Genomic DNA, 40599 nt, shown 5'->3' with positions numbered 1-40599 from the left:
CCTTTCGCACAGTGCCAGATCAGTCGAGCATGGCTCGACTCTACAGAACGCTTCCCCATCGAGGCATTGCCATGGAATTCAGGGTATTACCCGCCGGCGCACCGGGACGGCAGCAGTTGGCCCGGTGGTACCACGCCGAATGGGGCCGCGACGCCGGCCTGTCGCTGGAACAGGAACTGCAGCGGCTGAACACACCTCAGGACGCCGAGGGTTTCCCGCACCTGATCGCCGCCTTCGATGGCGGCCAGGTGGTCGGTGCCGTGCAGCTCAAGCGCCGGGAAATGCAGGCCTTCCCGCAGTACGAGCATTGGCTGGGCAGCGTGTTCGTGGCCGATAGTCATCGCGGGCGTGGGCTGGCTGGCGCGCTGGTCGAACAGGCCGCGGCGCAGGCGGTGCGGATGGGCGTTTCCGAACTGTACCTGCAGACCGAATCGTTGGATGGCGGCCTGTACGCGCGGCTGGGCTGGAAGCCGCTGCAGGAAGCCGACAACCGCAGCTATCGCGTGCTGGTGATGGTGCGTTCGCTGTAGGAGAAGTGCCCTGGTGCTTCGTCCAGGCGGTGAGCTGGATGTGCCGGTTGAATGAGCTTGGGAGCTCCGGCTCACTGCTGTCGGAAAAGGGGCGACCTCAGGGCTTGGAGACTTCGGACATCGCATGCTCAATCGGCAGCCAGGTTGCCCGCGACGAGGACAGCGTTGTGTCGTACATCGTCACGCTCGATGTATCGCAGGAGGTCCTGTGCGAGAACGCGTTTGCTGATTGTTGCCAAACGCTCATTGTCCGCATCCGATTTTGCCGATGAGCTGGCTGAGAGCAACAGCATGTTAACGATGTGGGATGAGATTCTGGACTGCAGTTCAGCCTGGGATCTTGCTTCACCATCCTCGTCGAAAAGCATGTGGATGGACATCGCAAGATCATCGCTGTACTGCTGCTTCAGACTGGGTAGTCCATGGGTGATGTGAAAGGCTCCCAGAAGCGAGAACGCAATGGCGACCAGGGAATGCGATCCCAACTGCAACCATATCTTCATGACGGAACTCCTAGCGGGGACGGACCCATTCGCAGCGGTCCAGCTTTCCGTTTATCGATCCGCATCGGTAATAGCCGCCACTAAAGTTGTAGCGGATCTCACGTGGCCAATCCCCCTTGTCGATATCAATATCAATCTGTCCCCCATTCCTGATGGTGTCTGATTCAGGCAATGCCTGGCCAAAAACATCCCTGGCGGTGTCTTTGATCAGTCGAGCCGCCCCTCTTGCCATTGGATTGATCTGCCAGCAAGCGGTGTCGCCGTTGTCCATCAGCAGGCAGCCGCCAACGCCTCTCCCGAAGAAGTACTCGAGCGACCGGAAGAGTGAGCCAATGAGGTTTCCATTGATCTGCCCGTGTTGCCAGGCTGGATTGTTTGCGGTGTGCGCGATTCGGATAGCATCGTCCACTGCGGGGATGAACTGGTTTGCGACATGCAGGCTTGAGAAGTAGCCGCTGTCGTTTACGGGTTTTATGAACACCCATTCTTTCGACATGCGGACGATCGCTTCAAGCTGAAGTCGTTCGCCGTCTGCCAGGCCCTGTGAACTGCTATCGAAGTCACCTTGCCCATACCGGGTCAACACCGGTTGGCTCGGTAGGCGCCAGCTTGGAACGTTGATGTCGGCAGCGACTCCCAGATCGCCCTGGGAAGGGGCCTGGTGGAGGCGTCTGGGAACCTCGCCAGGAGGAATGTAGTTGACGGTGACGTAAAGCGCTTGGGCGGTGTTGGGGTTGACCACGAGGTAGGCCTCCCAGCCACGACGGAACCCATGAGCCATCTCGCCAGCGGATTCGTATTGCCAGGATTGAGTGCAGTTGCCACAGGTGACTACCTGGACCGCGTGTGCCTCGAACGGGGAAAGCACGGAGCCTGCGAGAATCAAGGTGGCTGCAGAGATCATTTTCACAAAGTGGCTCCTTGGACGAGTGGGTGTACCTGCGGGTACACCTTCCTGATCCACGGTGTTCCCACGCATTCACCTTGCGCTTCGTGGCGACTGCCGCGTATCGGTATCCGCCGTGCGGTTCGTCAGAGATCCGAGGATCTTGATGTCAGGCATCCAATCTGACCCCTGCTGCACCCAATGTCAGTCAGCGTTATTCTGGAAGCGGACTTCATCTTCTGATGGCTGATAACGTGACCATGGCTGTACCCCGCCATTCCCGCTCCGCCCTGATCTTCCTGATCGCGGCGATCGTTGCCGCGTTGGTCTCCATGCCCCTGCTGCGCGCCCTGGGCATGGTGCTGTGGCCGGTGTTCGTCATTGCCTGGCTGATCAATCTGGGCGCGGCCTGGCATCTGGCCCAGTGGGCGCGCCAGCAGGGCCGTTCGGCGTGGGCATTCGGGTTGCCGGCGGCGCTCGGCACCGTCGCCTCGATCGTGGTCTATGTGCTGCTGGCGTTGCTGGGGCCGAAAGCCCCGGTGCACTGAATCTTCGCGGCTGTCGTGGACAATGTGCCGAGCATGGCTCGGCACTACAGTAAGGCCGAGCCAAGCCCGCAGGTGTTGCGTGGAGCGCCGGCGGACAGGCCGGCGCCCCGTTGCCTCACATCGTCACCTTGCGCCGGTTGTCATCGCTCACCCGGTCGATCAGCTTGTTGTAGGGATCGAAGCCTGCTTCATCCGGCTTTTCATCCACCGTCACCGTGATCTTCGGCTCGGCACTGGTGATGTGGTGGCGCTGCAGATACAGCACCTTCTGGTCGCGTTCCTTGCCGGAGGGCCCGTTGGCGAACACGCCGATCTCGACCCAGTCATCCATCGTGCCGTCGCTCTCCTTGCCCTTGCCATCGGCGTACTGCTTGGCGGCGTGCAGGTCCAGGGTCACCTCGTAGCGGCCGTCATCACGCTTGCGGGCGCTGGCGGCCATCACCCGGTTGTCGTAGAAGCTGATCTTCTCGAACAGGTCGGTGACCAGCTGCTGGCGGTCGGCCGGGGTTTCGGCCCGGATGTAGTCCAGCAGTTCGCGTGAGGTGGTGTACGGCGGTTGCTGATAGCCCTTGTCCTGCAGGAAGTGCTTCAACGCACGGTTCAGCGCCTGCTCGCCGATTTCCTCGCGCAGGCGGTAGAACACCAGCGAACCCTTCTGGTAGTGGATGTACTGCTGGTTTTCCACGCGCTCCAGCGGCTGCTCTTCGATGGCTTCGCCGCCGCGCCCGGAAAGGTAGCCGTCCAGCTCGCGCTTGAGGAACTGGCGCATGTGCTGGCGGCCGTACTCCTGCTCCATCACCATCAGCGCAGAGTACTGCGACAACGATTCGGAGAGCACCGTCGCGCCCTGCACGTTGGCACCGATCACCTGGTGCGCCCACCACTGGTGCGCGATCTCGTGCGCGGTCACGTAGAACACGTAGTCCACCTTGTCCGGATCGCGCAGGTCGGCGATGAAGCCGATGGCCTCGGAGTAGGGGATGGTGTTGGCGAACGACTGCGCGAAACGCGCATAGCCCGGGAACTCGATGATGCGTACCTGGCGGTGCTGGTAGGGCGTGAAGTTCGCTTCGTAGTAGGCCAGCGACTTCTGCACCGCTTCGATCATCCGGTCCACGTTGTAGCCGTGCGCCGGGTCGAAGTAGACCTCGATCGGGATGTCCTTGTACTTCGCCTTGCGCACCTCCCAGCGTGCCGACAGATAGGCGTAGAAGTTCAGCATCGGCCGATCCATGGCGTAGCTGAAGCAGCGGCGGCCATTCACCGTGGTCTCCTTCTGCAGGTAGCCCGGGGCCAGCGCCACCTGGTCCGGCGCGGTGCAGACCGTGGTGCGGAAATCGAGCCAGTCGGCGTCGTTGGAAATGTAGGTGTTGGCGCGCGCGGCTTCGTCTTCCAGCTTGGGCATGCGCCGCGGCTCACCCAGGCCGCGCTTGCGCCGCTCGTTGCGGTCGCTGATCTCGGCGCCTTCGTTGTAGCCGAACGACGGCAGTACGCGGCTGTTGAAGAACGTGCCGTTGTCGACGATGTTGCTCGGCGCCTGGCCGGCGGTGATGCCGTTGGGTTTCTGCACCACCCGGAAGTGGACGTTGCGGCTTTCACCCGGTTGCAGTGGCGCGGCCAGGCGGTAGATGCGGTAGCCGAGATCGGCGTCATGCATCGACAAGGTCTGCCCACCCAGGTCAGCCGCGACCAGCTGCTTGTCGTCGCCCATCGAGACATGCACGTCCTGGATCGGTACGGCATGCGTGTTGCGCACCGTCCAGTTCGCATCGATCACCATCGACTGCGATTCGGGGAACAGGTCCACGCGGTTGTCCACCGCCACGATGCGAGGCTGCGGCAAAGTGCGGTACTTCGACAGCTCGCGCTCGTAGCGGGCCTGCAGATCCAGCTGCTGGTCGGGCGAGATGAACTCGTTGCGGATGTTGGTGCTCCAGTAGAGCCAGCCGCCCACGCCGATGAAGGCCAAGGCCGCTACTCCAGCGAAGACGCCGGTCGGACCGCGCAGGCGGCGGCCGGCCAGGGCCAGTCGCTGGCGCAGCCCTTGGCTGACGCCACGCACCCAGAATGCCGATGCCAGGCACATCAACGTCAGCAGGAACAGGGCCCAGTAGCCCTGGAACGCCAGCTGCCCGGTCAGGAAGTGGCCGTAGCCGTTCATGTCCGAATAGGGCGCGTTGGGCCAGCTGCCGAAGTTGTACAGGTTCTGCGTGTAGTCGAGCAGGCCGAGCACACCCTGGCCGATCATCACCACGATCAGCAGTGCGTAGCCGACGAACTTGTTGTTGGTGAGCACCTGCAGCACCAGCGCCAGGCCGCCCATCAGGATGTAGACCACCGAATCCAGCGCCAGGCTGCGCAGGTACAGCAGCGGCTCAAGATGCGTGTAGCCCTTGGCCAGCTGCACGCCCATCGCCGCCAGCGCGCCGGCGGCCTGGAAGCAGACGATCACCGCCAGCAGTGCAGTGAACTTGGCCAGCAGCGGCACCCAGTTCGGCACCGGCATGGCATCGGTCACTTCATTGATGCGCGCGCTGCGTTCCTTCCAGACCAGCTCACCGGCGAAGAACAGCACGATGATCACCAGCAGCCAGCTGAAGGCGCCCTGCAAGCCCATGATCATCTGCGAGGTGACCGGCCAGATCGAGGTGCCGTACAGGGTCTGCCGGAACAGCGCGCTGGGCAGGAAGTTGGCCAGGCCCAGCACCAGCAGCACGATGAACGGCACGCTGCGCAGGACACCACGTGTATCGAAGCGGACCTGGCGCAGGAACTGCTGCCACGCCGTGGTGGTAGTGAACGCCGGTACCACGCGCGGCAGCGTTGCGCGGGTGGGGCGGACGGCGCCGGCATCGGCAACCGGTTGCGCCTGCCTGCGGCCCCAGCGCCGACGGCCACTGCCGCTGCGTTCGGTGCGGAACAGCGCGAAGGTGGCGGTGAACAGCGCGGCAGCCACGCCCAACCACAGGGCGCGATTGGCCAGCAGGTAACCGGCCAGCTCGGGAATCCCGTTGTTGCGTTCGGTGGTGGACCAGTAGCGGATCGTGCGGCCCAGTGCGCGCATGCCCAGCGGTTCGCTCAGCACCGCGATCCACGTGTTGTCGATGTCGCGCAGCAGGGCCGCGCTGGCGCCGTACAAGACCAGGTAGGCCACCAGGCCGATGTAGACCCACAGGATCGAGCGCGTCAGCGCCGCCAGCAGCGACAGCAGCGCGGTGGTGAACAGCAGGTTCGGAATGACGATGACCGCGAACGTCCACGCATAGCCCTGCCAGCTAATCGGGCCCATGCGCTCGGGATCGACCCACGGCATGAACGGCGCCAGCCACAGGCCGAACGCGATCAGGACGTAGACCAGCAGCCCGGCCGCCAAGGCGGCAGCGATGCGTCCGGCCAGGTAATCGCGGCGTTTCACCGGACTGGCGAAGATCAGTTCGGCGGTGCCGAGTTCGAAGTCACGCAACAGGGCGTTGCTGACGAACAGGGCGGTGACCAGCATTCCGAGCAGGGTGAAGATGCCCAGCATCTGCGCGATCACGGTGGGCGCGTTGCTGTGCACGTTGCCAGTGCCGCCACCGATCTGCACGGCGTCGCTGGAGGCGGCGGCGAAGGCGAGCAGGGCGAACAGCCCGGCCAGCAGCCACAGCAGCGGGGAACGCAGCTGCTCGCGCAGCTCGAAGCGGAAGAAGTTGAGGATCATGGCGTGCTCCGCTCAGGCTGCCGCGCGGGCACGGGCCTGCAGGCGCAGGCGCTGGAAGTACACGTCCTCGAGGTCGGGAGCTACGGCCGCAAAGCCGTCGCCGGGGTCGTTGGCGCTGTGCACGTGGATCACCGGGCGGCCACCGACCAGGCGGGTCGACAGCACCACGTAGCGCGCTTCGTGGTCGGCCAGTTCAGACGGATCGACCTGCTTGCGCCAGACCTGGTGCTGCAGGGCGTCGATGGCTTCGGCAGGACGGCCGGTCAGCAGCACCTGGCCCTTGTTCATGATCGCCATCGTCGGGCACAGATCGGTCACGTCCTCGACGATGTGGGTGGACAGGATCACCGCCACGTTCTCGCCGATGGCCGCCAGCAGATTGAGGAAGCGGTTGCGCTCTTCCGGGTCGAGGCCGGCGGTGGGTTCATCGACGATCACCAGCCGCGGGTCTCCCAGCAGCGCCTGGGCAATACCGAAGCGCTGGCGCATGCCGCCGGAGTAGGTGCCCAGCTTGCGTTTGCGGGCGTCCCACAGGTTCACCTGCTGCAGCAGCCCATCGACCACCTCGCGGCGCTGCGCGCGCTGGGTCAGGCCCTTGAGCACCGCGAAATGTTCCAGCAGGTCCAGCGCGCTGACTTTCGGGTACACGCCGAAATCCTGCGGCAGGTAGCCCAGCCGGCGGCGCACCGCGTCCTTGTCGCGCAGTACGTCGATCGGCGCCTCGCCTGGAATGGTGAGCGTCGCCGTGCCGCTGTCGGCCTCCTGCAGGGTGGACAGCGTACGCATCAGCGACGACTTGCCGGCGCCGTTGGGGCCGAGCAGGCCGAACATGCCGCGCGGGATGTCCAGGTTGACGTTGTTGAGGGCATGCACGCCGTTGGCGTACGTCTTGGACAGCGAATCGATCTTCAGCATGCGACGTACACCTTTCCATGGACGATGTCTGCGCGTTATCCGCGCATCAGCCTCCGTGCGCATCCGCCGTTGGTCATGGGGGGAGAATTCCGCCGTCGCACGTTGGGCCGGGGCGGGAGGCCTGGCGGCGCTTACCGGCGCAGCGACGATTCCCGCACCACCAGCTTCACCGGGATGCTCTGGCTCTCCACCGGCTGGCGACCGATCAGTGCCAGCAGGCGCTCCACCAGCAGCTGGCCGGCCTGCTTGGTGTCCTGCTGCACGGTGGTCAGCGCCGGGGATACCGAGGCCGCCAGCGGGATGTCGTCGAAGCCGGTCACCGCCACGTCCTGTGGCACCCGCAGGCCGGTCTCGCGCAGCGCGCGCATCGCGCCGATGGCGATCAGGTCGCTGGCGGCACAGATCGCATCGATCGGCTCACCGCGTGCCAGCAGCGCCTGGCAGGCTTCCTGGCCGGAAGCCTCGGTGGTGATCGCATCGTGCTGCAGCGCCGGTTCGGCGACCAGGCCGTGGTCCTGCAGGGCCGCGACATGGCCGCGGTAGCGCTCCTGGAATTCGGGGTAATGGCTGGAGGCATGGCCGAGGAAGGCGATGCGGCGGCAGCCCTGCTGCAGGAGGTGGGTGGTGATGTCATGCCCGCCCTGGAAGTTGTCGCTGCCGATCGATACACCGGGTTGGCCGGGCAGGGCGGCGCCCCAGCGTACGAAGTGCGTGCCCTGTTCGACCAGCCGCTGCAGGCGGTCGCGCGATTGGTGGTAGTCGCCGTAGCCGAGCAGGATGATGCCGTCGGCCTTGTTGCTGTCCTCGTAATCGGCCTGCCAGTCGGTGGACAGCTGCTGGAACGAGACCAGCAGGTCCTGCCCATGCAGGGCGCAGGCACGGGTGATCGAGCCCAGCATCGAGTGGAAGAACGGGTTGATCAGCGAGTCGTCGTTGGTCGGGTCCTCGAAGAACAGCAGGGCCAGCGTGCCGGCGTTGCGCAGGCGCAGGCTGGAGGCGTTCTTGTCGACCTTGTAGTTCAGTTCGCGGGCGATGCGCAGGATGCGCTCGCGGGTCTCGGCATTGACCATCGGGCTGCCTCGCAGGGCCCGCGACACGGTCGGCTGGGAGACCCCGGCCAGGTGGGCGATGTCCAGGGAGGTGGCTTTGCCTTTGATCGTCATGGGAACGGATAGGGAACGTGCAGCGATCATGATGCCATGAGGCTGGCCCTCTGCTTGCAGGTGCGCTCCTGTCTGGATGAACGGAGTTGATGTTAAAAAATGTGATCAATTTGTCACTTTGACCTGATTTGCACAAAAGCGCATTCAGCGGATGGACAGCTGCCATGGGATGGCCCTAGAGTCCGCGCACCAGGGGACAACAAGGCAGTTGACGTGGGCAGTAACGGATCAGGGATCGATCTGCAGGAGTCACTGTGCGTGGACGATGGAGGCGCGCTGGCGTGCTTCGTCGCCCTGTTGGGGTTTCTGGATCGGCCTGCCGACCCCGACCAGCTCCGGCACCAGCTGGGCCACCCCGAAGGCCGTATCGATACACAGGATCTGTTGCGCCTGGCCAAGCGGATGGACGTCAAAGCACGCGTGGTACAGGCGCGGGTAACCGCGCTGCGCGACCATCCGCTGCCCGCCATCGCCTGCCTGGCCGACGGGCGCTATACGCTCGTGCTCAAGGCTGACGCCGAGAACGTGTTGTGCTTCGACGCGGCGGCCGACGGACGCCCGGTCACGCTGTCCCTTGGCGAGTTCTCGCAGGAGTTCGATGGCCGCCTGTTGCTGATGACCACGCGTGAAAGCGTGGCCGGCGCCGTGAGGCGCTTCGATGTCGGTTGGTTCATTCCTGCCCTGGTGAAGTATCGCCGCCTGCTGCGTGACGTGTTGGTAGCCTCGTTCTTCCTGCAGTTGATGGCACTGATCACGCCGCTGTTCTTCCAGGTGGTGATCGACAAGGTACTGGTGCACAAAGGCATCACCACGCTGGAAGTGCTTGCCCTCGGCCTGCTGGTGGTTTCGGTGTTCGAAGTGCTGATGGGCGGACTGCGCACCTACCTGTTCTCGCACACCACCAGCCGCGTTGATGCCGAGCTGGGATCGAAGCTGTTCTCGCACCTCACGCATCTGCCACTGGCCTATTTCCAGGCGCGCCGGGTGGGCGATTCGGTGGCGCGCGTGCGCGAACTGGAAACCATCCGCGAGTTCCTCACCTCCTCGGCGCAGACGGTCGTGCTGGACCTGTTCTTCGCCATCGTGTTCCTGGCCGTGATGTGGCTGTACAGCCCTGCATTGCTGCTGATCGTACTGATCACGCTGCCGCTGTACGCGGTGGTGGTCATGGTGGTCGGGCCGATGCTGCGGCGCCGCCTGGATGAAAAGTTCGTGCGCGGTGCCGAAAACCAGTCGTTCCTGGTCGAAGCAGTGACCGGTGTGGAGACCATCAAGGCGCTGGCGGTCGAGCCGCAGGCGCAGAACCGCTGGGACAAGCAGCTGGCGGGTTACATCCAGGCCAGCTTCCGCGCCAGCATGCTGGCCAACTGGGGCTCGCAGGCGGTGCAGCTGATCCACAAGCTGGCCACCGTGGCACTCCTGTTCTTCGGCGCGCGGCTGGTGATTGACGGCAAGCTGACCGTGGGCGAACTGGTGGCGTTCAACATGCTTGCCGGGCAGGTTGCCGGGCCGGTGCTGCGCCTGGCGCAGTTGGCGCAGGACTTCCAGCAGGCGCGCATTGCCGTGGAGCGGCTGGGCGACATCCTCAACTCCCCTACCGAACCGGCCAGCTCACCCTCGCGTGCCAGCCTGCCGGCAGTGGATGGCCGCATCGCGCTGGAGCACGTGTCGTTCCGCTATCGGCCTGAGGGGCAGGAAGTGTTGTCGTCGGTCAGTCTGGAGATTGCTCCGGGTGAGATCCTCGGCGTGGTCGGGCCCTCGGGATCCGGCAAGTCGACCCTGACCAAGCTGATCCAGCGCCTGCACACCCCGGAGCGCGGCCGTGTGCTGGTGGATGGTGTCGATCTGTCCATGGTGGATCCGGCGTGGCTGCGGCGACAGGTGGGTGTGGTGTTGCAGGAAAACCTGCTGTTCAACCGCAGTGTGCGCGAGAACATCGCCATGGCCGACCCGGCGATGCCGATGAGCCGGGTGGTGGAAGTGGCCAAGCTGGCTGGCGCGCACGATTTCATCCTGGAGCTGCCCGAGGCCTACGACACGCGCATCGACGAGCGCGGGGGCAATCTCTCCGGCGGCCAACGGCAGCGCCTGGCGATCGCGCGTGCATTGGCGATCGATCCGAAGATCCTTATCTTCGATGAGGCGACTTCGGCGCTGGATGCGGAGAGCGAAGAGGTCATCCAGGACAACCTCAAGCGGATGTCCGCCGGCCGCACCGTGATCATCATCGCGCATCGTCTGTCGGCGGTACGCCAGGCCAACCGCATCGTGACCCTCGAACGTGGCCGCATCACCGAGACCGGCACGCACGAGGATCTGCTCCGCGCGGGAGGCCGTTACTCACTGCTCTACACCAAACAGATGGGCCTGCCCGCCGTGGCGGCCCCGCTGAACTGACCACTGCGGGCCCAGCCAAGGACAGCACGCATGTTGAAGGGACTGAGGCATCACCTGGGCATCCTGCGCGAGAGCCTGCGCGCAGAGCGTGCGCAGCCGGATCAACGGGATTCGGCCGCGCCGGACTTCCTGCCGGCGGCGCTGGAAATTCTGGAAAAGCCCCCGAACCCTATCGGCCGCACCGTTCTCTGGTTGCTGATCGCCTTCCTGGCCATCGCATTGGTCTGGTCGTGCCTTGGCCGCCTGGACATGGTTGCCGTGGCCGAAGGCAAGGTCATTCCGCGCGGCAACGTGAAGGTGATCCAGGCGGCGGATCAGGGCGTGGTCCGTGCGATCCATGTGGTCGAAGGGCAGTCGGTGAAGGCTGGCACGCCGCTGCTCGAACTGGATCCGACGGTCAGCCATGCCGAGGTCGAGCAGGCGCGCCAGGCGTTGCTGACCGCGCAGATCGATGTGGCACGGGCGCAGGCCGTGGTTGACCACGTTGCCGGCCGGGCCGGTCGGTTCATCGCACCGGAGGGAGCATCTGACAGCATCGTTGCCATCCAGCAGGCACTGGTGGCCGCCAAACAGCGCGAGTTCGATTCCACCGTGGGCGGCTTGCAGCAGGAGCGCAGCCAGCGCGATGGCGAGCACGGCATGATCCTGGCCGAGATCGCCAAGCTGGAAGAGCAGCTGCCGCTGGCTACAGACCAGCTGAACAAGCTGGAGGAGCTGAGCCGCGACAACTATGTGCCGCGACTGCAGGTGGCCGAAGTGAAGGAGCGTGTTGTCGGCATGCGCCAGGACCTGGCGATCCGACGCGAAGAGCAGCGCAAAGCGACCGCAGCGCAACTGGCGGCCAGCCAGCAGATGAGCAAGAGCCGCAGCGAGTTCGCACGTGAAGCACTGGACGCCCTGACCGAGGCCGAAGCGGCGCGCGCGCTGCGTGGCGAAGAATTGAAGAAGGCCCATGACAAGGCCGGGCACATGGTACTGCGCGCGCCGGTGACCGGCGTGGTGCAGCAGCTGCAGGTGCACACCATCGGCGGCGTGGTGAAGCCGGCAGATCCGCTGATGGTGCTGGTGCCGCACGACGGCGAACTGGTGGTCGATGCGATGCTGCCCAATCGTGATGCCGGCTTCGTCCGCGACGGCCAGTCGGTGGAGGTGAAGTTGGAGGCCTACCCGTTCACCCGCTACGGCGTGGTCGACGGAATCGTGGAGACCGTGGGCCATGATGCGGTGCAGACCGAGAAGGAAGGGCTACGCTACCCGGCGCGCGTGCGCCTGCTGAAGCCCTGGATCGAAGTGGATGGCCGGCGCCGCGCGCTGGCGCCAGGCTTGGCTGCCACGGCGGAGATCAAGACCGGTGATCGCCGCATCATTGAATACCTGCTGTCACCGCTGTCGCGGCGTGTTCAGGAGGCGGGGAGGGAGCGATGAAAAGCGGAGTTCGAGCCTCAAACGGCAACCCTGTACCTATGCGGGCTCTTGGTCTGATTCTCGCGCTGGTACTCCTCCCTTGGCATCTACAGGCACGAGATCACGCCTCCTTGAGGTCGGTGGACCTGCAGGAACGCCTGGTTGGACTGCTGGCCCGACAGGGCGGGGACCACTGGAAGGGCATCCCGCCGAGCACTCTGGAACAGGCGATGCGGGTCAGTTGGCGGCGTGGAGCAGGTTTGCCTTCTTCCGGCAGAGGGGAGGGGGTCACGGTCGAAGGCTGGTCTTTCTGGATGCACACCGAGTTTCGCAACGGTGGCTATCAAACGCGCCTCGACACCTACGTTGCCACGCCAGGGAGCACCTGCACCTTCAATGCCGATCAGTTTGCCCGGAGGCTCAAGGCCATCGGGATGGAGGGTGGGCCAGTCAGATCAACGCTGCTTCCCGAGACCTGGTACCTCGGTGCCAGAAACGTGGAGGTTGCGGTCAGGACATACACAAGCACTACCAATGGTCAGCGCCATCAGTGCGTTGAAACGATCAGCATCGGTCCCCGGGAGTTCTGAACATGCCATCGATCAACAACGAGCTTGAAGCCGTTCTGCAGAGCCTCCGTCAGAAGGGAGGGCAGTTCTCCAAGGCCGAGCAGACCATTAGGCGGACAATCGAGAGTTCACCCGAACTCATGATTCGCTTGAACGTATCCGCCAAGAATGGAACGCTGAAGGGAATCGAACTGCTTCCCTCCGGTGCGACAGAGGGAGGGCACTACAGCGCCGGGTCCGGAGTCATCCGTATAAGTCGCGATCGGTTCGTTGCTGGAGGTGAAGCTGCGTTGGACGCGCTGGCATTCGTGCTCGGCCATGAAACCGCGCATAGCATCTATCAAGTCGAGAACGCCAAAGCGCTCGAAACTTTCCGCCAGCAGGTATACGCACTCTCGGTCGTGAAGGGTGTCAGAGACTACACGCCCATCCTGGCTGCCTACCTCAAGGCTACTCGCGAAAACGAAGCGGTTGCGATGATCGGCGGATGGAACGCAGTCTGGGGACGAGCCGTACTCAATTCCAGCAATGGCATTGACCAGCAGTCGTTCTTGGCCAGGATGTATCAGGCGATGCCACCGGGATGCGTCATCAAGGAGCCCAATGGTAGTTACAAGCTCGCACAGGGCATCACCATGCGCGGCAACTACTCCATTGAGTCCAGCAGGAATTCGCCGAACATCGAGGGATTCGGAATCTGCTACTACGACGGTACCGGTGCGGGGCTCGGCCAATCCGGGGGGCTCGATTACCGGAACTACTACTTGGGTCCCCAATTGGAGTACATCATCGAAGCCGAGCTGCAGATGCAGCGGCTGATGCCGGCGGGAAACCAGCCTGGCGACGTTCGGATTGATCTTGAGGCGATAGGTGGCAACGAGGCGGTCCTTGAAGCAGACGGCCTGTACTTCAGCGGAAGAGATAGCCAGTTCATATTCTCTGATGGCCGGGGGCCATTGCGGGTCTTCAATAGAAAGGGTGATGCTTCGCAGAAGCCGCGAAGCCCTTCACAGATACAGCTCCCCGTTGACAGTGAAACCTTGCAACGAATCACCATGTCTGGGGGTTTGGGCGGGGCCATTGGCGGGGCAATAGCCTCTGCGCTGAAGATCAACGATCCACTGTGGAAGGTACTCGCTTCAGCCACGTTGAAGACGGTAGGCAAAAATCTGGGCGAGATTGCAGCCGCCGGTGGAACGAAGGTCGTGACCCGGGCGGGCGTCTTGGATCTGCTCTCTGATGTTCCGGACGAATTTCGAGTAAGCCTTCAGGGCGCCGCTGCTGGCACGGTTTCTGCCTATTTGACGGCTGAGCTGATCAGCTCGCTTGGCATCAAGGGCACGCTGGGAGAGGTCGGACAGAGCGTTGCCGCAAGCTCACTCAGCCAGATCATTGAGAATGCGATCAAGATTGCTGATGGCGCCACGATCGGCATCACAGATGGCTTGTCAAAGGGGCAGGTCTTTACCGCGATCGGTGGGTACATCGGCGCGCGCCTGGGCGCCAGCCTCGTCCAGTTCGAAACAGTGGGTGGACAGTTGGGCGCTCAGATCGGCTCTGCTGTGGGCGCCTATGTTGGTGCCACGATGGCACAGACGTGGAGTGCCTTGCTGCAGGCCGTTGGCACGACCTATGCCGGACCCATCGGCGCGGCTATTGGCGCGTTGGTTGGGTACATATTCGGAGGATTGATCGGAAGTTTGTTCTCCAGTGGGAAGCCGCGCTCTTGGGCATCTGTCACCTGGGACGAGGCGAACTCGACCTTCACCGTTTCTGGCGTTCGTGCCCGCTCGGGCGGCGTGAGTATCGGAGCGACGCTACTGGCCAATCAGGTCGCTGGCACAATGAATGCGGTACTGGAGGTGTCGGGGAGCCGGGTGGCAACGGGTGCGACGGTGGATGGCGGTACCTATGGAACGTACGGCAAGAAGTATCGCTATTGGTCGGAGCCTTCATTCACCACCTCCAAGGCCGAGGATGTAATTTCCTACGGTACGGTGCGGGCGTTGTCCAATCTACTCGATCGGATGATTGGTGGAGACATCTACATCAAGCGTGCCATCGGAAAGAATCTTGTCAGCCTAGATGCGCCGACAGGTTTCAGTGCGACCAATCTGTTTGGCGACATAGCCGTTGCTTCCGACTACGCTCGATATGTTGCGTCTCCATGGGAAATCAATACTCTGATTGCGGGAGCGCCTGAGAGTGGGTTCGCCGCACAGTGGGCCATTACGCTCGTCCGTGTCGAAGAGCTCGGACTCAACCGCCGTGCAGCGTCTGATTGGACGGGGGGATTTGCTGCATGGCTTGATCAACTGGCAGACGGCGCTGTAGACGGTGTCGGTCTGGTCGCCTCCAACATGACGTTGGCGCTCGATCCTGATGGAGGACGAAAGCGTACCTTGGTCAGCTGGACCGGAGACGAAGTTCACTCGTTGGGCGACACCATCGTCACCGCAGATAAAGACAGGATCCTCGGCGGAACCGGCAGCGACAGCATCATCGTCAATGGTGCATTGCTGTCCAGCACCACCGGCCTGCTGGTCAACGGCAACGCACCTTCGGCCACGCATCGCATCGAAATCGCGGCTGTCATCGATGCCGGTGCAGGTGACGATCTGGTCCGGGGTGGAGACCTCGGCAACGATCTGCTCGGCGGCAGCGGCAACGATACCCTGGTGGGCGGCCTGCTCGATGACTGGCTGTTTGGCGGGGACGGCAATGACGTGCTGTTCGCCGGCAATATCACCAATGTGAACTTCGCCATCGGTGATGCCAGCGCACAGGCGCTGGCGATCGCTGCGCGTGGTGGCAACGGCAACTACCTCGACGGCGGTGCCGGCGATGATCGCCTGTATGGCAGCACCGGTTCGGACTGGCTGGAAGGTGGCGCTGGCAACGACCTGCTGGTGGGTGGCGAAGGGGGGGACATCATCGCCGGTGGCGCTGGCGATGATCGGGGTGCCAATGTCGAAGCACGCCTGTTCGGTGGGGGCGGCGCGGACCAGTACCTGTTCCGGCTCGGTGACGGCCGCGACGTGATCTACGACGAAGAGGGCGCAGGCGCCATCCGTGGCAGCGGCGACAGCTTGAATGATCGCCTCGCCAAGATCGCCAATGGACAGCTGGCGCGCAACTGGGCCGGTGGCGGCGAGTACGAGGTCAACGGTTCGGTGAAGGGCGGTGAGGACGCGATCGTGTTCGGCACCGGCCTGTCGCTGCAGAACATCCAGATGCGCCGCTCCTCGGCCAGCGGTGCCGGCAACGACCTGATCATCGCCCTGGTCAGCTATGACGCCGCCGGCAACGCGACCCTCACCGGCGATGAGCTGACCATCAAGGACTGGTTCGAATCCTCGCATCGCGTGGAGTGGCTGCGGTTTGCCGATGGCGAGGACATCCGCATCGGCGACATGACCTCGTACATCATCGGCACCGGTGGCTCGGATGTGATCCTGGGCACCTACGGTGCGGACTTCCTCTATGGCGGCGCCGGCAATGACGAGATCCGGGGCCTGGCCGGCAATGACTTCGGCAATGGTGGCTCGGGCGACGATTTCGTTGCTGGCGATGGCGACCAGGACTGGGTGATGGGCGGCTCCGGCAACGACCAGGTGCTGGGCGGCGCGGGCAATGACACGGTGTTTGGCGATGATGGCAATGATCGTGTGTATGGCGGTACGGGTTCGGACCTGGTGGTCGGCGGCCGTGGCAACGACGAAGTGGTGGGCGGTGAAGGCGATGACGTCTTCCGCTACCAGCGCGGCGATGGCGACGACATCGTCATGGACGACTATGTCGACAACTGGGATCTGGTCTGGGAAAGGGGCGCCTATGTCAACGGCTATGTGCGCAATGCCGATGGCACTGTCAGCAAGGATGGCGTGGTCTACTTCGATGGCTCCACCTGGATCAGCCACAACGACTGGAATGATGAGGCGCAGGTGCTGCGCCGGCACAAGGGCGCGCTCAATGGCCTGATTGCGCGCAACGCGGGTGTTGATTCGCTGGAGTTTGGCGTTGGCATCGACATCCAGGATGTGATGTTGCAGCGCGATGGCAATGACCTGCGCCTGGTGATCGGCCGCGATGGTGAGAAGGAGCGCCTCTCGGCGTCCAGTGACCGCATCACGATCAAGGACTGGTACGCGCTGGGTGGATCGATCGAGAACATGGTGTTTGCCGCGACCGGCCGCCATGCGCTCACCGACATGACCCTGCTGGGGGGCGGCGATGGCAATGACACCATTGCCGGTACGGCCGGCAAGGACTGGTTGACCGGCAACGGTGGCGATGACGTCATCGACGGCGGCGCGGGCAATGACCTGCTGATGGGCAACGAAGGCGACGATACGCTGCGTGGCGGTGCGGGTGACGACATCCTGTACGGCGGCCAGGGCGATGATCTGCTGCACGGCGGTGCCGGCGCGGACACCCTGTTCGGCGGCGGTGGCGTGGACATCGCCTCTTACGCGGGAAGTGCGGCGGTGCGCGTTTACCTGGAAGGCACGTTCGCCAATACCGGCGACGCCAAGGGAGATGTCTACAGCAGCATCGAGGGTATTGAAGGCAGTGCCGGTGCCGATCGCCTCGGCGGCAGCATCGGCGCGGACGTGCTGCGCGGTGGTGGCGGCGCGGATGCGCTGTACGGCGGTGAGGGCGACGATGCCTATGAGTACAACGTCGGCGACGGTAGTGATGTCATCTATGAAGGCGCCTTCTATCTGGATGAGGTGATGTCCAGCTCAGGGACGTTTGGATCAGCCTACACGGCGTCCTGGGAGTATCTGGGCCTTGGCGAGACAACGGCGGGCAACAAGCATCAGTATCGGTTGACGGTCAAGGAGATCGCATCCGGCACCGTTGTCTACCAGAGCGTGGACAAGGTGGACTTCCTGTTTGACGCCCCAGTGGCGAACGCGCCAGCCTCCACCACGTGGCCATCGGCGCAGGGGCAGTTCCGTTCGTCGACCTGGCGAAACGGGCCAAATGGGCAACAGATCGTGCGCGAAGTGTTCCAGGCCACCGACGGGGGCCAGGATACGCTGGTACTGGGAGCAGGGCTCAGCCTCTCCAATCTTCGGTTGGCGCTGAGCGGGACGACGCTCCAGGTGGATGTCTTCGCCGCACAGAACGGTACGATCAAGCTCGCCAATCATACGAATGCCCAGCGTCGCGTCGAGTTCATGCAGTTGAAGGACGGACTGGTGCTGGATCTGCGCCAGTTCCGCCAGCTTTCCCAAGGCGGTAGCGCGAGTGACGATGTATTGTTCGGGTCCGATGGCGCGGACACGCTTACGGGTCTTGCAGGTCACGACGTGCTGGCGGGTGGAGATGGCAATGACACGCTGCGGGGCGGCGACGGCGACGACACGCTGGAGGGCGGCGCCGGTGCCGACATCCTCGACGGCGGCAGCGATCGCATCAGCCTCGGCCAGGCCGCGGTGGCGGGTGAAGCCTATGGCGATACCGTCCGATACGTGACCTCCACTGCGTCGCTGGTGCTGGACCTGGCTGCGGGTACTCTGTCGGGCGGGCACGCCGATGGCGATACCCTGGTTGCAGTCAACGGCGTCAGCACGCTGGAGAACGTAGTTGGCAGCGACGGCTTCGCCGATACGATCAGTGGTGATTCACGCGCGAATCGCTTGATCGGGCTGGGTGGCAACGACTGGCTGGATGGGCGGGGGGGCGACGACGTGCTCATCGGTGGTGATGGCAATGACACCCTGATGGGCGGCGACGGCAACGACGCGTTGTCCGGTGATGCCGGCGATGACCGGCTTGAAGGTGGCGGGGGCAACGATGTGCTGGCCGGCGGCGCCGGTGCCGACGAGCTTTACGGCGGGCTGGGCGACGACCAGATCAGCGGCGATGTGGGCAACGACAAGGCTTGGGGCGGCGAAGGCAATGACACCCTGGGGGGCCAGGACGGAGACGATCAGCTCTATGGCGAGGCCGGCAACGATACCCTGGTGGGCGGCGCAGGCGACGACCTGCTGGATGGCGGCACCGGCAACGACACCCTGGCCGGTGAGGCCGGCAACGACCTGCTGCGGGGCGGGGATGGCAATGACACCTACCTGTTCGATCGGGAGGGTGGCAACGACCGCATCGAAGACGCACTGGGCGTCAATCGCATCGTGCTGCAGAACGTGGCCAACCACGAGGTCTGGCTGCAGAAGGTGGGCAACGATCTGCTGGTCAGCGTGATTGGAGGCAGCACTCGGATCACCATCGCGGGCTACTACACCGGCGCCAGCCGGATCACCGAGATCGCGACCGGTGCAGGCTCGCTGTTCCTCGCCCACGCCGAGCCGCTGCTTGCGGCAATGGCGGCAGAGTCGGCGTCCGTGCCGGCTGGGATGTCCTCCAGCTTGCAGGGCATGCTCGGCAGCTACTGGCAGAACTCGAGCAAGCCGGCACCGCTGGTCGAAACGCAGTACCTGGCCACCGACGAGGACGTGCCGCTCAGTGGCAGCGTCAATGCCGTCGACCATGACGGGAACATCACCGGGTACACGGTGATCACCGCCCCCGGCATGGGGACCGTCACGCTTAATGCGGCCACCGGCGCCTGGGTCTACACGCCGGCGGCGGACCGCCACGGCAATGACCATTTCGTGGTCCGGGTCACCGATGCCGACGGCAATACGGCCGACCAGATCGTCGATCTGGAGGTGCGCTCGGTCAACGACGCGCCCAGCGACATCCTCGCACCCGGTCCGCTGGCCGTGGACGAGAACGCCGCCAACAACCTGTCGCTGGGCCGCTTCGGCCATGTCGATCGCGACGGCGCGGAAGATACGGCCAGCTTCACCCTGATCAATGATGGCGGCGGCCGCTTCAAGCTCACCGCCGATGGCACGCTCAGCGTTCGTGATGGCACCAAGCTGGACTATGAGACCGCCACCGCGCACACCATCCGGGTGCGCGTGACCGACGGCGCCGGCGCGTGGTTCGAGAAGGACTTCAAGATCGACGTCCGCAACGTCAACGAGGCGCCGTTCACGCCGACGCGGCCACCGAACACTGCGGCCGTACTGGCCGGCGAGAAGACCGGGGCCGGTACGGTGGTGGGCACCTTCGTGATCGGGGACCCCGACAAGACCACGCCGACCCTGCAGCTGGTGACCAACCCGGGTGGCCTGCTGGAAGTGGTGGGCAACCAGGTGCGTGTGCGTGCGGGCGTTGCGATCGACTTCGAGACGCTGGCCGCCGCGCAGGGCGCGACCCTGGTCGATCTGGATGGCGATGGCATCAAGGAGGTGCTGCTGACCGCCAGCGTGAGGGCGTACGACGGCAGCCTGGCATCGGCCTCGACGCTCAGCTTCACCTATGCCATTGAAGATGAGAACGAAGCGCCGACGGCGGTGGTGTTCGCGGCCACCACCACCAGCTTCAGCGAAACCGATCGCGTTCCCACCGGAACCGCGCTGCCGGCGATCCTGCTCGGCACGCTGTCGGCCACCGATCCAGACACCACCGCCGGCAGTGATTTCGCCACGATGGTGTTCAGCGTGTCCGACAGCCGCTTCGAGATCATCAACGGCAACCAGCTGCGCCTTAAGGCCGGTGCGATCGTTGACTATGAAGCGGGAGGCAACGTCACCGTGACGGTCACCGCGACCGATCGCGGCGGCGCCGGATTGAGCGTCAGCAAGCAGTTGGTCTTCACCGTGGTCAACCGGGATGACTACCTGTACGGCACTGCCGCTGGCGAAACGCTGGTCGGCCAGGCCAACCGGGACGTGATCCAGGGGCTCGGCGGCAACGACATCATCAACGGCGGCGGTGGCAACGACGACCTGTACGGCGGCGATGGCGATGACAATCTGCGCGGTGAGGCTGGCGACGACAAACTGTGGGGCGAGCTGGGTCGCGACACGCTGTACGGTGGCGCAGGCGTCGACGAACTGCGTGGTGGTGATGGCGATGACAACCTGTATGGCGAAGACGGTGATGACCGCCTGTACGGCGACGCCGGCAATGACATCCTCGATGGCGGTGCCGGCAATGACCTGCTGGAAGGGGGCATCGGAAATGACACGCTGCGCGGCGGCGTCGGCAACGACATCCTGCGCGGTGGCGATGGCGACGATATCCTCGATGGCGGCGTCGGTGCCGACACCCTGTCCGGAGGCGCCGGTGTCGATACGCTGACCTACGCCTCGGCGACTGCGGGCATCGTGCTGAACCTGGCTACCGGAACACATGGCGGGGCGGCTGCCGGCGATGTGCTGGAAGATGCGTTCGAGCGCGTGATCGGCAGTGGGTTCGACGACGTCATCACTGGTGGCGCTGGGGATGATTACATCGAGGGTGGCGCGGGCAACGACAAGCTCTACGGCGGCGCTGGCAATGACACGCTGTATGGCGGTGATGGTGACGACCTGCTCGATGCGCAGGCAGGCAATGACACCCTGTATGGCGGCGCCGGTAACGACATCCTGATTGGTGGCGATGATAGCGACGTCTACTTGATCGACCGCAACTCCGGTGCCGACGAAATCCGCAACTACGACTCCAGTGGCGACGATATCGACGTCATCGGCTATCGCGACATCAGTCGCAATGATCTGTGGTTCAGTCGAACCGGCGACGATCTGGTGATCTCGGTGATTGGTACCAGTGTGGTGACCACGATCAAGGGCTGGTACACCACCACCAACGCCAATGATCGCGCCAACTACAAGATCGATTTCTTCCTGGCCGGCGAGCACGCCAGCAGCACGATCAATGCAGAGGCACTGGTCGCGTTGATGGCCGGCCGCACCAAGCCCGCCACGGTCGCGGCCTATCAGGCATTGCATGCCGACGGCACGTTCGAGAACCAGTGGCGGCACTACTGGGATGGCAACGGCCTGCCGTCGATCAGCATCGTGCCGGATCAGTCGATCAACGAGGATGGCCAGGTCGCCCTGCAGTTCACCGTCGGTGATGACCTGACCCCGGCGTCCGGGGTCACCGTACGTGCCGTGGCGGTGGATGCCACTGACCTTACGACGGTGGTGGCCTGGATGAATACTCCGACCATCACTGCGGGGGGCAACGGCGAGCGCACGGTGACGCTGGTGCCCAAGAGCAACGCCAGCGGACGCGTTGCGATCAAGCTGATCGCAACCGATGCCGGTGGGCTGGTGACCGAGCGCGTGTTCTTCATGAATGTGGCGCCGGTAGTGGACGCGCCGGTGATTACCCGTGCCGTGCAGGTCGGCAAGACACTTGATAGTGGCACGCTGACGCTGGATGTGCAGGCGGCGCTGTCCGATGCCGATGGTTCGGAGACCCTGGAGATCCGCATCTCGAACCTGCCGACCGGGCTGACCCTGAACAAGGGCACGAACCTGGGCAACGGCGTGTGGTCGCTGACGCCGGCGCAGCTGGCCGGTCTAGCGCTGGTCGGTCCGGCCACGTGGTCGGCCGACCTGACCGGCACTGCGGCGCTGACGGTGACTGCCATCGCCAAGGAGACCGCGACGGGCAAGACCAGCAGCAAGACGCAGACGCTGTCGGTCACCATCAATGCGCGTCCGACCGACATCACTGTCGACCGCGCGTTGAGTACGGTCGAGTCAACCGCGGATGCACCGGTGGCCAATGGCACGGTGCTCGGCAATTTCGCCCGCGTCGATGCGGACAACGATGGCTTCACCTTCAGCCTGACCAACAACGCGGGCGGCCGCTTTGCGATTTCCGCAGCCGGTGTGCTGACCGTGGCCAATGCCAGCCTGCTCGACTACGAGGCCAACACCTCGCACCAGATCGTGGTGCGGGTGACCGACTCGGGCGGGTTGACCCGCGACAAGACCTTCACCGTCGCGGTGACCAACGTCGATGAAGCCCCGGCAACACCGACCGTCTCCAGCCAGCCGGTGGCAATCGCTGCGGAGAACGCGGCCTTGGGCGGCGTGGTGATCGCCAGCCTTTCCTCCAGCGGAGGCAATGGCAGCTACAGCTATGTGCTGGAAGGGGACTCTCGCGGCTGGTTTACCCTGGTCGGCAACCAGCTGAAGTTCCGCGATGGCCTGGTGCTGGATTTCGAGGCGCTGAAAGCCGCAGGCCTGACCCTGAGTGATGCCGATGGTGATGGCCGCCAGGAGGTGGTGTACTCGGTATCGGTGAAGGCCGTGTCGGGTGGGCTGACCTCGGCGGGGGCGCGCACCATCACCGTGCGCCTGGAAGACGTCAACGACGCGCCGCATGGCATCACCGTCGATCGCACGCTGAGCATCGCGGAGAATACCGCCAACGGTTCCGAGGTCGGCAAGTTCAGCGGCCAGGACCAGGACGTTACCGACGGCCTGACCTTCACACTGGTGAACAATGCGGGAGGACGCTTTGCCATCACCGCTGCCGGGGTGTTGAGCGTGGCCAATGGCGGGCTGCTGGACTACGAGGCCGCCACCTCGCATTCGATCACGGTGCGGGTCACCGACACTCATGGTGCCAGTCGCGATCAGGTGTTCCAGGTCGGCGTGTCCAACGTCAACGAAGCACCGCGCACGCCTGACGTCGTCCAGCATGTGGCGCTCACCTCGGAGAATACCGGCGTGGCCGGGCAGGTGGTGGCTACGTTGTCCTCATCTGATCCGGATGGCACCGCGCCCTCTTATCAGATCATCAACGATCCCTTCGCCTGGTTCGTCATTTCCGGAAACCAGCTCAAGTACAACGTCAGCAGTTTCGATTTCGAAGCGGTTGCACCGTACCTGCAGCTGATCGACGGCGACGGCGACGGCCAGCTGGAGGCTTACTACAACGTCACGGTCCGTGCCACGGATGGTGCGCTGGTGTCGGGCAATCGCGAGATCACGGTGCGCATCGAAGACGTCAACGAGGCACCGACGACCTGGGGCCAGAGTCTGACGCTGGCCGAATCGGCGCCGGGCGCGGGCCAGACCGTGTTCCAGTTCACCAACTGGTCCGACCCCGACAGCCAGTGGTACAACCGCGACCACCGGTTTGCCATCACAGGTGGTGCCAGCAACCTGTTCGGCATCAACGCCACCACGGGTCAGATCGCGCTGCACGGGCAGCTGGACTATGAAACCGCGCAGAGCCACCAGATACAGGTGACGGTCACCGATCGTGGTGGCTTGTCCAGCAGCACCTGGGTGACGATCAATGTGCAGAACGTCAATGAGCGGCCGACGGTCGTCCAGACGCTGGATAGCAACTACGTGTACGTGCTCTGGGGAAGTGACCAGGAGGACATCTTCAGCCGTCTGGTGATCACCAGTGCGGTGGAGCTGGTGAGTACTACCGGCCAGTACTGGGACACCTACACCAACGAGACATCGTTCTTTGACTATGGGACCACGTCGAGGGCCATTTCCGGTGATGGCTTCCTGAACGGCTATTACTACAACGGCACGCTTGCCACGCGGATCGTGAATCGTGGAAACCGGCGCCAGGTGAATGACGGAAACTGGGGCGATCCGCGCGGAAGCGGCGCGGGCTACTACCAGGAGACCTACTACGACACCTACTATGAAATCGTCATCCAGAGCGTGGACAGCGCTGGTCTCTGGAGTGATCCGCTGAAGTTTGTCGTCAACGAGTTCGGTGCACGCCTCGGTCCGGTCGTGCTTGATCTGGATGGCGACGGCGTGGAGACCGTGGGTTGGGCACAGAGCGCCACGCGGTTCGACATGGACGGTGATGGCGTGCGTGACTTGACCGGTTGGGTCGGCCCGCATGACGGCCTGCTGGTGCTCGACCGCAACCGCAACGGCACGATCGATTCCGGCGCCGAAATCTCGTTCACGATGGATCTGGAGGGGGCCCATTCCGACCTTGAAGGCCTGGCTGCCTATGACAGCAATGGTGATCGGCGTCTGGATGCCAATGACGCCCGCTTCGGAGAGTTCCAGGTCTGGCGTGACGCCAACCGCGATGGCATCAGCCAGGCGGGTGAACTGTTGACGTTGCAACAGGCGGGTGTGGCGTCGATCAACCTGGATGCGCGGCGCACCGGGCAGATGCCCGGTACATCGCCGGACAACACCACCTACGCCAACGGTCAGTACACCCGTACCGATGGCACCCAGGCGGCCTTGTCGGACATGTTCTTCGCATTTGGTGAGCGTGAAGAGGATGCTGACGGTGACGGCCTGAACCTGAATGCTGGCGCCGGCAAGGGCGGACGCGACCTGGGCAGCGGTGATGCCGCCTCCGGCCGGGTCAACCGTCGAGGCGGCGATCCACGCTTCGCGCCTGCAGCTGACCTGCCGCAGGCCCCGGTGGCGCAAGCAGTGACGGAACCGGGGGATCGTTTCGGTGGCGTTGAGCCCACCGCCGCCGAGCGGATGCAGCAATCGACTCGTTCGGAACATCGTGCTCCTATCGACGAAAGCATTCCCTCCGGCCAGGCATCACAGCGCTCAGCCTTGCATGACAATCTGGCGCTGGCACAGAAGAAGCGGTTCCAGATGATCGAAGCGATGTCCACGTTCGACGCCCAGCCCTATGCCCAGGGCATCAGCACAGCGGCGCGCGATCCGGCCACCATGGAACTGTTGACCGCCATTCCCGACTACAGGATTTCCCGTTCATGATCACGTCCACGACCGCCACCGCCACCACCACCACCGATGGGGCGCCGCGTACCGTTGCCGAGGCCCTCGGCCAGATCGTCTGGCTGCTTTCACAGTCGCCGCTGCACCGTGAGATGCAGTTGAAGGACCTCGAATGGTCATTCATGCCGCCGCTGCTGAAGGAGCAGTTCCGGGTGTTCCGTTTCGGCATCCTGCCGCCGTTGCCGGGCATGCAGGAGGCCGGTGCGGCCTTCGCCGGGGTGACCCAGCAGGCGCTGGAACAGTTGCCGCTTGGAGTTGCAATCTGGGCCAATTTGTCAGAGGAGGCCGAGCGCAAGCTGGAAGCCGGCGAGCGGCTGGAACTGGACGACTGGAACAGCGGCGATCGCCTGTGGCTGATCGAGTTCATCACCCCCTTCGCCCAGCCCGGCAACGGCCTGGCCGAGGCCATGCTGGGCGATCTGCTGACCGGGCCGTTCGCGGGGCGCAGTCTGTCCATGCACCGGACCGATCCGGCCACCGGCCGGCGTGACAAGGTGACCCTGGGCGGCGTGCCGTCGCAGGCGGCCTGATCCGGGAGAGGTGAACGTCCGCCCCGGTCGCCACGCTGGCGGTCGGCGGAGTAGAGGCAAGCCCGGTGGGCCGGGGCTCGATGATAGAATGCCGGGTTTCTGGCAGTGCCCACCCATGGGCGGCCGGGTATCGGCAACTCCGGCTGTGTGCTATGACAGGCACCAGCCCCCGGACAATGGAATCACTTACCTATGGCGCGCGGCATCAACAAAGTCATCCTGGTCGGCAACCTCGGCAACGACCCGGACGTGAAGTACACCCAGAGCGGCATGGCGATCACCCGCATCAGCCTGGCCACCACCAGCGTCCGCAAGGACAAGGATGGCAACCAGCAGGAACGTACCGAATGGCACCGCGTGGTGTTCTTCGGCAAGCTCGGCGAGATCGCCGGCGAGTACCTGCGCAAGGGCAGCTCGGTCTACGTCGAAGGCAGCCTGCGCTACGACAAGTACACCGGCCAGGACGGCGTGGAGAAGTACTCCACCGACATCGTTGCCGATGAAATGCAGATGCTGGGCGGCCGTGGTGAAGGCGGCGGTGGCGGCGGTGGCGGCAACTACGGCGGCGATCGCCCGCAGCGCCAGCAGGCGCCGCGCCAGGAGTACGGCGGCGGTGGCGGTGGCCAGCGCGGCGGCCAGGGCGGCGGTTACGGCAACCAGGGTGGCAACCAGCGCCCGCAGCCGCAGCAGGCGCCGCCGATGGACGACTTCGCTGACGACGATATTCCGTTCTAGCGAATACTAGATCAATAGTGGTGATATAGCTTCGAGGAAGGCCCTGTTTTTACAGGGCTTTTCTTTTTTCTACGCTGACTTGCGTAGTCGAAAATTTCATATACAGTTGTACATATGTCAAAACAGTAGAAGAACAGTGATGGCCATGCTGTCAGTTCATGTGCTTGGCGAAGGAGAACGAGTTCCAATGCTCCACGACGAGCAGGGCGTGCCTTTGTTCTACCCGACCCTGTTTGCTACTTCCCAGCTTCGGAATGCCGGGGCAGCCGTCAACACGATCCGAAACAAGCTTGCCGACATCGTTGTACTTCTGCGCTGGGAGCAGGCCAATGGCCGAGACCTGATCACCGAGTTCCGCAGCGGGCGCCTTCTCACAGTTTCAGACATAGTCTCGCTTCGAGATTTCGCCAAGCTCGACATGCGGGAGTTGAGTTCAGTGGGAGAAGGTGACAAGAAACGAAGCGTCGTCATCGATTTTCTCGAGGCGCGAGTTGCCTCAAATCAGGTGCTGGCCACCATTGGTGGGCAACAGCATTTCAACCGTATCAGCACGTTTGCCGACTATCTGGAATTTACGGCTTCGGTCGTTACACAGCACCAGAACTCGTCTCGAACCGCTCAAGAAATTGCGCGGATGGCTAGAACCATTCGCAAGCACCGACCGCGCGGGTTGGCAAAACAGAGGGATGACGATTTGGATCTGCGCTCGCCACCCTCCGAGTTGGTCGAGCGATTCATGGCGATAGGCACTGAGGGTGATCCGCGCAATCCGTTCCGGCATCCGGAAGTCCAGCTCCGCAATGCCATCATCTTCGGGCTGCTAAGACACACCGGAATGCGACGAGGAGAGCTATTGAGCTTGCGACTCGACCAGTTCGACTTGGGCCATGAGCCGCACGTCTGGGTTCGGCGCAATCAGGATGATAAGCATGACCCGCGACCCTATCAGCCGGTAACGAAGACCAAGGAGCGGCCATTACCGATACCTGAGGCGCTCGCCAATCAGATCGACCGTTACATGCTGAATGTCCGTTCCAGGATCGGCCCCGCCAGAAGGCATCCGTATCTACTTGTCTCGCACAGGAAGGGCGATACATGGGGCAAGCCACTCTCCACCTCAGCTCTGAGTAGCCAGATCTTTTCGCGGATGCGCGCGGTGGACCCCGCCTTTGAGGCGATCCATCCCCACGCCTTTCGACACCATTTCAATTACGAGCTTTCCGTCAACATTGACAAGCACAACGCCAAGATCCGGTCGGGTGAAGATGCTGAGGCATTGCCGTTCAGCGAGGCTAGGGAGCTGGATGTTCGTGCTTTCCTGAATGGTCATCGCAGCAAGGCATCGGGAGCGACGTACAACCGGCGCCACATTCGTGAAGCCAGCGACAAGGCTGCTCGTCAGGTGCAGGCCGCTCATCCCAAGCGTAGCGATAACTCCAAGGGGGGCGGTGGTGATCCGCGCTAATCCAAAGCAGGTCGATGTCGAGGGAAAGTCGACCGCTCAGACAGTGTCTAAGGATGGTTATCCCTTCAAGCCTTCGGATAAACATTGGCAATTAAACAAGGACGTGCAGATTTCACTAGCGCTGCCGGGGGTGGTTGAAGCTAGAACCGAGGCTGGCTTTCGCGCCACGCTGTTGCGCTATGCGGAAGAGGCATCCGCTCGTCATGCGCGAAATATGGAGACGCGTTTCAAGCGATACCTGCGGGATACAGGAGCGTCGCGGGTGACCGTGGTTGACCTCATCAACTGGCGCGCCAGCCTTGCGGCAGACGAGCAATATCAGTTAGGCGGCCTGAAGGGCTTCCTGCTTGCCTGGCACGACTACGGATTTGACGGCGTCACCAGCGAAGTCGTTGATCTCCTCCAAAGCTGGCGAATAAAGGGGAACGAAAAGGGGGCGGCCGTTGCTAGTGGTTGCCCCGAGAATGGGCCCTACACCGACCTCGAGATGGCTGCGCTCCTGGATTGGGCGAACCTCGCGGTAGCACGAAAGGACATTGCATTCGAGGACTACGCATATCTGCTCACCTTGGCGATGACCGCGCGCCGTCCCGTCCAGATCGCTGCTCTCAGGGGGCGGGATCTCGTTCGTGAAACAGGTGAAGGCGCGCCCATGTTTAGGCTCAACATTCCGCGAGCCAAGCAACGTGGCATCGCTTTTCGAGGTGCCTACCGGTCTCTTGCCATCCTTGAAGACCTATATTTGGTGCTTCGGCAGCAGCATCGACAGTCCGTCGCCGCAGTTTTCGAGGCGATTGGGGGGACGGTTGATCCTGCCTTGGTAGGTGAGGTGCCGATCTTTCTCAATCGCAAGAAGCTTGAGGATGTTGGAAATTTAGACGAGCTCACCGACTATCTGATGGGTGGCGCGCCAGATCAACTGCATGCAAAAATTGACTCGCTCGATTCCGCTCTACAGCGTTGCGCGAAGGCGTCGACTGCGCACTCGGAGCGTACTGGTGAGTTTATTCGTTTTTCCGCACTGCGATTCCGACACACGCGAGGCACGAAGCTTCGCCGAGAGGGATTCGGTGCATTCATCATCGCCGAGTTGCTGGATCATTCCGACACCCAGAACGTCCACGTGTACACGGAGAACACCGCTCAAGAGGCGGTAGTCATCAATGAGCTAGTGGGTGCTCGACTCGCTCCCTTCGCGCAAGCCTGCCTCGGCAAGCTTGTCCACTCTGAACGTAAGGCAGTTCGCGGTGACGATCCGCGGAGCCGTGTGCCGAATGATCGTCAACACGCGGTGGGGACCTGCGGTAACTATGGATTCTGCGCTAGCGGCTACCGAGCCTGCTACACATGCTTTCACTTCCAGCCGTGGGTCGACGGGCCGCATGAAGAGGTGCTGGTGGACCTATATGCCGAGAAGGAGCGCACCCGGGAGGCAGGCTGTTCCAACGTCATTGTTAATGCTAATGACCAACTGATCCTTGCTGTCGAGCACTGTGTTTCGATGTGCAAGGATGCGAGGGCTCAGATGCTCGACGCGAATCTGTTGGAGGCGGGCACCCATGGGTGATGTCGTCCAGTTCGTTCCCCGCGCTGAGCGCGAAGCCAGCGGAAACCTTGCCGACTTCATACGCTTGGCAAAAGAGGGTCTGACTGCCTTCGCGAATGGTGGCGCTTGGGATCGCGACAAGTGGCAGCAAAACGAGACCATAGTCGTCTTCGCGACGAAAACAGCACCTCTGAACTCATACTCTTTCACGCCCTTCGTCGAACCATTCATGCAGTTCGCAAAGGCATACATTCGATACAGATATAGCCACAGGCCAGTCAAGAGCTTGGCAATGATGCTCCAAGCACTTCGCTGCGTGGAGGCAGGATTGCTGGCGGCTTGCGGCCGAGGAGATGTCGGACTCCTGAGTGGTGCGGTAATGGACGTTTGCGCCAACAAGTGCAAGGAGTTCTACTCCAGCGAGGACGTGCACCACAAAACCGGGCTCCAACTTCAAGCTGTATTCGACTTCTTACGTGAGAAGAGCCTTGTCCCGTCGTTGCCGGCTTGGAAGTCTCCTTTCAAGAAGCCGGTGATCCTGACCGAGGATCTCGGCGAAGCGGGACAGGCCCATCGCATGGAAAAGCTTCCCACCAATGAGGCAATGCTCGCAGTTGCTGACGTGTTTGCCCAGGCCGACGATCGGGAGAGTCAGTTTTACTCATCAATCTTCATCCTGCTTATGGCCGCGCCAGGCCGCGTCTCCGAAGTGCTGAAGCTTCCTATTGACTGCATCCAGTGGGAGGAAGATGACGACGGTAATCTTCAGATGTTCCTGCGTTGGAATGCGGCCAAGGGCAAAGGAGCGACGAGGAAGTGGGTCGTGCCTGTCATGCATGACGTCGTGAAAGAGGCCGTCCGGCGCCTGATCGAAATCGGTGCTCCTGCACGTGAGTTAGTCAGGGCGGCGTTCGAAGGCTCCACGTCTTCGTCTGAAGATGTCGGCACGTCCAATCTCATCAAAGAATTTGGCGGCTTCTACTGGCCCTTCCTTGATGAGAAGAGGGTGCTGACGACCTGGAGTGCTCTGTGCCTGCATCGAGAGAATGAATTCAGTCGCGAGAAGGAAATTAGGCCTGACTCATGGCGGATTCCAAACGCTAACGAGGTGAATAAGCGCTTGGGCGCTGGCAGCGGCCACGGCGAATCTCTCTTTGACCGTATGGGCCTGCGGAATTTGGATGGCACGCGCATCACGTTGACATCGCACCAGCTCCGTCATTGGCTCAGCACGATGTCAGAACGGGCGGGCATGGACGACTACAGCCTGGCGCGCTGGGCCGGTCGCGCAAAGGTTTCCGACAACCGTCATTACGACCATCGCTCGCCGGAGGAACGCCTAGAGGCTGCCCGTGGGCTGCTTCCGATGCAGCCTGCCCCATTGCTCGAGCGCATCAAGCAGCGTCAGCCGGTGACGTATCAGGAACTTGGGACTGATCGGCTGGGAACGGCCAAAGCCACGCTCTATGGCATGTGCGTGCACGACTACGCCATGGCACCGTGCCAGAAACAGCGCGAATGCATGACCTGCAAGGAGCATGTTTGCATCAAGGGTGATCACGTTGCGCTAGACCGGATTCGCCTCTTGGAGGCGCAGACGGAAAAACTGCTCCAGCAGGCCATGAAAGCTCATGAGGATGGCGACTTTGGTGCCGACCGCTGGGTGGACAATCACAAGTGGAAGCTCGCGCACGTCAAGGCAATGAGGATCGCATTGGAGCATCCCAATGTTCTGGAGGGAGCGGTCCTCAGGATTCCGGATGGGCACGATCCTTCTCCGGTTCGCCGTGCTCTCATGGATCTTGGCGTTGTCGAAGTGCCCTCCATGGATGCGCTTGGTCCGAAAATGATTGCCTTGGCTCTTACCTGACCCGCCATGCCAAAGAAGATCATCACCAAGGCAACGCTGCCAAAGATAATGCGTGAGCTGGATCGCTGGGACGGCAAGCTCACTTGGCCGCTATTCTGCGAGCGCGCCGCAAAGGTGCTGGACGTGCCTTCGATCTCGAAGCACACGATGTACCTTTATCCTGCCGTCAAGGAGCGGTTTCAGCAGCGTCAAAAGGATTTGCGTGAGGCGAGAGATGCGCTCCCGAGAGATTTCACGTTGGACGCCGCTATCCGCCGCATCACTGACTTGGAAGCGCAGGTTAAACGGTTAGGGGACACCAACAATCTGCTTCTTGATCAGTTTCGTCGATGGCAATACAACGCCTACGCGAACAACGTTCGTATGGACTTGCTTGCATTGGACAAGCCGTTGCCTGAGGTGAACCGTTCTGGTCGCCGGAAAGGTGAAAAGAAGAAGAGAGAGAATAGCGAGCAGTGACCTGGAAGTGGTCTCTTTTGAGAGGTCACGGCAGCTCCGCGGGTCGCAATGCACGCTACTGAGTAGTAGAGCCTCGGTTCGGACCGATCAGAATCGGCTGCCGGCTCTTATCGGCGCCTTGCAGGAAGGGATCCGGACACTGAAAGAGCGGTGCGCGCAAGAAGACCAAGCTACGCACGGTCGATCTGTTCGAGGTGTGGTGCGCATTGCTGTACGTAGTGCTCTTAAGTCGAACCTAACATTCGCTTGGATGAGACGGGGATCCTGTAGTGCTGTTCCTGCGCGCTATAGCCTGCAGCGGAGTGCGCCCCTCCGACCATGTGCGGCTGCTGTAGCCGATTCACCGCAACCGCGTGATGCAGATAGGCGCTAAAGATCTGAAGTGCGCTTCCCTCGCCGTCCCGTGGAGATTCAATGGCGTAGGAGGAGTTAGGGTCGGTGGTCACATCGCCGTGGACGTTCGGATCCGTTCCGGCAACGCATGAGAAGGACCAGGCGGGGCCGTCTAGAACACAGATGCAGTCGGGCAACTGTTCAATTTCCTCAATCCCAAGCTGCTTGAACAGTTCGCCGGAGTTCATCGCTTCAGGCAGCTTTCGGAGGGCGCGCGCAGAATATGCGATTACTCCCGCAAAGTACGTATTGCGGCGGATGGATGCAGCTTCCATCACGTCGACCGCAGATTTGATGTTCTCAAGGGCCTCGACCAGGCTGCCCGCCCAGCGGTAGTGTCGCCCCTTGGGGGTGAGAAACGATGGGCTGGTACTCATCCGGACGGTTTCTCTCACTATTTCTAGAGAGCTCTTGACCTCAATGATCGCAGCAACGGATTCAGGCCTAACGATCGAAAATTCATCGGCGCGTAACAGCGGGGTAAAGTCCTGCTTGTCATGCGCGAGGCAGTCGATCTGACGCGAGGATCGATCAACCTGATTGTCTTGCTCTCGATCATGATCGGTCACGAATCCGCTGGTAACCAGGAAGCGTGATGGGAGATGCTGCTTGAGGAACTCTCGCAGACTCGCTTCCCGATATGCTCCCAGCGTGCCCGGGTGGCTGGTGAAGAGGCTGATCCTCTTCCCGTCAGCAAGGAGTTTCTGGGCTTCCAGGCGGTAGGACGTTGAGACGCTCATTGTTCCGATGACTCCAAATGGGGCGTCCTCTCTGCCGGGGCGGGTTGAGGAGCTTGATGGACTACTCCAAAGGACGGCTTGCTCCCGCTTCCTCTCCATTGGAAGGAGAGGGGGCTGGCTCTCCAAGCTCCTTCAGCGAGGCCTGAAACGCCGCTATCGGCGTGAACAGCTTGAACTTTAGCCTCGGAGTTCAGAGAACGCGATCACGATGCCCATGCCTGCCGCATCTTGGCCTCGGTGGCCGGCTCAGGTTTCGCATGATATGCGTTGGTTATCGGGCTGCATGCTTTTTATGAAGGCCTGCTTGCTCGTAACTTGATTTCTCGACCGTCTCGGACAATTCAAACTCGCCATTATCGGGTACACCGCTGTTCTCAAGGGCTCTCAACTTGGAGAACTCGCAAGTAGCGAAGGATGAGTCAGGAGCTGCCGGATTCCCAGGTCAAAAAAAAGGAATGCGCACTGTTGTTCCACGGTATTTGCCATTGCTCCGGCGAGTTGGAGTCCTCCAGTATCTGGTGGCATCAAAGCTGGGTTGCTCCGATCGCCTGATAGTCCTCGAGCGGACATGTCGATATGACCTATGCGCAGAAGCAACTGATGCTTGAGATGAGAGGGCGCTGGGTCTGTGCGAATCCTTGGACCACCGTGGCGACTATTGATCGATGGCCCTAGAATTGGTTCCTAAAAGCCACTTTCAGGATGAGGACAAGGAATGTCTGCCATGCTTCAGTCGGATGAGTTCCCGTGGGAAGAGCTGATCGCGGACCAAGGACTGGCTCCGACGAACATCGTACTGACGGCTAACACTGGCCGCGCGGAGCGGGTGGCCAAACTGGTCAACCTGATGCTGATCTCCACGGTCGACTCGGGGGAGGCTGCATTCAGTCAGGTCTGTGTTCTATTGCCCCCTGATGTTCCGGATACGATCCATCAAGACGTGATGAATGACATGGCTCGGCGCCATGGTGGATCCGATGAGGTTCACGCACAAGCTGTGTCAGGGCGCCTCCATGTTCACCGCGTTACGTCCCTGAATGCCGCTGAGCTGGTCGCGTTAATTACAGACCTTCCTGATGGAAGCTTTGCCATTGTCCTCGACGCGTCAAGGTATCGTGCGCCAGACGCGGCCAGCATAAGCTCATCATTTGGGCTGCCGGAGGACCGCTGGATTCCATCCTTGATCTGGCTGGCGGATGCGTGTATCGAGCGTTCATCAGCTCCCAGATGTGTTCTGATCGATGCGGGTGCGTCACCGCCACAGTTGGAGCGTAACATTGATGCCTTCCGGGATCTTGACTGCCTGGTGTGGGCGGTTGGCGGTCAGGCCGCGGTAGCTGATGACGAGATCCTCAGATTCAAGCGATGGGTTGCCCGAGTCAAGCGAGGGGATGTCCTGACTGTCCTGGATGAAGTTGACGTTCTTGAAGCCACGTCCAACCAGTCAAAACTCATAATGAAGGCTGACCTTCTGCATAAGGGCGGAAGGTCGTCTCGTGCCGCGGAGCTTCTTCAACCCCTTTGGGCCTCTGCGGAACGTCTTGCTCCGTTTGTAGGAATTCGATTAGCTGCCATCGCAGTTGCTGGTGGGGACAGGGTAGGCGCAGCGGTGTTTCTAAACGGGTGCGCCGCCAAACTTGACGATCCTCAGATGATGGAGGATGCCCTTGACCTGGCACAAACGCTACAGTCCGAAACGGTGACGCGTCATTGTTTGTCCTGGTTGGCCCGGTACCAGCCTGATTCGGCGGCGCTACAAGAGCATCAGCTGCAGGCCATGCTTGTCGCCTGTCGTGACGGGGGCACGATCCAGTGCAATGACATTGCAGGTCTCCCCCTCACGGCCTATGTCGATCTCATTCTTGCCAGCGTTCATCGCCAAGAGGTTCCGGACTACTCTGCAACTATTTCAGGTCTTGGGACGGAGTGGGAGCATCTTCACAGTGAGACCGTACTTGCGTGCGCACTTGATGCGATGCGACGAGACCTGCCCGTTCAGGCGGCAATGCTTGTGGTCGGCCTGTCTCCGGTGGCGGGGCGCGTAAGTGCCTCGAGCCAGCTTCTACTCTGGACAATTGAGCGCTTGCTGATCGCTGGACAAGGGGATCATCGTGAACTCATCAGCGATGCCGTCCTGTGGGCGCTCAGGTACTTGGCTGCTCACCCAGCTGATACGCAGGTTCGTGAGCGGCTTGACGAGCTTCTTTCCATTGATAGTGCTGGCGTGAATGGCATCGCACTGCTGGCTCACGCGGTTCTCCGACTCATTGATATCCAGCAGGTGTCCGAAACCTCCCTCCACCGGCCTTCAGTGCCGGCGGGGGCGTGGCAGGATGAGGAGTGGCTGGGCTTCTACCGTTCGGCCACGGAATGGATCACCCAAGATGGGGTCGTGGACCTGGCGACGGTGCGCCTTCCGATAGAATTACTTACGCTGAGTGCTGATGAGGTACTGGCAAAGCTCAAGGTGCTGGCACAGTATGTCGTCGAGCAAGAGCAGCCTGACGATTACGCCGTTCTGAATCAGATGTTGATGATCGCGTTCGCGGTAGTGCCGCATGCGGACAACTCGAGCGCGGATCTTGAGCTGCTCAGGTTGGTGGCTACACGGCTGGTCATTACCGGTCAGGCCCAGCTTGCCCGCGACCTGGTCGAGTCGGGTTTGTCTGCCACGCATGATGATCCTCATCGACTTCGTCTTGCGTGGCATGCCTATGGCGATGTGTTCCATCGGATGCAGGACCATCCAAGGGCACTGCTTTCCTTCGGTTGCGCGGTCGCGAGCGGTGGAGATATCGGGCTGGAGCAGGCGTACTATGAGAGCGTTGCCTTGGCAAGAGCCCTGCGCGACATCGGGCTGTTTGACGTCGCTCACGCGCTCTTGGCGCGCTGTGAGGGGCTGATTTCCCGAATGGGGGCTGGGGAGGACATGGCCCATCGATTGCAGACACTGCGGCTCGGTGTTCGCCTTGGCGAACTGCATTCTCTGAGAGCAGAGCTGGGGCATTGGATACCGCTACTGAGTGAACTATCAGCCAATCTTCGCGAGGTCATGCGCAGGGATGATGAGATCACCACGGTACTTCTACTTCTCGTCCAATCACGCGATCGCGTTCTGCTGCTTGGCGGGGAAGTGCCCTCGTCAGTTGATGAAATCATACAGCAGGCCAGCGCAATGGCCGGCGCGATCACTCAGGATCTATTGCTTCTGGCTGAGAACGCAGCCCCGGGGAGGGACCGACTCGTTTCCTATGCGCAGCTTGCTCAACGTGCACGGTATTCGGGCGATGTCGGCTTCGATGTGCAGCGTTTGGTTCGCGCGGCCCGAGCTCAACTTGCCCAGGAAGAGACGCTCGCCGACGCAGAGCTGGCTGCGTTCGCGGTGGAGGCTACCTCCGATCATGCCATTCTAGTGCCTGGCGCAGTTGGCCAGCGCTGGCTTCCGTCCACCCTCGACGAACCGGCTGAGACGATCAATCTCTTGTCCCAGCAGGGGCTTCAGGTGGAGTTGCTCGCCCTCGATAGCGCTGACCGCCTCATCCGCGTCAGCGGTGTGGACGGACGGATTCTGGTGAATCGTGAGGATGGGGTGTTCTCCGCCCGCGGACTCGATGCATGGTCCATCGTATATCCATATGCCTTTGGCATAGACAGTGATGATCCCAATCTGTTCCATACCAGTATGCGCGAGTTGGGCCTGTCCAGTAGCATCGGGGCTCGCACCGTTTTTGTAATGGACACCCGGCTGCAGAGCATTCCCCCGCAGCTATTGGTCGTTGAAGGAGAGTTCGTCGGTAATCAGGCCTCTATTGCGGTGGCCCCTTCCTTGGCGTGGCTGCGAGGTGCAACGACCTCAAGCCCGCTTCAGTACGGACCACCGGCAGCTTGGATATCAACCGCCGTATCCGACGGTGAGGACGGTACGCTGTGTAGGGTGGCTGATCGCCTGAACGAGACTTTTGTCCAGCATCAGATTCAGCTGGATACCGGCGCCGAGCCACCTCCCAGCCTGCGAGCTGCCCAATTGGCGATCGTCGCCGCTCACGGCGGGCTGGATCCCGGTGCACGCTTCTTCCAGGTTGTGTCGGACGAGTCGGCGCTGAGAATCAGCTCATTGGACCTTGCTCGAGCGCTTGAGAGGGTCGGGGTGGCGATTCTTTTTGTATGCAGCGGTGGGCGGCAGAACGCTCATCCGGCAGCGAACACCACCGTGGGACTACCGAAGCAGCTTCTCAGTCGCGGAACACGTGCGGTCATCGCATCGCCTTGGCCTTTGGACTCTCGTGTGCCGTCGCACTGGCTCCCGGCGTTTCTTCATGCATGGAATGAGGGCGCCCGACTGATCGATGCAAACGCGGATGCAAACCGGGCGGTCGCCCGGCAAATGGGTCATGAGCCACGCGATGCGCTGGCAATGACGCTTTACGGCAACCCTCTTCTGTGCAAGGGTGACCTGCCGCTTTCTGAATAAGGGTGACGGCAAGTGCGGGGTAACTCCCTGGCTCGATGGGTAGGGCATGGACCGCAGTATTCTTGAACGTCTAGGGGGCAAAGAGACTTTGGCGATTGCCTCGACGTGCAAACGCACACCTGGACACTCGCTTAGCTCGACTCACGGCCTGAAGCGACCACTTGCATGCTCACTGCTGCAAACCTGCAGCAGATACGTTCTGGCCATTTCGGCAGGGTCGATAGTCAACGTTGGCTGACGGGGCCTTTGCTCCTGTCCAGAGCTCGCTCTCTTCAGGAGAGTCGCTTGGTCCATCTCTTGGTCAGTGACAGGATGCCCACTCCGACCGGATGCGCATTGAGTTAGGCCCAAGTGATGACAGATGCGATCATTGAGTCGGAGAGGACATAGCTTAGAGAGGCCCTGCGGCTTACCAATGGACGACGCTCACGCCGCCTTTGAGGCTCTTGAGAAATTGGATGGGGCACTATCGCCGGCCCTCGCCGCAGCAGTGGTTCGCTTGGTCCAGTCCAAGCATGCATACGACGCTTTGGCAAGAAGGGGCGACCCTTTGGCTGCGATTGCTGGGAGTCGCCTGGGGATCTGGCAGAACGAGCACTCTGTACCTGGTGCTGTCAACTTCTTCCACCGAGTGGCGCTAGTGCCTGCGGTCCACATCATTTAGGGCATTTTTCCCTTTCATTTCATATAGATAGAAAAATTACTGCTCATTTAGAGTGGCCATACAGCATGAGATGTCTGCCAGCATCGCTGATCAACTACCGCACAACAGATGCATCACCTCTACAGCTAACGTCATGTTGATCACGACGAACCAGCCATCTATCCAACGTTGCAGGCTAATGCCCAGCGTCGCGGTGCGGAGCTGCTCGGATCATTTGTGATGGATTTCCCCTTCCAAGCCCAATGGTGCCGTGAAATCCATCGCCGGCGCCTTCCCTATAAGGCCTATTGCGGCAGGGCATAGAGGCCCAGTAGTCACTGTTGTCCCCTTCAGTGTTTATAGGTCCTGAAGGGGTCACACCACGTTGTTCACTACCAGCCACCACGTGTCGTTGAAATAGAATGCAGACGTGCGGCCGGCAGGCAGTCGGCTGCCAGACCGTCGGCCGAGGCGGGGCTGTTAGGCCTCCCTCGCACCGAACGGTCGAGATGACATGAGCATCGCCCGCCTATGTAGGCCAACTATTTATTCAATCGGCGCATCGCGGAAGGGTGCGATGAGTGAAACGGGAGTAGCATGACTCATCTGCTCCCCCAGGCCAGAGGGATGATCTACCCAATCGCCAGTGACGCCACCAGCCTGGAAGGACCTGCTCTGCGCGCGTTTACCAAGATGGCAGAAGTTTGGAAACTAAGCGCTCATGAGCAGTCGGCAATCCTGGGTAGGCCCATCGACGTTGCTTGTGCACAGCTAGAGGCGGGAGTGACTGACGGCCTTTGGCCAGAAACACTCGAGCGAATCAGCTATGCGCTCGGCATATACCGGGCACTGCACATCCTCTTCCCTGATCAGCAGCAAGCTGACAGCTGGCTACGACGCCCCAACTGCGCAGCACCGTTCAAGGGGACCCCGGCCTTGGCCTTCATGTGCTCTGGTCAACTCAACGACCTTGCCACTGTTCGTGACTATCTAGAGGCCCAGGGAATCGCCGCCTCCCTGACAGCTCCGACGACGTCCAGCAGTCTGTGACCGAGCACCACTAAGAAAGTCGGGACTATAACCACCACCTCGTCACAACCACCAAACCGCATAGCCGATACGTGAGACGAACGAAGACGATGGATCCTGTTCATTTTGCAGTCTTTGATGGCTTACCTTCTGTGCCCGCCAGGCCTGTCCAGAACAAATTCTTTCCAAATCCAGTCCAGTTGGCATCGTTCTTAAGAGCCGCGTAAAGTTCTGTAGAGACAGGATAGTCCACTGGGGACGGAGCATGCCGATCGAACGTATTGTTATCGATAACTTCAAGTCTTTTCGTCACCTCAATCTGCAGCTCAATGCGCACATGAACCTTGTGGTTGGTGACAACGAGGTGGGAAAGTCCACCTTGCTGGAAGCGATCCACGCAGTAATAACTGGGCAGCTGTATGGTCGCAACCTCACCTACGAGCTCACACCCTATCTTTTTCACCAGCCAACGGTGAGGGAGTACTTAGCGGCTCTGCGCGCAGGAACGCCTGCGTCACCGCCCAGGATCTCCATTGAAGCCTATTTGGGGAACGATCCCGCGCTGGCGTCTTTGCGCGGCACCAACAACTCATTAGGTCTAGACAGTGCAGGCGTCCGATTGCTGGTCGAGCTTAGCGATGACTATCGCGAGGAATTCAACGCCTACCTACAGCAATACCAGGGCGCGACCAGCCTCCCAGTGGAATACTACACGGTGCGCTGGTACTCCTTTGCCAACAACGGCGTCACCGCTCGTACCATCCCGTTCGATTCAACTATCATCGACACCCACGGTATCAAGACACTGTCCGGAGCCGATCGCTATATCGCCAGCATCATCGAACAGGCGCTTACCCCAGCGCAGCGCGTTTCGCTATCTTTGAGTTTTCGCCGCATGCGGCAAAGCTTCTCGGAAGAGGACGACGTTGCCGCCATTAATGCTTATCTCACTCAGCACACAGGAGACATCAGTCACAAAGCACTGACGGTTGGCGTGGACTCTTCACCGCGCTCAACGTGGGAAACAAGCTTGTCACCGTACCTGGATGAGCTTCCTTTCACCCAAGCTGGCAAGGGTGAGCAAAGCGCAGTAAAGATGAAGCTGGCTATGCATGCTGCAGGGTCGGCGCATGTACTGCTGATCGAAGAGCCGGAGAACCACCTCTCCTTCTCTGGCATGAGCCAGCTGATTGACAAGATTTCAGCGCTCTCCACGACGCAGCAGGTGGTCATCGCAACCCACAGCAGCTTCGTTCTGAACAAGCTGGGCGTGGACAACGTGATCCTGTTCAGCGCCCAAGGCCAGATGAAACTGGATCAGTTGCCGCATGATACGCACGATTACTTCATGAAGCTTCCTGGTCATGACACGTTGCGACTGATTCTGGCCAAGCAGGCAATTCTGGTGGAGGGCCCGTCCGACGAGCTGATCGTGCAACGTGCCTACTTTGATCACCACGGCGTAGCGCCATTGGCGCGTGGCGTGGACATCATCTCGGTCAAATCACTGGCGTTTAAACGC

Annotated in this window: 21 protein-coding genes (1 of these 21 cut by a window edge); 15 read left to right on the top strand and 6 right to left on the bottom strand. The window is 61.7% G+C overall.

What is annotated here, in order from left to right:
- Positions 1 to 71 precede the first annotated feature (71 nt).
- Complete coding sequence (locus V3B25_RS13915) at positions 72 to 530, top strand: GNAT family N-acetyltransferase (protein ID WP_049422732.1); 459 nt, start codon at positions 72 to 74, stop codon at positions 528 to 530.
- 128 nt (positions 531 to 658) lie between these two features.
- On the opposite strand, the gene V3B25_RS13910 is transcribed toward V3B25_RS13915, so the two are convergent.
- Positions 659 to 1033: a hypothetical protein gene (locus V3B25_RS13910; protein WP_049422733.1), complete on the bottom strand. Its 375-nt coding sequence runs from the start codon at positions 1031 to 1033 to the stop codon at positions 659 to 661.
- Positions 1034 to 1043: 10 nt separating this feature from the next.
- On the bottom strand, positions 1044 to 1943 hold the full coding sequence (locus V3B25_RS13905) for a hypothetical protein (RefSeq protein ID WP_152905240.1): 900 nt from the start codon (positions 1941 to 1943) through the stop codon (positions 1044 to 1046).
- Positions 1944 to 2179: 236 nt separating this feature from the next.
- On the opposite strand from V3B25_RS13905, the gene V3B25_RS13900 reads away from it, so the two are divergent.
- The gene (locus tag V3B25_RS13900; RefSeq protein WP_239669963.1) at positions 2180 to 2467 is read left to right on the top strand and encodes a hypothetical protein; all 288 of its coding nucleotides are present in this window, start codon (positions 2180 to 2182) and stop codon (positions 2465 to 2467) included.
- Positions 2468 to 2582: 115 nt separating this feature from the next.
- Here V3B25_RS13900 and V3B25_RS13895 read toward each other — a convergent pair whose 3' ends face one another.
- The 3 genes from V3B25_RS13895 to V3B25_RS13885 all read right to left on the bottom strand — a co-directional run bounded on the left by V3B25_RS13895 (position 2583) and on the right by V3B25_RS13885 (position 8245).
- Complete coding sequence (locus tag V3B25_RS13895; protein ID WP_329810823.1) at positions 2583 to 6167, bottom strand: ABC transporter permease subunit; 3585 nt, start codon at positions 6165 to 6167, stop codon at positions 2583 to 2585.
- Positions 6168 to 6179: 12 nt separating this feature from the next.
- A complete protein-coding gene (locus tag V3B25_RS13890) occupies positions 6180 to 7082 on the bottom strand; it encodes an ABC transporter ATP-binding protein (protein WP_024956967.1) in 903 nt (300 codons plus the stop codon).
- 131 nt (positions 7083 to 7213) lie between these two features.
- The gene (locus tag V3B25_RS13885; RefSeq protein WP_107433648.1) at positions 7214 to 8245 is read right to left on the bottom strand and encodes a LacI family DNA-binding transcriptional regulator; all 1032 of its coding nucleotides are present in this window, start codon (positions 8243 to 8245) and stop codon (positions 7214 to 7216) included.
- Positions 8246 to 8503: 258 nt separating this feature from the next.
- Here V3B25_RS13885 and V3B25_RS13880 point away from each other — a divergent pair, with 258 nt between their 5' ends.
- From V3B25_RS13880 to V3B25_RS13835, 10 genes are all read left to right on the top strand, one after another.
- The gene (locus V3B25_RS13880) at positions 8504 to 10642 is read left to right on the top strand and encodes a type I secretion system permease/ATPase (protein ID WP_235202901.1); all 2139 of its coding nucleotides are present in this window, start codon (positions 8504 to 8506) and stop codon (positions 10640 to 10642) included.
- Between the two features lie 30 nt (positions 10643 to 10672).
- Complete coding sequence (locus V3B25_RS13875) at positions 10673 to 12067, top strand: HlyD family type I secretion periplasmic adaptor subunit (protein ID WP_049422738.1); 1395 nt, start codon at positions 10673 to 10675, stop codon at positions 12065 to 12067.
- A gap of 119 nt (positions 12068 to 12186) precedes the next feature.
- Positions 12187 to 12636 (top strand): hypothetical protein, encoded by a 450-nt coding sequence (locus V3B25_RS13870; protein ID WP_138927384.1) that lies wholly within the window; start codon positions 12187 to 12189, stop codon positions 12634 to 12636.
- 2381 nt (positions 12637 to 15017) lie between these two features.
- A complete protein-coding gene (locus V3B25_RS13865) occupies positions 15018 to 25175 on the top strand; it encodes a cadherin domain-containing protein (RefSeq protein WP_329810824.1) in 10158 nt (3385 codons plus the stop codon).
- Positions 25172 to 25726 (top strand): toxin-activating lysine-acyltransferase, encoded by a 555-nt coding sequence (locus V3B25_RS13860; RefSeq protein WP_049422741.1) that lies wholly within the window; start codon positions 25172 to 25174, stop codon positions 25724 to 25726. The genes V3B25_RS13865 and V3B25_RS13860 overlap by 4 nt, the downstream gene beginning before the upstream one ends.
- 192 nt (positions 25727 to 25918) lie before the next feature.
- Positions 25919 to 26461: a single-stranded DNA-binding protein gene (locus V3B25_RS13855; RefSeq protein WP_279914260.1), complete on the top strand. Its 543-nt coding sequence runs from the start codon at positions 25919 to 25921 to the stop codon at positions 26459 to 26461.
- A gap of 139 nt (positions 26462 to 26600) precedes the next feature.
- The gene (locus V3B25_RS13850; protein ID WP_231347519.1) at positions 26601 to 27926 is read left to right on the top strand and encodes a site-specific integrase; all 1326 of its coding nucleotides are present in this window, start codon (positions 26601 to 26603) and stop codon (positions 27924 to 27926) included.
- Positions 27913 to 29493, top strand: coding sequence for a site-specific integrase (locus V3B25_RS13845; protein WP_148239573.1), 1581 nt, complete (start codon positions 27913 to 27915; stop codon positions 29491 to 29493). Before V3B25_RS13850 ends, V3B25_RS13845 begins: the two co-directional genes overlap by 14 nt.
- Positions 29486 to 31342, top strand: a complete 1857-nt coding sequence (locus tag V3B25_RS13840; RefSeq protein WP_197599790.1) for a hypothetical protein — start codon at positions 29486 to 29488, stop codon at positions 31340 to 31342. The genes V3B25_RS13845 and V3B25_RS13840 overlap by 8 nt, the downstream gene beginning before the upstream one ends.
- Positions 31343 to 31348: 6 nt before the next feature.
- Positions 31349 to 31801, top strand: a complete 453-nt coding sequence (locus V3B25_RS13835) for a hypothetical protein (protein WP_197599789.1) — start codon at positions 31349 to 31351, stop codon at positions 31799 to 31801.
- Between the two features lie 224 nt (positions 31802 to 32025).
- On the opposite strand, the gene V3B25_RS13830 is transcribed toward V3B25_RS13835, so the two are convergent.
- Positions 32026 to 32934, bottom strand: a complete 909-nt coding sequence (locus V3B25_RS13830; protein WP_099484968.1) for a DUF6602 domain-containing protein — start codon at positions 32932 to 32934, stop codon at positions 32026 to 32028.
- Positions 32935 to 33658: 724 nt separating this feature from the next.
- Here V3B25_RS13830 and V3B25_RS13825 point away from each other — a divergent pair.
- The 3 genes from V3B25_RS13825 to V3B25_RS13815 all read left to right on the top strand — a co-directional run.
- The gene (locus V3B25_RS13825) at positions 33659 to 37405 is read left to right on the top strand and encodes a CHAT domain-containing protein (RefSeq protein ID WP_329810825.1); all 3747 of its coding nucleotides are present in this window, start codon (positions 33659 to 33661) and stop codon (positions 37403 to 37405) included.
- A gap of 1240 nt (positions 37406 to 38645) precedes the next feature.
- Positions 38646 to 39098 carry an antitoxin Xre/MbcA/ParS toxin-binding domain-containing protein gene (locus tag V3B25_RS13820; RefSeq protein ID WP_231347516.1) on the top strand — a complete coding sequence of 151 codons (453 nt, stop codon included), beginning with the start codon at positions 38646 to 38648 and terminating at the stop codon, positions 39096 to 39098.
- Between the two features lie 244 nt (positions 39099 to 39342).
- On the top strand, positions 39343 to 40599 hold the 5' portion of the coding sequence (locus V3B25_RS13815) for an AAA family ATPase (RefSeq protein ID WP_197599787.1). It continues 324 nt past the right edge of the window; 1257 of the gene's 1581 nt are visible here — the first part of the coding sequence; its start codon is at positions 39343 to 39345; the stop codon falls past the right edge of the window.

This window comes from Stenotrophomonas sp. SMYL8, assembly GCF_036320065.1.
GTDB classification, from domain to species: domain Bacteria; phylum Pseudomonadota; class Gammaproteobacteria; order Xanthomonadales; family Xanthomonadaceae; genus Stenotrophomonas; species Stenotrophomonas maltophilia_A.
The sequence above is the reverse complement of the archived record's forward strand: the minus strand, read 5'-3'. Positions and strand labels throughout refer to the sequence as shown.

Coding starts and splice junctions, on each gene's coding strand:
- V3B25_RS13900 (WP_239669963.1), top strand. CDS start 2,180: ATGGCTGTACCCCGCCATTCCCGCTCCGCCCTGATCTTCCTGATCGCG.
- V3B25_RS13825 (WP_329810825.1), top strand. CDS start 33,659: ATGCTTCAGTCGGATGAGTTCCCGTGGGAAGAGCTGATCGCGGACCAA.
- V3B25_RS13895 (WP_329810823.1), bottom strand. CDS start 6,167: ATGATCCTCAACTTCTTCCGCTTCGAGCTGCGCGAGCAGCTGCGTTCC.
- V3B25_RS13840 (WP_197599790.1), top strand. CDS start 29,486: ATGGGTGATGTCGTCCAGTTCGTTCCCCGCGCTGAGCGCGAAGCCAGC.
- V3B25_RS13875 (WP_049422738.1), top strand. CDS start 10,673: ATGTTGAAGGGACTGAGGCATCACCTGGGCATCCTGCGCGAGAGCCTG.
- V3B25_RS13910 (WP_049422733.1), bottom strand. CDS start 1,033: ATGAAGATATGGTTGCAGTTGGGATCGCATTCCCTGGTCGCCATTGCG.
- V3B25_RS13855 (WP_279914260.1), top strand. CDS start 25,919: ATGGCGCGCGGCATCAACAAAGTCATCCTGGTCGGCAACCTCGGCAAC.
- V3B25_RS13830 (WP_099484968.1), bottom strand. CDS start 32,934: ATGAGCGTCTCAACGTCCTACCGCCTGGAAGCCCAGAAACTCCTTGCT.
- V3B25_RS13860 (WP_049422741.1), top strand. CDS start 25,172: ATGATCACGTCCACGACCGCCACCGCCACCACCACCACCGATGGGGCG.
- V3B25_RS13820 (WP_231347516.1), top strand. CDS start 38,646: ATGACTCATCTGCTCCCCCAGGCCAGAGGGATGATCTACCCAATCGCC.
- V3B25_RS13915 (WP_049422732.1), top strand. CDS start 72: ATGGAATTCAGGGTATTACCCGCCGGCGCACCGGGACGGCAGCAGTTG.
- V3B25_RS13890 (WP_024956967.1), bottom strand. CDS start 7,082: ATGCTGAAGATCGATTCGCTGTCCAAGACGTACGCCAACGGCGTGCAT.
- V3B25_RS13885 (WP_107433648.1), bottom strand. CDS start 8,245: ATGACGATCAAAGGCAAAGCCACCTCCCTGGACATCGCCCACCTGGCC.
- V3B25_RS13835 (WP_197599789.1), top strand. CDS start 31,349: ATGCCAAAGAAGATCATCACCAAGGCAACGCTGCCAAAGATAATGCGT.
- V3B25_RS13850 (WP_231347519.1), top strand. CDS start 26,601: ATGGCCATGCTGTCAGTTCATGTGCTTGGCGAAGGAGAACGAGTTCCA.